Raw genomic sequence first — 57671 nt, 5'->3', positions numbered from 1 at the left:
GGCCCGTCTGCTCCACGACCTGGAATACGGCCAGCCCTATCTGTTCGTCGACAACCTCAGCCTGCGTCGTGCCGCCACGGCGCCTGCCGCTGGCGGTGCCGGTCGGCTGCAAGTGCATCTGTTGGTGCGCGGTTATCTGCAACAGGCCCGACCACCGGCGCAGGCATCGGCCGCTCAGGAGCCCGAAGCATGAAATTCGACACCCTGACGTTGAGCCTGCTGGGCAGCACCGCCCTGCTCGCCGCACTGGCCACTGGTCTGTCACTGGGCGCAGCCCAGCAAATTGACTGGTTGCCGGCAAGCCCCGCGCGCGCGTTGCCCGGCACCGCGAAGCCCGTGTCACAGGAGCCGCTGCCCGAACAATCCCTGGCCCTGGTGTGGCAGCAGTCGATGTTCAGCCCCGAGCGTAAGCCCGACCTGGCCACCGGCAAGCAACAGGCCAGCTCCCTGGCCGGCATCCGCCTCAGCGGCGTGATCATCGACGGCGCCGCGCAATGGGCCTTGTTGCGCCTGCCCAGCAAGCGCTCGCTGAAACTGGCCGTGGGCAGCGCGCTGGACAACGGCTGGACGCTCAGCGCTGTGACACCCCAGCAAGCCACCTTTACGCATCAGGGCCAGACCCAACAACTGAGCCTGCCCATGCTTCGCCTTCCGCCGCCGTCGAAGGCGCCCCTCATCACCCTTCCAAACGTACCGACACCATGAACAATCGCTTCCCCGAGTTTTCCCGTTTGCGCAGTCCGCTGCTGTGCCTGGCCACCGCTGTGGCCATGGCCGGTTGCGCCTCAACCCCGGAGCCGTTCGAGAACGATCCGGCCCTGATGCAGGAAGCACTCAACGGCACCGGTTCGCAGCGGGCGCCGACCGTGGATGCAGCGACGCCTGTCGCCAGCCCGACCACGGCCCCCGCCAGCGCACCGGCGCGACGGCAGATCATTCGCGGCAATCAACGCTTCGTGGGCACCCCCGCCCCGGCGCCAGCGGCCAGTACCAAAGGCGGTGAGGAAGCCGGCGGCGATATCGTGTTCAACTTCACCGACCAGCCTATCGAAGCGGTGATCAACAGCGTGATGGGCGATCTGCTGCACGAAAACTACAGCATCGCCCAAGGCGTCAAAGGCGACGTCAGCTTCTCCACCTCGCAACCGGTGAACAAACAACAAGCCCTGTCGATTCTGGAAACCCTGCTGTCGTGGACCGACAACGCCATGATCCGCCAAGGCAACCGCTACGTGATCCTGCCCTCCAACCAGGCCGTGGCCGGCAAGCTGGTGCCGGAGATGCCGGTGTCCAAACCTTCCAATGGCCTGTCGGCACGGCTGTTCCCACTGCGCTACATTTCTGCCACCGAGATGCAGAAACTGCTCAAGCCCTTCGCCCGGGACAACGCCTTCCTGCTGGTGGACCCGGCGCGCAACGTGCTGAGCCTGGCCGGTACACCGGACGAGTTGGCCAACTATCAGGACACCATCGACACCTTTGATGTGGACTGGCTCAAAGGCATGTCCATCGGCGTTTACGGCTTGCAGCGCGCCACCGTTGGCGAGCTGATGCCGGAACTGCAGAAGATGTTCGGTCCCGACAGCGGCATGCCGTTGGCGGGCATGGTGCGCTTCCTGCCCATCGAGCGGACCAATTCGGTGGTGGCGATCTCTTCGCAGCCGCAGTACCTGAGCGAAGTGGGCGACTGGATTCACACCATCGACGAGGGCGGCGGCAACGAGCCGCAGATGTACGTCTATGACGTGCGCAACATGAAAGCGACCGATCTGGCCAAATACTTGCGCCAGATCTATGGCAACGGGCAGATCAAGGACGACAGCGCCGCCAAGGTCGCCCCCGGGCTGCGTACGCGCTCGCTGTCATCGCTCAATGGCAACGGCAGTGGTGGCACTGGGCTGTCCGGCGCCAGCCAGGGCCTGGGCAATGGCAACCTGCAGACCAATGTGCAACAGGAGCCTGAGGAAGACAGCGACGACGAGGGCATGCAAGACAGTGCCGAGGACAGCAGCCTGGACAGCGCCCAGGACACGGGCGGCAGCGAAAACGGCAGCAGTCAGCACCTGGACGACAGCACCCGCATCACGGCCCAGAAGAGCAGCAACCAGTTGCTGATCCGCACCCGCCCTGCGCAATGGGCCGAGATCGAAGCAGCCATCAAGCGCCTGGACAACGCGCCCATGCAGGTGCAGATCGAGACCCGCATTCTTGAAGTCAACCTCAGCGGTGAACTGGACCTGGGCGTGCAGTGGTACCTGGGGCGTCTGGCCGGGAATTCCGGCAGCACCACGGTGGCCAATACCGCTGGCAGTCAGGGCGCCCTGGGCGGCGGCGGCGCTGGGCTGGGCGCTGCCGATTCACTGTTCTATTCGTTCGTCAGCAGCAACCTGCAGTTTGCCCTGCATGCCCTGGAAACCAGCGGTCGCACCCAGGTGCTGTCGGCGCCGTCGCTGGTGGTAATGAACAACCAGCAGGCGCAGATCCAGGTCGGTGACAACATTCCCATCAGCCAGACCACGGTCAACACCAACACCTCCGATACCACCCTGAGCAGCGTCGAGTACGTCCAGACCGGGGTGATCCTGGATGTGGTGCCGCGCATCAACCCCGGCGGCCTGGTGTACATGGACATCCAGCAGCAGGTCAGCGACGCCGATAACAGCGGCAACGCCGACAGCAATGGTAATCCGCGCATTTCCACCCGTTCGGTGTCCACCCAGGTAGCGGTGCAAAGCGGGCAAACGGTGCTGCTTGGCGGCCTGATCAAACAGGACAACAGTGATACCGTATCCGCCGTGCCCTATCTGGGCCGCGTTCCCGGCCTGCGCTGGCTGTTTGGCAACACCAGCAAGAGCAAGAACCGCACCGAGCTGATCGTGCTGATCACCCCTCGCGTGGTCACCAGCAACAGCCAGGCGCGCCAGGTAACCGATGACTATCGGCAGCAGTTGCAGTTGATCAAGCCGGCGCAGGCGGCGGTTCGCTAAGCCGACCGGCCGATAGCTAGATAGATAGGGCAGGACACCAAACGCCTGATCGACGCCGAGCAGATGGGCCCGGGGGGGTATCAGGCGGTAACCCGATAGCGTGCCGCCCGAACCCGATGCCAAATCCGCTGTCGGACTGCGGATATCCATTCTTATTCACGCTTTCGTTGCTCATCGCCCGAGCAACCGCCAAAAGAGAACCTGAACATGCGGCACTCCGTGATCAACCGTTGGTGTATGGGCGTTCTGGCGCTGTTGCTGTGGGCCTCGGTGCCCGCCTCCGCCGCACCCGCCCCTGCTCCGACGTCATCCGCCAGCACGAACAGCGCTCCGGCGGCCGAAGACACCGCCACGCCGGACCAGCTCAACGATCAGCTGGATCAGATACGCCAGAAGGTCTCAGCCGGCGCCAACGACGACCTGCTGGCCAGCTTGCGCCAGGCCGCACTGCAGGTGCAGCGCCAGGCCGATGCCCTGGTCGCGCGGCAGACCGTCGACATGGGCCATCTGGACGATCAACTGAGCATTCTGGGCGCGCCCCAGCCTGATGAAGCCCAGAGCCTCAGCGCGCAGCGCAAGGCATTGACCAATCAGAAAGCTGCCCTGACCAACGACCAGAAGACCACCACCGGGGTGAGTACCTCCGCCGGGGATCTGGCCACGCAGATTCTCAACCTGCGCCGAAGCCTGCTCGATACCCAGATCAGCACCCGCTCGGCCAGCCCTCTGAGTTCGTCCTTCTGGTCCAGCCTGATTCGACCTACCGATGACGACGTCGGCAAGCTCAACGCGCTGTGGCGGGACGTCACCCAGGTCTTCGACGCCGCGCTGGCGCCGGGTTCCAGGGGCACGTTCATCACGATCCTGATCGGCGCAGTGCTGATCTGGGTGGTCGCCCGCAGGGTGATCGAGCGGATGCTGGTATGGGCGATGATCCGCTGGTTCCCCGAGGGTCGTCTGCGCCGCAGCACCCTGGCCCTGACCACCGCGCTGACCACCATCCTCACCATCAGCGCGGCCACATCCCTGCTGCAATGGGGCATCGTCAGCCATTCGCAACCCAGCGCCAATGTGCTCAATCTGATCGAGCAGGTGCAGACACTGATCCTGTTCACCGCCTTCATCGTGGGCATGGGTCGGGCCATGTTGATGCTGCCCAACCCGTCGTGGCGCCTGCCCAACATTCCCGACCCGATCGCCACCGCCATCGGCGGCTTGCCGGCCATACTGGCCCTGGCGCTGATGGCCGTGGGCACCCTGGAACGGATCAACAGCGTGATCGCCAGCAGCCTGGCGCTGTCGGTGGCGGTCAATGGCATCACCGCCCTGCTCGTGGCACTTGTGTTCGTCTTCGGCCTGGTGCGAGTGCGCCAGACCCGGCGGCGCCTGGCCCTGGAACGTACACCGGGCATCGCCGGGCTGATCCCCTTCATCATCGCGGTGTGGGTCGGCATCATCCTGCTGGGCCTGTTGAGCGGCTACCTGACACTGGCCTACGTGCTGACGGTCAAGCTGCTGTGGATCAGCCTGGTCACCGTGACCGCCTACCTGCTCACCACCTTCTTCGTCGATATCTGTGAAACCGTGCTGTCGCCCAAGCAGGCCGGGGGCCAGGCACTGGGCGCCATGCTCGGCCTGTCGCCGCGCCACCAGGCCCAGGCCAGTACCTTATTGGCCGGCGTAGGCCGTACCTTGCTGTTGTGCACTGCGCTGCTGCTGGCGTTCATGCCCTCGGGGTCCAACCCCAGCGAGCTGTTGGCCAGCTTCATCCGCCTGGACCTGGGCAGCAAATCCCTCGGTGACCTGAATATCGTGCCCGGCGATATCCTGCTCGCCCTCGCCTTGTTGGTCGGCGGTCTGTTCAGCATTCGGGTACTGAAGAACTGGCTGGGCGATCGCCTGCTGCCGGAAACCAACATGGACGCCGGCATGCGCGCCTCGCTGGTGACCCTGGTGGGCTACATCGGCATCGTGGTGCTGGCGATCGTAGTGATGTCGGTGCTGCGCATCAGCCTGACCAACCTGACTTGGGTGGTCAGTGCGCTGTCGGTGGGGATTGGTTTCGGCCTGCAAGCCATCGTCCAGAACTTCATTTCCGGTCTGATTCTGCTCACCGAGCGCCCGGTCAAGGTGGGCGACTGGGTCAGCCTGGCCGGCGTCGAGGGCGACATCCGCCGCATCAACGTGCGCGCTACCGAGATCCAGATGGGCGACCGCTCCACGGTCATCGTGCCCAACTCCCAGTTCATTACCCAGAACGTGCGCAACGTGACCATGGGCAATGCCCTGGGGGTGGTGGGCATCACCCTCACCTTGCCGCTGAACACCGACGTCATGCAGATTCGCGAACTGCTGCTGGCTGCTTACGCCGAGCACGAAGCGGTACTGGACGACCCGGCGCCATCGGTGACGTTCAAGGACCTGACCAGCGCCGGCCTGCTGATCAGCGTCAGCGGCTTCGTCAACAGCCCCCGTTCCGTGGGCACTGCCCGCAGCGATCTGCTGTTCACCATTCTGGATCGGCTGCGCACCCTGGGCATCGCACTGTCGGCGCCGCAGAGCATGTTGCTGATCAATGACAAAGGGCAGCCGGAAGTGGCGGACAGCACCGCCGGCTTACCTGTGCGGCAGTAACGTATCGACCGCCTTCGCGCCCAGGGCAAACGGCTGCCGGCGGTTGTCAAAGGCTGAACTTTCCCCGTTGGCGGGGCACTGACATAGCAAATCCTCGTTGTTTGTCAGTCACCCCGTCATCAGGAATCCACCCCATGAAAGTTCTGCACATCTCCAGCTCACCCCGCGGCGAGCGATCGGCCTCGCTGAAGCTCGCGCAACGGTTTATGGACACCCTCACCGAGCGCGATTCGACGACCCAGGTCGATCATCTCGACGTCTGGAAAGCCGACCTGCTGCCGTTCGACGGCCCCGCGCTGGACGCCAAATACGCAGACCTGGCCGGCGTCGAAATGACCCCAGAGCAAAAGGCGGTGTGGCAACAGATTGCCGAGTTGGGCAAGCGCTTCCATGAGGCCGACGTCATCGTGTTCAGCGTGCCGATGTGGAATTTCGGCATTCCCTATCGCCTCAAGCACCTGATCGACTCGGTGTCGCAACGCGGCGTGCTGTTCGATTTCGACGAGCAAGGCATGAAGGGGCTGCTGCCGGGCAAGCAGGTGGTGGTGATCGCCACGCGTGGCGTGACCCTGGGCGAGGATTATCCCACCGAAGCTTTCGATCACCAGGTGGCCTTCCTGAAAACCTGGTCGCGTATGGTCGGGATCAGGGACGTGCGCATCGTCGAGTCGGAAGCGACCCTGGACGGGCCTGAAATTGCCGAAGCCCATTTCAAGGCGGCGTTGGAAAAGGCTGCCCAAGTGGCCAAACAACTGTGAGCATTTAGCGGCGGCAGAAAAATGCCCGCTCGCGGCGGGCACTTTGGCGCTACGTCATGACGCAGTGTTGCGTCATGGCTCGATTGTCATGGCCTGTCAGCGCAAGAGATTGTTCTTGGCCAGATTGACCAGTTCCTTGGCCCGCCCGTCCAGCACCGCACGCATCATGAACAGACCAAAGCCCTTGACGTTTTCGGCGGTGATTTCCGGCGGCATGATCAGCTCCTGACGTTCGCTGACCACGTCGACCAGCACCGGGCCGTCGTGAGCGAACGCCTCGATCAACGCGGCCTTGAGGTCCTGAGGTTTCTCCACCCGAATGCCCTTGATGCCCATGCCTTGGGCAAAGGTTGCGAAGTTCGGGTTCTTCAGTTCACACCCCACGTCGACCAGGCCGCTGGCCTTCATTTCCATCTCGACGAAGCCCAACGTGCCATTGTTCAGCACGATCACTTTCACCGGCAGGTTGGCCTGACTCAGGGTCAGGAAGTCCCCCATCATCATGCTGAACCCGCCGTCGCCCGACATCGACACCACTTGCCGGCCAGGGTGGCTGGCTTGTGCGCCGATGGCCTGGAGCATGGCGTTGGCCATGGAGCCATGGTTGAACGAGCCGATCAGACGGCGCTTGCCGTTCATCTTCAGGTAACGGGCGGCCCAGGCGGTGGGCGTGCCGACGTCACAGGTGAACACGGCATCCTCGGCGGCCAGCTCGCTGACCAGTCGGCTCAGATACTGCGGGTGAATGATGTCGCTGTTGGGGCTGCTTTCAGCCAACGAATCAAGGCCCTTGCGTGCGCTGTCGTAATCGGCCAATGCCTTGTTCAGGTGTGCGGTATCGGTGCGTTCATGCAGGCGTGGCAACAGTTGCTGCACCGTGTGCTTGATATCGCCGATCAGGCCCATGGTCAGTGAACAACGGTTGCCCAGCGCTTCGGGCTGCAGGTCGATCTGGGCAATGCGCGAATGCTCGGGGAAGAACTGCCGGTAAGGGAAGTTGGTGCCCAGCATCAGCAGCGTGTCGCACTCTTTCATGGCGTTGAAACCCGAAGCAAAGCCGATCAGGCCGGTCATGCCGACGTCATAGGGGTTGTCGTATTCCAAATGCTCCTTGCCGCGCAGGGCGTGCACGATGGGCGCCTTGAGCTGTTTGGCCAAGGCCACCACCTCGCTGTGCGCACCCGCGCAGCCGGCGCCGCACAGCAGGGTCACGCGCTTGCCGGTGTTGAGAAACTCGGCCAATTCGTCCAGTTGTACGGGCTCAGGCACGATCACGGCGGGCTTGGGCGCCAGCCATTGACTGACCGGTGCATCCAGCGGCGCCAACGCGATGTCGCCCGGAATCACCACCACCGCCACGCCGCGACGGCTGACAGCCACACGCATGGCCCGCTCGAGGATCTGCGGCAGTTGCTCGGCCCTGGAGACCAGTTCGACGTAGTGGCTGCAGTCCTTGAACAACGACTCGGGATGGGTGGCCTGGAAGTAGTCGATGCCGATTTCGCTGCTCGGAATGTGCGCGGCAATGGCCAGCACCGGCACGCCGCTGCGATGGCAATCGAACAGACCATTGATCAGGTGCAGGTTGCCCGGGCCACAGCTGCCCGCACACACCGCCAGTTCGCCAGTCAGGTGGGCTTCACCGCCGGCGGCGAAGGCGCCGGCTTCTTCGTTGCGCATGTGTATCCAGTCCAGCCCGCCGAGGCGGCGCATGGAGTCGGTGAACCCGTTGAGCGAATCACCCACTACCCCATACACCCGTTTGACCCCGGCGTGTTTGAGGGTGTTGACCATGAAATCGGCTGCTGTAGGCATCGAGGGTGTCCCTGAGTTGAGTAAGTTGCAGTGTCAGAGTGGTGGCATAGCGAGGGCGTTCCGGGAGATTTTTGAAGAAAAGTTTAAGTTTGGTGGGGCATGGTCCCCTCACCCCAGCCCTCTCCCTGAGGGAGAGGGAGCTAAAAGCCCGATCGCGGTGGAGCGACTAGCGGTGATCGCCCAGCAAGCGTCCCAACGTCAGCCCGTCCCCTACCGCCGCGCCACCCGCCGTATTATCAAACACACACCAACTCGGCACCCCACGCTCAACCAACGCCTGCGCCAGGCCCTGCAACCGGTCAACTCCATAAGCATCGTAATAAACCTTAGGCGACCCATGCAGCCGCCAGTAGCTGAAGCCCTGCCACCCCCGGGGTCTGGAATCGGTACTCAACCGCGAAGGATCCACGGCCGCTTGGGCTATATGGCGAGCCTGCAACAGTGACTCGGCTTGTACCCATGATTCGTGCCGCGGTTCCAGCACCACCGGCCCGGAAAACCTTGTTCGCAGGGCGTCGAAGAAAGCGTGGGCAACGTCACCCTCGAACATCAGCGACGGGGGCAACTGCACCAGCAGACAGCCAAGCTTTTCACCCAACCCCGCGCACTGCGCCAGGAACTCATCGAGCAAGGCCTCGGTATCCTGCAACCGCTGGGTATGGGTGATCGCCTTGGGAATCTTCACCGAGAAACGAAAGCCTTCCGGCACCGAGTCGGCCCATCGCACATAGGTCTGCAGGCGATGGGGCCGGTAGAAGGAGCTGTTGATTTCCACACAGCCAAACCGGCTGGCGTAGCGCTGCAGGTGAGTACCTTCAGCCGGAAACGCCGCGCTGTACTCGCGCGGCACACTCCAACCCGCACACCCGATCAGCGGCTTCAATAGAACAGACCAGCTTCGTTGGCATGCGACAGGTCGATGCCCAGGGTTTGGGCAGTGATGGGTTGGCTCATGGCGTAGGCCTTTGTGAGAAGGATGGAGCTTGAGCGGTAGACGATCGGGCGAGTGGAGGGTTCGATTTGGCGGGTGGGCTTTTGGGGGGTGGCTTGGGGGCGGGGGAATGGTCGACTCACCCCAGCCCTCTCCCTGAGGGAGAGGGAGCCTTACGGGGGTGTTGCAGCTAGCGCGATCTGCTAGCGCGTCTCAGCCGAGCCCTGATCCATCTGAAATCGTACTCAAACCACCCTGCCCCCATCCACCGGCAACTCCACGCCATTGAGGAACGCGGCCCCATCCGTCGCCAGAAACACCGCCACCGCGGCAATGTCATCCGGCTTCGACAAGCGGCCCAACGGAATCGTCGCCACGAACCGGGCCCGGTTCTCCGGGGTGTCCGGCACCCCCATGAATTGCTCCAGCAGGGCGGTTTCGCCCATCACCGGGCAAATGTTATTGACCCGAATACCGTCGGGGCCCAGCTCCACTGCCAGCGACTTGGACAGCAGGTTGACCGCGCCCTTGGAGCCGTTGTACCAGGTCAGTCCCGGCCGTGGACGAATGCCGGCCACCGAACCGACATTGATGATCGAGCCGTTGCGCCGTTCGCGCATCAGCGGCACCACGGCGCGGGTCATGTGGAAGATGGATTTCACGTTCACCGCAAACACCCGGTCGAACGTCGCCTCGTCGACGTCCATCAAGGGCTGGTTGCGGTGCGTGGTGCCGGCATTGTTGACGACAATATCGGGAATGCCGAAATGACTGACGCACAGGTCAACCGCCGCCTGCACCTGATCACCCTGGGTGACGTCGCAGGCGACCGCAATGGCTTGGTTGCCCAAGGTTTTGGCCAGACGATCGGCGGCGTCGAAGTTGATGTCGGCGAGCACCACCCTGGCACCCTCCTCTACGTAACGCTGAGCAATGCAGGCGCCAAAACCGCTGGCGGCGCCGGTGACGATGGCGATCTTGTTGTCGAGTTGTGCCATGACGGAAGCTCCGTAAACAGGGTTCAGAATACGATCAGGTCGCGCAGGCCGCTGCCACCGGCCAGGGTGTCGAAGCCTGCGTTGATATCGTCGAGCTTGAGCTGCTGGCCCAGCAGTCGATCCACTGGCAGGCGGCCGTGGCTGTACAGGCCGATATAGCGAGGAACATCCCGCGCCGGGATGCATGAGCCGATGTAACTGCCCTTGATGGTCCGTTCCTCGGCGGTCAGGCTCAGCTGCTGCAAGGCCCAGCGCGCATCCGGGTGTGGCAGGCCGGCGGTGACCGTGGTGCCGCCGCGACGGGTGGCGGCGTAGGCCAGTTCCATGGCCGGCACGGCACCGGCGAACTCGAAGGCATAGTCGGCGCCGCCGCGGGTCGCTTCACGGATCTTGGCCACGGCGTCCGGGTCTTTCGCGTTCACGGCATGGGTTGCGCCCAGGCTGAGGGCCAGTTCCAGCTTTTGCGGATGCACATCCACCGCCACCAGCGGCTGGGCGCCACTGGCCACTGCCCCCAGCAAAGCACTCAGGCCGACCCCACCCAGGCCAACGATCAACGCCGACGCCCCGGCGGTGACCTTGCCGGTATTGACCACCGCACCAACGCCAGTGAGCACCGCGCAGCCGAACACTGCCGCCAGCACCGGGTCGATGGTGTCGTCGATGGGAATACAGGACCGCGCCGACACCACCGCATGGTCGGCAAAGGCCGAGACTCCGCAATGATGATTCACCGCGCCTTCGCTGCTGCTCAAACGTCGACCGCCGCCCAGTATCTCGCCCTGGGCATTGGCTTGGGCACCGGGCTCGCACAGCGCCGGACGCCCCTCCATGCAGGGCGTGCAATGGCCACAACTGGGCACGAACACCAACACCACGGTCTGGCCGGGGCGCACGTGGGTCACGCCGGCGCCCACTTCCAGTACCTTGGCGCTGGCCTCATGTCCCAGCGCCATGGGCAAGGGCCGCGGTCGCACCCCGGTAATGACCGAGAGGTCGGAATGGCACAACCCGGCGGCAATCATTTTTACCAGCACCTCGCCAGGCCCCGGTGGCGCCAGGTCCAGCTCTGTGATACGCAGTGGGCGGCTCTCGGCGAAAGGCGCCGGCAAGCCCATCTCGCGCAATACCGCGGCTCTTGTTTTCATGCCCCGCTCCTGTGGTGAAAGGCTAAAGGTGGTGACTGACCACGGTCTTGGTCACGCTGAATTCATCCAGGGCATGAAAGCCTTTCTCGCGCCCGTGGCCACTCTTGCGGATGCCGCCGAATGGCAGCTCCACGCCGCCGCCGGCGCCGTAACAATTGATGAACACCTGGCCCCCCTCCAACCGCTTGGCCATACGCTGCTGCCGCGCGCCGTTTTCAGTCCAGACCGCCGCTACCAGACCATAGTCGGTGCCATTGGCCAGGGCCACGGCATCGTCCTCGTCATCGAAAGGCAACGCTGCCAGCACCGGACCGAACACCTCCTCGTGGGCAAGGCGATGGTCGCGGGGCACCGGACCGAAGAAGGTCGGGCGCACGTAGTAGCCTGCCTGAGGCAGGTCGTGGGCCATTTCCCCCTCCGCCAGCACGGTCAGGCCCGACGCTTTGCAATCGTCGATGAAGGCATTGACCCGGAGAAACTGCGCGCGGGTGATAATGGGACCGCAGTCCGGTGAGGTATCAGGCAAGCCAACGCGCACCTGGCGGAAACGCTCGGCGACCCGCTCCACCACCTGATCGTAGATGTCGCGTTGGATCAGCACACGGCTACCGGCCGAACAGGTCTGCCCGGCGTTCTGCACAATGGCACCGACAATCACCGGTACCGCCTTGTCCAGATCGGCGTCGGCGAATACCACCTGGGGGCATTTGCCCCCCAGCTCCAGCACGCACTTGACGTAGTTGGCAGCGGCAGCAGCCTGGATGGCCGCGCCCACCGCCGGCGAGCCGGTGAAGGTGATCAGGTTGATCCCGGGATGCGCCGCCAGGGCAGCACCGGCCTCCTTGCCATAGCCGGTGACGATGTTCAGCACCCCGGCGGGAAGGCCTGCATCGGCAGCCAGTTGCGCTACGCGCAGGGACGTCATGCAGGCATCTTCGGCGGGCTTGACCACCGAGGTGTTACCCATGGCCAGTGCCGGGCCCAGGGTGCGACCGAGCATCTGCGCCGGATAGTTCCACGGGATGATATGGCCCACCACGCCGCAAGGCTCGCGGACCACGTTCACGGTGTAGCCCGGCAGGTACGGAATCACATCGCCATGCACCTTGTCGGCGGCGCCACCGTAGAACTCGAAGTACCGCGCCAAGGCCTCGATGTCCTTGCGCGCCAGGGCCAGCGGCTTGCCGGTGTCCTGGGCTTCGATGGCGGCCAACTCGTCGATGTTGGCCAGCACCGCCAGGCCGATGCGTACCAGCAGGCGACCGCGCTCAGTGGCGCTGAGCTGCCCCCAGGGGCCCGCCAGCGCAGCGCGCGCGGCCCTGACGGCGCGGTCGATGTCCAGCGCATCGCCGCGGGCAATTTCCGCATAGGCTTCACCGGTGACCGGCGAATACACCGGCAACGTTTCACCGGACGCCGCGCTGACGGCCTGGCCGTCGATAAAGAGCACGTTCATTGGGACGCCTCCATGGGAACGAAGTGGGACGATGGCACCGCGCTGTCGACCGGGTGCATGGGCTGTTCGAGAAACTCGCCGCGCTCGATGTGCAGCACCCGATCTGGCACGTCCTTGAGCAGGCTGCCGTTGGATTCGGTCACCACGATGCACAGCTGCGGCAGACGCTGCTGCAAGCGTTTGAGGGCATTGCTGTACTCGGTGGCCAAGGCTGGCGCCAGGCCCTGGAAAGGCTCATCGAGCAAAACCAGATGCTCGCCGATCATCAAGGCCCGGCCCAGTGCAGCCATCTTGCCCTGCCCCCCGGAAAGCGCCGCGCCCGAACGTGGCAGCATGACCTTGAGCTGCGGCACGATATCCAGGGTCAGCGCCAGGCGCTCGTCGACCTGTGCCTTGTTCATGCCGGCCACCTGGCAGGGCAGGCGCAGATTCTCCTCCACCGAGAAGGTCGGGAACATCACCCGTTCCTGGGGTGCATAACCGATACCCAGGCGCGCGCGCCCATGGGCAGGCACGCGGGTCAGCTCGGTGCCGCGGAAAGTGACGGTACCCTCCTTGAGCGGCAACAAGCCCATGATCGCCCGCAGCAACGTGGTCTTGCCGGCGCCATTGCGGCCGACGATGGCGGTGATGCTGCCACAGGGAAATTCGGCCTGGATGCGTCGCAGGATAGGCACACGAACGATCTCGGCGCTGACATCGATCAGTTGCAACCTCTCGGAGGAAGTCATACGCCCAGTACCTCACGTTGCACCACAGGGTCGGCCAGCACCGCGGCCGGAGCACCGTCGGCGGCTATCGCACCGCTGATCCAGGCCGCCACGCGGGTGGCGTAGCGCTTGACGATGTCGACGTCGTGCTCGACGAAGATCGCCGTCACCTGACGGTCATCCAGGGCGCGCATGAGGATGGCCATGACCTCATGCTTTTCTTCGGTGGACACACCGCTGGTGGGCTCGTCGAGTATCAGCAGCCGCGGCTCCAGCATCAGCGACATGCCCACATCCAACAGCTTGCGATGGCCTTCAGGCAGGTTGATGCACAACTCATGCTGGCGGTCGCGCAGGCTGATCAGCTCGAGCATGGCGTCGACCTTGGCCCGATCACTGGCCACGCCCAACCCCAGCCACGACGACAAGCTGCCCTGCCGCGCCACCGCTGCCAGCTCCAGACACTCGCGCACGCTGTGCTCGAGAAACAGCTGAGGCAATTGAAACGAGCGCGCCATGCCTCGGCGCACGATGCTGCGCGGTGAGTGCCCGGTGATGTCCTGACCCACGAACTGCACCTGCCCCGCATCGGGCTTGAGCAGCCCGGTACAGATATTGATGAAGGTGGTCTTGCCGGCACCGTTCTGGCCAATCACCGCCAGCCGCTCGCCGGCTTGCAGTTCGAAATCGATGGCGTTGGCGACCACCAACCCGCCGAAGGCCAGGGTCAGCCCATGAGTGGTCAGCAAGGTGCTCATGCCCCACCCTCCGCCGCCAGCCGGCGCTTGCGCATCAGGCCGGTGAGGCCTTTGGGCAGAAAGTAGATGATCACGATCAGGATCACCCCCAGCACGATCTGCCAGGACCCGCTGACCAGCGCCGCCGCGTACATTTTCAGAAATTCATACAACAAGGCACCGACAAAGGCCCCTACCGCGTGGCCGGCGCCGCCCAGAATGGCGATGAACACGAACTCGCCAGAGCGCAGCCAGTAACCCATTTCCGGAGTGACCAAGCCCTGCGACAAGCCGAACAATGCCCCCGACAGCCCGCACAGCGAAGCTGACAGTACATAGCCTTTCCACAGCACTTTCTTCGCCGACACGCCCAGGTATTCCAGGCGCGTTTCGTTGGTTTTGATCGCAGCCAGGGCCTGGCCGCCGCTGGAGCGGAAGTAACGCTGGACCGCCCAGATCACCAACAGCGACGCCAGTACCACCAGCACCAACAGCGACAGTTCGAAGGCGTCGCGGCCCAGGGTGAAGCCACCCAGGGTCGGGCGCTGGATGCGCAGGCCGTCGGTGCCGCCGGTCAAGCCGTAGAACTTGCCCAGCACGGTGAACAGCACCATGGAGATGGCCAGGTTGAGCATGCCAAAGAAGATCTCCCGGTAGCGCACCACGAACGCCCCGATCAACATGCCGGCCAGCACACTGGCGAACGTGCCCAGGGCAATCAACACCAGGCCGTCCAGGCCGGGAAACCGTTGCCCGGCAAACGCCACCACGTAGCCGGAAATGCAGGCATACATGGCATGCCCGAAAGAGATCTGCCCCGCCCGCAGCAACACCACGATGCCCAGCGCCGCCAGGCCGTAGCACAGCGACAGGATCAACGGAATCTTCAGCCAGGGAAACGCCAGGGCCAGGCCCAGCAGCAAGGCGCTGGCCACCACCGCAACAAGGGTCGAACGCATCAGATTTTCCTCGCTTGAGCAACGGTGAACAGGCCTTGCGGACGCACCAGCAGCACCAGCACCATGATCAGGTAAGGCATCACCACCTCCATTTCCGGTGCCAGGTACACGCAGAACGAGCGCGACAAGCCAATCATCAGCGCGGTGATCAACGCCCCGGTGATCTGCCCCAGGCCGGCACTTGCCACCACCGCGAACGACAGCACGATCATGTCCGCACCGATGCCCGGCACCAGCGAGGTCGTGGGTGAGGCCAATGCCCCGCCCAGCGCGCCGAGCACGGCACCCACCACAAAGGTCAGGTAGGCGATGCGTCTGGCGTTGATGCCCATCGCCGTGGCCACCTCACGGTCGTGGGTCACGGCAACGATCTGGCGACCGGTAAGGGTGCGGTTGAGGAACCACTTGAGCAGGAAATACACCACCACGGCGGTGATGGGCACGAACAACAGCTGATAGTTCATGTACACCACGCCCAGCAACTCCGAGGTGCCCATCTGGTTGACCACGTCGGCGACGAAATACGGCTGGGTGCCCCAGATCATGCGCTGCAGGTCTTCGAAGATCATGAACGCACCGAAGGTGACCAGCAGTTGCAGGATCGGATCGCGGTCCTGGAAGCGCTTGAGCAAGAGCATCAGCACCGTGCCCAGTACCACCCCCACCACGATAGCGCCAAACAGCAGCAAGGCCACCGACAGCCAGGCCGAATCCCCGCCCTGCCCCAGCCACAGGCCCAGGGACGCGGCACCGTAGCCGCCGAAGGCGTACAGGCTGCCGTGGGCCACGTTGAGGATTCGCACCACGCCGAAGATGAAGGTCAGGCCCAGCGCCACCATGAACAGCAGACCGGCATAGGACACGCCATCGAGCAGCGCCAGAATGAAGATGTCGCTGCTCATGGCGCAGCAGTCGCGGGCTGGACCTGGTCGAGCAAGCCGAGATTGACCGTCTTGACCCACTCAGGCGAGTGGCCGTCGGCCGGGGTGGTAATCTTCGCCGCTGGCACCACCATCACGTCCTTGAGCACTTTGAACTTGTAATCGGGGCTGGACGTGGTGACGCCGAACAACTGCGCCTCCAGGCCTTGGCCATCGCCTGGACGAATCTGGATATTGCTGGTCAAGCCGCGGAATTCCAGACCGCGAAAAGCTTCGGCCAACTGGTCCTCATCCGGCCATTGGCCGTTCTGAGCCTTGATGGCCTTCAGGTAGGCCGCCTTCATGCCTTCCAGCGCCTGCACCATGTGATACACCGAATAGATCGGGTAGCTGCCGGTCTTTTGCTTGAATTTTTCCACAAAGGCTTTGTGGATCGGATCGTTGACCCATTGCGGGCTGAGAAAGTAATGATCGCCACGAGCGCCGATCAGCACGCCATCAGGCAGGGTGTTGCCCAGGCGTTCCAGGGACGACTCGCCCAGGGCCAGAAAGAACTGTGAGTTTTTCAGCAAGCCGCGCTGGGTGGCCTGGCGCACGAAGGTATCCAGGTCGCCGCCCCAAGAGGTCGACAGCACCACATCCGGTCTGAGCACCTGCAAGCGGCTCACTTCGGCGGAGAAGTCCGAAGCGCCGAATTTTGGGAACAACTCGGCGACGATCTTCACGTCTGGCTTGAGCTGCTTGAGCACGGTGCTGAAGATGTCCCAGGAATCACGGCCCCAGGCGTAGTCCTGATTGACTACGGCCAGGGTCTTGAAGTCAGGCTTGACCTTGATCAGGTAAAGCGCGGCGGCGACCATCTCGGTTACGGCATTGGCCTGGGTGCGCACCACGTATTTGTAGTTGTGGCCTTCCAGGGCCTTTTCCGTGCCGCAGTCCCAGAGGATGTTCACCACCTTGAGGTCTTCGGCCACCGGCGCCAGGGTGTTGCAGTTACCGCTGGAAATGGACGCCAGCATCACGTCGGCGCCCTGCTCCTGGACAACCCGGCGGTATTCGGAGAGCAAACGATCGCCGCCCACGCCTTCGTCGATGAACAACGGCTCGATCTTGACCCCGTCGATCCCCCCCTGGGCATTGAGCTCGTCGATGACGATCTCCGCCGCCGCCCTGGCCGGTACACCGAATACCGACGCCGGCCCGGACAGGAAGGTGGTGATGCCGACCTTGATCGACGTGGGCTTGGACACTTCGGCAAAAGCGGGCAGCACTGCCAAGGACAGTGCTGTGGTGGTAAGCAGGCGCGCGCCCCATCGCAACAGCGTGGATCTGGACATAGTGATGCCTCGAGTTTTTTGTTTTTGTTATGTCGCCAAAACTCAGAGTGGACCGCACTTGGCGTTTACGCAATCTGCAATCTGTGAAGCCGCCGTTCAGCGTCGCTGAACGCCGGAATCAGCTGAAGCCGTTATAACGCGCCTTCTTGAAGTTGAGGATCATGATTACATTGATCAATGCCGCTCCGATGATGGACAACAGCGCGGCCTGCCACGACACGGTGAAGAACGCCGCCAGCAGGATCAGCCCGTCGATCACCATCTGCACCTTGCCAGCGCTGATGCCGTGCTTGTCCTGCAGGTATAGCGCAACAATGGTGACACCGCCCAGGCTGGCGCCGTGGCGAAAGATCATGACGAAGCCGACACCGATCACGCAGCCACCCAGCAGTGTGGCGAACAGCGGATCCAAGGCCTGGAAGCTGATCAGCTGTGGAATCAGGTTGCTGAACAGCGCCAGCGCGCAGATCGCCGCGAACGTGCGCAGGATGAATGGCATGCCCATGCGCTTGTAGCCCAGATAATAGAACGGCAGGTTGATCAGGAAGAAACAGGTGCCCACCGACCAGCCGCTCAGATAATGCGCCAGCAGCGCCAGGCCCGCAGCGCCGCCGGTGATGAACTGGCATTGGGCGTACAGGCTGATGCCGAACGCGATCAGCAGCGTCCCGATGAGGATGGCCTGGGCGTCCTCGATCAGCGTGTGGCGCTGTTGCGCCGGCATGGCTTGGGCGGTCATGGGCGAAGGCCTGCCTTGAGGGCCAGGGCCAGGTCGTTCAGCCGTTGGGGGGCCAGGCCCGACACGTTGATGCGGCCCTGGCCGACCAGATACACACCGGACTCTTCGCGCAGGCGCTGAACGAAGTCGACGCTGCGGCCCAGGTTGGAGAACATCCCCTTCTGCCCGGCCAATGTCTGGAACGGTTCATAGGCGTCCACCGCCTGCAACGCGCTGCACAGCCCGCTGCGCAACTCGACGATGCGCCCGCGCATGGCATCCAGTTCGGTCAGCCACTGCTGACGCCGAACCGCATCGCCCAGGATACAGGTGACAACTGCCGCGCCGTGGGACGGCGGCATCGACCACAGGCACCGGGCTGTGTCGATGATCTGCGTGTGCACGGCGGCGCGAGTACGCGCGTCGACGCAGTGCGCCAGCAGCAGGCCGGTGCGCTCGCGGTAGATACCGAAGTTCTTCGAGCACGACGCGCTGACCAGCACCTGCGGCAAGGCTTCACAGAACAGGCGCAAGGCCCAGGCATCTTCTTCAAGCCCTGCGCCGAAGCCTTGGTAGGCCATGTCGAACAACGGCAGCAATTGCTTGCGCTGTACTGCGGCGAGAATTTCGCGCCACTGCTCGGCGCCAGGGTCGATGCCGGTGGGGTTGTGGCAGCAGGCATGCAGCAGAATCGCGTCACCGGCGGCCGCCGTTTCGATCGCGCCGAGCATGGCACCCAGGTTGAACTGGCCGTCGGCATCCAGATGGTCATAGGTGACCACCTGCAGCCCGCCGCGCTCGAAGATGGCGCCGTGGATTGGCCAGGTCGGCGTACCGATCAGCACGTTGGCCACGCCGCTGCGGCTGAGGAATTCGGCCATCAGGCGCAACGAACCGGTGCCACCGGGGGTTTGCACGGTGCAGCTGGTTTGCAAGCCAGCCTGGCCCAGCAGCAGCGGCGTCATGGCCGAGCCAAAGCCTTCCACCCCGGCCGTGCTGGTGTAGGCCTTGCTGGCCTCGTTTTCCAGCAACCAGCGCTCGGCATCCTTGACTGCGGCCATCACCGGCGTTCGGCCGCTGGCATCCTTGTAGATACCCACCCCGAGGTCCATCTTCTGACTGCGTGGGTCCTGGGCGAAACGCGCGGCCAGGCCCAGGATCGGATCGTCGGGCAGAATGTCGAGGTGTTCGAAGAAGTTCATGACTCAGTGTCCTGTCAATTGTTGGCGAAGCGCTTCGGCGTGTTCGCCCAGGTCCCAGAAGACCCCGGCAGCGGCGAGCAGGCCTTGCTCGACGACACTTTCCAGCAGATGTTCATCGGGCGCATGCTGTTTGCACGAGGGGTACGAATGAGGCAGCCATACGGTAGGCAGGCCCAGCACATCAGCGAAGCAATGGTTGGGGATTGTACCGCCCAAGTTGGGCAGGATGCTGACCGGTTGATCCAGGCTCTGGCTGACCGAACGCTGCACGAAGCCGACCCAGGGATGACGGGGGTCCAGTCGGGTAGCCGCGTAGCCACCGTCGATCTGCACTTGTACCTGTTCCAGACCCTGGGCTTGCAAATGCTGGCGCAGGTTGTCGGCCAGGTCGCGCCACGCGGTGCCTTCGACAAAGCGCAACTGGCAGACCGCTTCGGCACGTCCCGGAATGGCGCCCACCGGCTTGAGCGTGCTGCCCGCCGAGAGGCCGACGACTTCCAGGGTGTTGCAGCCGAACAGCTTTTCGCCGGTGGTCAGACCAGGCTCGCCCCAGGCCGGGTCGAGCTGCGGGTCGAAGCTCTCGCCACCCACCGGTAGATCCCGCACCAACGCCGCGACATGCTCAGGCATGGCCGGCGGACGCAGGAAGTCGGGAAGCAATTGGCCTTGCGCCGAGATCAGCGACCCGATGGCATGGGCCAGCACGATCGCCGGGTTGGTGATGATGCCCCCCCAGTTACCCGAATGGCGGGCACCGTTGCCGGTGTCCACGCTCAGGCGGAACTGACACACGCCCCGCGAGCCGAGGAACAGGGTCGGCAGATCATGCCGCACCCGAGGGCCATCGGACGCCAGAAAGAGGTCAGCTGCCAGCGCCTCGGCGTGTGCGCCGCATGCTTGCTCAAGCCCGGGGGATCCGACCTCTTCGCTCATTTCGAAAATGACCTTGACGTTGAAACCCAAGCGCCCTTCCCTTGCCTGCAGGACCGCCTGCAAGGCACCCAGGTTGATGCAGTGCTGGCCCTTGTTATCGGCAGTACCGCGACCGTACAGGCGCCCTTCCTTCTGGGTCACCTGCCAAGGGCCGGTACCGTCCTGCCACAGTTCGTCCTGGCCACTGGTGACGTCGCCATGGCCATAGGTCAGCAACGTCAGCAGGTCGGTGGATTCGATGCGTTCGGCCAACAGCAGTGGCGGCTTGCCGGCTTGCGGGTTGGCAACGATACGGCAGGCGAAGCCCAGGTCGACCAACTGCGGCTCGATATCCTCGCTGAGGTAGCGAACGAGCTCAGCGGCGCATTCCGGATTCTGGCTTTCGGTGCGCTGGGCAACCCGACGGGACAAGGTCTTTAGGTAGTCGCCGCTGGTGTAGTACTGGCGAGCCAATTGCAGTGCGTGCTGACGTGCAGGAGTGCTGGTTGCTGAAGAAGACATGAAATGGCCTGTCCCGAACAATGAAAGGTATGGATATCAAGGCAACTGGCGGTGCCCGGCCTCTGGTGATAGCAGGCTCTTGGGAGCAAGGTTAAGTTGCAGGCTGGCTTGCAACAATTATAATGTTTGCAACCTTCCATTGCGTTTAAGGCAAACCTTGATCGCTCGCTATTGAGGCACTCCATGCACGACCTTCCCCTGCGGTACTTTCACAGCGTGGCCCGCACCGGCTCACTGTCCTCGGCGGCCGAAGAGCTGCACGTCGCTGTCTCGGCGGTCAGCCGGCAAATCAGCAACCTGGAAGAAACCCTGGGTTTGCAGCTGTTCGAGCGCAAGCCCCGAGGCATGCAGCTGACCGACGCCGGCGAACTGCTGCTGGCCTATGCCAACCGCAATGCGCTGGAGGTCAAGAACGTGGTGGCGGAGATGCGCGGCCTCAATACCTTGCAGCAACACAAGATCACCATTGCCTGCCCAGAGGGCATGGCCTGGGAATTCCTGCCGCGGGTCACGGCCGAGTTCCGAAGCTTCCATCCTGGTGCCAGCTACGACTTCCAGGTGGTGGATGCGGCACGGGCCTCGCAGTTGGTCAAGGAAGGCTCGGTCGACATCGCCTTGACCTACAGTCTGACGCCCAGCCAGGGCGTAGAAATCGCCATGAGTTGCGAGGCCCCCATCAGCGCCTTGATGCCGGCCAGCCACCCATTGGCCAAACGCTCCATGCTGGCCGTGGAAGACCTGCGCGAGGCGCGTCTAGCATTGCCCTACGTGGGCTCGACCATCCGCTACCTGTTCGACATCGCTTGCCATCTCAAGGGCGTCAACGTGCTGCCTACTTACACCAGCCAGTCCCTGGGGGTGATCTACACCGTGGTGCGCCATTCCGAAGACATCATCGCGCTGTGCGGGGCTGTCACGGTAAGCGGCGTCACCGCGCGGGACAACCTGGTGCTGGTACCCATGAGCGACCCGCAGTTGAGCCAACGCAGCCTGCAAGTGCAGATCATGGCCGGGCGCAAGCTACCGGTGCTGCTGCGCTACTTCCTGAGCTTTCTGGAAGAGCAGCTACTGGCGGCCACTCACCAGATCGCCAGGGTGTAGGTCAAAATCAGGCGATTCTCTTCGTACTGGGTGCTGTCGCGGGTATTCACGCCGATGTTCATCCAACTCGCGCCTACGCCTTTCAACGGGCCTTGCTGCACCACGTAGCTGAGAATGGACGTACGCTCGGTTTCGTGGCTCTGCACACCCAGGTTGATGTCGTTGCCCTCCATCCAGCGCGCCATCCACTTCAACCCGGGTACGCCCAGGGCGGCGAAGTCGTAGTCATAGCGTACCTGCCACGAACGCTCGCCCGGCTTGACGAAGCCCAGTGCCGACCAGTTGATCAGGTACGGGGCCGGGGCATAGCTGTTGAAGGTCGGGAACACGTCCTGACCCAGCATGCGCTGGTAGCCCACACCCAAGGTGTGGCCGCCCTTGAGCAGGCTGAACATGGCGCCGTAGGTGCGGTTGTCGACCCGACCGGACAGTGCCCGCCCTTCTTCCTTGTTGTTGAAGTAACGCACGTCCGTCTTCAACGCATAACCGGCGCCCAGCGGCGTTTTATAGGCCAGACCCAGGTAATGCTGACGATAGATATCCTCCAGCTGCCCGAAGAAATAGGTACCCGTCAGCTTGGGCGTGAGGTTGTAAGCCGCCCCAGCGAAGTTCAGGCCGTCACTGCTCGACTTTGGTGAGTCTCCCCATAGGTAGAGTTCTTCAGTGTTGGACGACTCGCGCCCGGCGATGCTCCAGAAGCGTCCAGCCGTCAGGGTCAGGTCCTTCAGTTCTTTGGATTCGAGCAATGCGCCTTGGTAAGTGGTCAGCAACTGGCGTGTCGGGTCGTAGGAGGCCACCGGCAGGTTGGGCCGCTGCTCGCCAATCCGCAGTTCGGTCTTGGAATAGCGAATTTTTGCCGTGGCGTTGGCACGGCTGTAATCCTTCACCGGAGTGCCATCGGTTTGCACCGGCAGCACGCCGTCGGGCGAGCGCGCCTGGCTGCCGTCCAGACGATAGGCGAGTTGCCCGCCCACATCCAGGCCGAACTGAACCGGGCCGTCGGTGTAGCCGGATTGAAACTGTAGATCGAAGCCTTGTGACCAACTGCCTGTACGTGAGCGCGGCGCATTGTCCTGCTTGAAATCGCGATCCACCCAGAAATTGCGCAGCCCCAGGTTCAGATGGCTGTCATCGAGCAGATCGGCCTGCGCCGTACCCGCGCCTAACGCCAACAACAACGCCCCCGTGCCCCGCGACAGATGAAACTCGAACATTGCCCACTCCTGCATGCGTATCGATATCCGGCCTCTGGGGCCGTGGGTTATGGCAGTGGAAATCACACCTGGCAGGCAGGCGCGTTGGCGCAGCACACGAACATGTCGGGCATGTTTCTAGGGGGATTTGCAACGGCCGGAGCGAACGCCGCCGGCCGGGGATGCCATCACGAGTGCTTCAGATGACGGCGAATGGCGAGCAGGGTGATCAGGCTGAGCAACCCCGTCAGCAGCAAGTAATAGCTGGGCGCGAGGTTGTCGCCGCTGGCGCTGATCAGCCAGGCAACGATGAAGGGCGTGAAACTGCCGAAGGCGGTGGTGCCGATGTTGTAGCTCAGGGCCATGCCGGTGGCACGCACCTGAGTGGGGAACAACTCGGACATCAGCGCTGGCAAACCGCCGAAATATAGGGCCTTGAGCAGGCTCATCCAGAACAGTACTGCCAGCAACGCGAACAGCGTCGGCTCAGCGGCGAGCCAGGAGAACGCCGGCCAGATGGTCGCCACGAAGATCAGCGAAGCACCAAGCATGATGCGGGTGCGGCCATAGATGTCTGACAGATGTCCGATCAGCGGCGTCAGCACAGTCAGCACCAGACCACTGAGCAAGGTGCCGGCGTAGCCGATGGAAGCCGTCAGCCCCAATTGCTTCACGGCATAGGTGGGCATATAGATGATCAGATAGCTGACTGAGGTAGACAGCACCAGGGCGCCTACGGCCAGCAGCATCGGCAGCTTGTGCGACTTGAACAGGGCACTGACCGGCGCATGGCTGCGGTCGGACGCCTTGAACTCACCAGCCTCTTCAATGTGGCGACGGATGTACAGACCGATCGGGCCGATCAGCAGGCCGAACAGGAACGGAATGCGCCAGCCCCAGCTTTCCAGCTGATCGGTGCTCAGGGTGGTGGTCAGCAGCAGCCCGAACCCGGAGCCCAGCAGACCGCTGACGCCTTGGCTGGCGAACATGAAACTGGAAATCAGGCCCTTGCGCTCGGGCGCATGCTCGACCAGCAATGCCGTGGCGCTGCCGAACTCACCGCCGGCCGAGAAGCCCTGGATCAGCCGCGCCAGAAAGATGCCCATGGGCGCAAAAATACCGATCGCAGCGTAGGTGGGCATCACCGCGATGAGAAAGGTGCCGATCATCATCAGCCAGATCGAAGCCAGCATCGCCGCCTTGCGCCCTACCCGGTCGGCGTATGAACCGAGCACCATCGCGCCCAGCGGCCGGATCATGTAGGACACCGCAAAGGTACCCAGGGCCAGCAGAAGCGACACGGTTTCATCGGTGTTGGGGAAGAACAGCTTGGAGATGGTCATGGCAAAGAAGCCATAGACAATCAGGTCAAACCACTCCAGGGCGTTGCCGATGGAAGAAGCAATGACCAATTTGTAGAGTTTGCGGTTTGACATCGGCTGAGGAACAGTTCCGGCCATGGTGGATGCAGCGGTCATGTATAAACTCCAACACATCGAAGAGTGAGTCCACGCACACCGCAGTGGGGTACGTCGGCTGTTGCGGCGATGGTAGGGCGACCCCAGCTTTCCCACAATTATACATTTCAGAAGATAACGTTGCCTTTAGAGCAAGGCGAAGGTGCCCGATTTTGACCCTTTGAGCGCAAATGGTGCCTGGACCCCATGATGGAACTACGCAGGTGTCTATATGGCGCTTTTCTGTCAGCGAACCTGCTGCATCAGCCAGTCGCGGAACTGACTGACGTGCTGTTTGGGTGCCTTACGTTCCGGGCTCACCACCCAATACCCCTCCCCCGACTTCACCGGTGCGCCGAACGGCATGTGCAATGCGCCGCTTTGCAGCTCCCGCTGCACATAGTGAATCGGCACCACGGCCAACCCCAGGCCACTGACCGCCGCGCTGATGAGCATCTCGCTCTGAGAAAAACGCACGCCTTGAATCACGCCGTTATTGCTCAGCCCCGAAGCCCTCAGCCATTGAATCCACAGGCTTGGACGACTGGCGTTCTGCAGCGTGGGCATGCGCGAGAAATCCAGCCGGTCGTGCTTTTCGCCTGCCGGAATCAACAGCGGTGAAGCCACCACCACCAGTTCTTCGGCGAACAGCAGTTGGGAACGGGCATCGGCCCAGCTGCCAGCCCCGCGCATGATGACGATGTCGAAGCGACAACTCTTGAACTCGATGTCGGCCTCGATCGGACCGATGTCCACCGGTACTTCAGGCGCCAGTTGCAGGAAATGCTGCAGGCGCGGCGCCAGCCAGCGCGACACGAACGTCGGATTGGCGCCCACCATCAATGAAGCATCGGCCTTGCGCCCACGCACCAGGTCGATGGACGCCTCTTCGAGGGCGTTGAGGGTGTACACCACGTCGCTGAGGTATTTGCTGCCTGCATCGGTGAGCACCAGGCGTGAGCCAGCCCGTTCGAACAGGGGCAGGCCGAGCATCTGCTCGAGCTTGGTGATCTGACGGCTGATACCGCTTTGCGTGACGGACAGGTCAGCAGCCGCCCGGGTAAAGCTCAAGTGCCGCGCTGAAGCTTCGAACGCTTGCAACGCGGATAAAGAAGGCAGAAAGCGGCGCATGGTCAGAACCTCGAATGGACGCCATGACTTATAGTCATGACGAACCGAGTTTTCAAGGCTTCAGTTCCCATCGTGTTTATGTCAACAATAGGCGCCATGAATCACGGCCTACGAGGCGTGACGAGGGTCATTCACTGGTTGCGAGGCTGCAAGGCGGCCGCGCCGCGTTCATGAATGACCCGCGCAGCACCGAGCAGAAGTCATCTGCCCTACAACAATCAGCAGCACGGGCTCTGGGAACCCATAGCGGAATCCTGCCGACGGGCGCGAAGCTTTTCTTTCGACTGCCAGATAAAGCTGTTTGATGGACGATGAAACATGACATCTGAATTTGGCTCATTGGGGAAGGCATTGGCATGATCACGCGCAGACATTTTTCGAAGCTGGTTGGGGTTGGCGTCGTGGGCGCTTCCACTGGGCTCATGGCCCTCGGTGCTCGCGCCGCTGCCAGCAGTTCCCTGGAGCGGGTCAAGGCTTCCGGCGTGTTGCGCATCGGCGGCATCGGCGACGGCGCTCCCTATTACCAGAAAAGCCTGACGGGCGGCCCATGGCGCGGTTTCTACGTGGACATCTGCCAGAAACTGGCAGACGACCTGGGTATCAAGTTGTCGATCCTGGAAACCACCTGGGGCAATTCGGTGCTTGACCTGCAGGCCGGCAAGACCGATGTGTTCTTCGGCTTGAACCCTACCCCGGAGCGGCAGAAAGTCATCGACTTCTCGGGGCCGGTGTTCAAGAACGCCTTCACCTTCATTGCCAAGAAATCGGTAACCGCGAAAAGCTGGGAAGACCTCGACACACCGCAGACCCGCATCAGCGTGGACGCCGGCTCATCCCACGATTCGGCCGTGACCCGGCTGCTGCCCAAGGCCAGCATCTCGCGTCTGAAAACCGCCAGCGATGCTACCGCGGCATTGCAGTCCAACCGCGTCGATGCCCAGTGTCTGGTCATGGTGCTGGCCCTGGCACTGCGCGCCAAGCACCCGTCGATCGGTGAACTGATTGTGCCCACGCCCGTGAACTTCACGACGTCCAATGCCGGTTTCCGCCGCGAGGAAGACACCTCGTGGCGCGACTATGTCGACGCCTGGATCAGCGAACACCGCGACAACGGCTTCATCAAGGAGGCCATCATGCGCAATATGGCGCTGGTCGGCGTGACCCAGAAGGACTTCCCCGAAGGCTTCGAAATCTGATCAGCCGGGGCCTTTGACCACCGCTGATCCGCCCCCTTTTTATGTGAGGTCTGCACATGTACGAGTGGGATTTTTCCGCACTCTGGGAATACCGTTGGCTGTTTCTACAGGGCCTGGGCCTGACGGTATCGTTCACCATCGCCATCGTCATCGGCGGCCTGGCCATCGGTCTGCTGGCGGCCATGGGGCTGCTGTCGCGCTTCAAGCTGATACGGGCTGCCGCCCTCACCTTCACCGAAGTGTTTCGCTGTACCCCGGTGCTGGTTCAGTTGATCTGGTTCTACTACGCGCTGCCGATTCTGGCAGGCGTGGAGATGACCCCCATCACGGCCTCGTTGCTGGCGCTGTCGTGCTATGGCGGGGCGTTCTACGCCGAAGTCATCCGCGGCGGGATCGTATCTATCGACCCGGGCCAGCAGGAGGCAGGCCATGCGCTGGGCATGACGCCGGCCCAGACCATGCTGCGCATCATCCTGCCGCAAGCTGTACGGCGCATGATTCCGGCGTTGATGAACCAGTCGATCATGCAGTTCAAGAACACTTCGCTGGTGTCGGTACTGGCGGTGCCGGACCTGGTCTATCAGGGCCAGATGGTTGCCCACGACAGCTTCCGGCCGCTCGAAACCTATTCAGCGGTGGCCGTGGCCTACTTTGTGATTCTGTTCCCGTTGACCGTGATCGTGCGCTATCGCGAGAAGAAATATGGAGCTGGCAAATGACCTCTGACAACGAAAGCATCCAGCGGCTGCGGGTATTCCTACTCGAAAGCCCGATCAAGATGGCGCGCCTGCAAGGCGTGGGCAACGTCAAGGGCAGCGTCAAGCGCGTGCTGGTGGAGTTGACCTCCAGTTCGGGCATCGTTGGCTGGGGCGAAGCGGCGCCGTGGGAAGTGTTCACCGGCACCGCCGAAGGCGCCTTCGCGGCCATCGACACCTATCTGCGGCCCGTCGTGATCGGCGCGTCGATCCGCGCCATCCGCAAGACCACCCTGGCCATGGACACCGCGCTGGTGGGCCATGGCGAGGCCAAGCTGGCCATCGAAACCGCCATGTTCGACATCCTCGGCAAGGCCTCGGGCTTGTCGGTGGCCGACTTGCTCGGTGGCCGAGTGCGCGACAGCATCCCCTTGTCGTTCTCCATTGCCGACCCCGATTTCGACGCTGACATGGCCCGCATGCGCGAGATGGTGCCGGCCGGCAATCGCATCTTCAAGGTCAAGACCGGGGTCAAATCCCACGCTCAGGACATGGCCCATCTGGAAGCCATGCGCAATGAATTCGGCGACGCCATCGACCTGCGCCTGGATTACAACCAGGCCCTGTCGCCCTTCGGCGCGATCAACATCCTGCGCGATGTCGACCGTTTTCGCCCCACCTTCATCGAGCAACCCGTGCCGCGTGATTGCCTGGCCGCCATGGCCTCGTTCGCTGACGCTCTGGATACGCCGATCCTGGCCGACGAAAGTTGCTTCGACGCCCGCGACCTGATGGAGATCATCCGCCTGGGCGCGGCCGATGCGATCTCGGTCAAATTGATGAAGGCCGGCGGCCTGCTCAAGGCGCAGGCGCTGATGGCCATTGCCGGCACCGCCCATTTACCGGGCTACGGTGGCACCTTGTGGGAAGGCGGCGTGGCGCTGGCCGCCGGCACCCAGTTCATTGCCGCCACACCGGGCATGTCCCTGGGTTGCGAGTTCTACATGCCGCACCACGTACTGACCGAAGACGTACTCGAAGAGCGCATCCCCAACCGCGACGGCGCCGTGATCGTGCCCACCGCACCGGGGTTGGGCATCTCGATTTCCGAGGCCTCGCTGCGCGGCAATGCACGAATCCTCGCGGAGCGATGACCTGCTCCGTGCTCCCTCTCCCCTAGGGAGAGGGCTGGGGTGAGGGGACCATTCACCCCAGCACCCAGACCCCACGAAACTCTCCCCCGCAGCGGACCACGCCCCAGAGGACAGCAGCATGTCGAAGCCCATCCAACGCCACATCGCCGTGATCGGCGCCGGCATCGTCGGCGCTTGCTCGGCGCTGGCCCTGCTCGAAGACGGCCACCGCGTCACCCTCATCGAACCCGGCGAGCCGGGTGGTGAACAGGCGGCCAGCTACGGCAACGGCGCGTTTCTGAGCCCAGGCTCGATCATTCCCATGTCCATGCCGGGCCTGTGGAAGAAGGTCCCTGGCTATTTGCTCGACCCCAAGGGCCCTTTCACCATCCGCTGGCGTCACCTGCTCAGGCTGGCCCCGTGGTTGATCCGTTTCGTGCGGGCCGGTGCCACCCCAGCCAAAGCCACGCGCACGGCACGCATCCTTTCCAGCCTGCTGTCGGATTCGCCCACCCGGCACCTGGCTTTGGCCGCCGCCAACCGGGTGCCAGCCCTGATTCGCCAGGACGGGCTGCTCTACGTCTATCCCAACCGCGAAGCGTTTGCCCAGGAGCGCTTTGCCTGGCAGCTGCGACGCGACAACGGCGTGCAATGGCGCGAACTCGACGCCACTGCGCTGCATGCCTTCGAGCCCGCGTTGAATGCGCGATACGGCTTCGGCGTGCTGGTCGAAGCCGGGGGGCATTGCGTCGATCCCGGCAGCTATGTCCGCGCACTGGTGACAAGCGCGGTTACCCAAGGCGCGGTGCTGCTCAAGGCGCGGGCCAAAGGCTTCGAGCTGGATGGCAAACAGGTGCGCGCCGTCCTCACCGACCAAGGGCCGCTTCCCTGCGACGGCGTGGTCATTGCCGCCGGCGTGCACTCCAAGGCGCTGGCGGCGTTGGCCGGGGATAACGTGTCCATGGAAAGCGAACGCGGTTACCACGTACAGATCGCTCTGCCCGCGACCGGACCCTGCATTCCGGTGATGCCGGGCGACGGCAAGATGGCCAATACCATGACCGCCGCAGGCTTGCGCGCTTCCGGCCAGGTCGAACTGGCCAGCGTCGAGGCGCCGCCGGACTGGGCGCGGGCCGACATTCTGCTGCACCATCTGCTCGACACCTACCCAGGGCTCGGCGACCAGACGCCAAAGCCGACCGTCAGCCGTTGGCTGGGCCACCGCCCCTCCACCCCCGACGGCTTGCCGGTGATCGGCACGTCCTCCGCCAGCCCGAGCATCGTCTATGCATTCGGTCATGGCCATGTCGGGCTGTCCGCAGGGCCCATGACCGCTGACATCGTGGCCAGCCTGTTTGGTCGCCGCGCTGCGCCCATCGATATCCGCCCGTTCGCGGCTGCACGCCTGCGCTGACAGGCAGCGCGGCTTCATCCAGCAGCGTCGGCGTTGCTGGTAGGATGGCGGCGAACTTCGGCGAGCCCCGGCATGCCCGCCCCCAGCACAGGATTCAAGCGCCGCCCATGGACATCATCACGCTCATCATGACTGCCGGTAAATCCGCCGTCGAACCGGCCCTGTTCGTACTGCTTCCCGTCATGGTGATCATGCTGTGTGTGATGCGGCTGCTCGAAGCCTTCGGCGTCCTGGACCGCCTGGTGACCTTGCTGGCCCCGGTACTTAAACCCTTCGGCCTGACCGGGCTCAGCGTGTTCGCCTTGCTGCAGGTCAACTTCGTCAGCTTCGCGGCACCCGTGGCCACGTTGGCGACCATGGACCGACGCGGTGTATCGGACCGCCACCTGGCAGCGACCCTGGCCATGGTGTTCGCCATGGCTCAGGCCAATGTCACCTACCCCCTCGCGGGTCTGGGCCTGAGCTTCGGCACGTTCATGCTGATTTCCATCATCGGCGGGCTGATTGCCGCAGCCTTCACCTACTACCTGACGGGCCGTCGGCTGTCGGCGACAGAGCAGCCGCAGGACGAAACCCTGCACCATCCGGTCGCCCATGACCCCAAGGGCGTGCTGGCCATCATCAGCAGCGCCGGCAACGAGGCCTTTCGCATCTCCACCGGCACCATTCCATTGGTTGCGCTCTCGCTGCTGTTCGTGCTCGTCATCAAGGACGTCGGCATCATCCACTGGCTGGAGGTGGTACTGACGCCAATACTGGGCTGGGCCGGCATCAACCCGGCACTGATCCTGCCCACCCTGACCAAATACCTGGCCGGCGGCAGCGCCCTGCTGGGGGTGCTGGTGGACATGCACAACCACGGTCAGGCCGATGCCCACCTGATCAACACCAGCGCCGGCTGGCTGGTACACACCCTCGACCTGCCGGGCATCGCCATCATGATGTCCGCCGGACCGCGGGTGGCGAAAATCTGGAAGCCGGCTGCAGTGGGCGGGCTGGTGGGGATTCTGGCGCGGACGTTGGGGCAGGCGTTCTGGGGCTGAGCGTCTGTTCCGAGCGAGGCTGTCAACGTATCAAGGCCGTTACCCGAAAGAATGTGAAAAAAATGTCCACGGTTTGTTACTATTTGTTTCTAGTTCTCATTTGCACTATGAATCAGAGTCGTAATCGCACCCTTTCACTCCAGGACATTACCCTTGAATCGTCGCCTCCCTGCCAGCCTGCTGCTGGTGGGCGCTTGCAGCGCCCTGCCCCTTGCCCATGCCGCCGATGAACTGACCCTGCCCAGCACTCAGATCGAAGACAGCGCGATCCAGACCGACGGCATCAGCCAGGGCTACCAGGGCAAACCGTCCTCCAGTACCACCAAGCTGGGCCTGACGGCGAAGGAAACGCCCCAGGCAATCACCACGGTGACTCGGGCGCAGATGGATGACTTCAGGATCAATGGCATCAAGGACGCCCTGCGCTCTGCGCCCTCGGTGACCGTCGAGCAAAGCGAGACCGACCGCACCGAGTTCACCTCACGCGGCTTCGACATCGGCACCTTCGAGTACGACGGCATGGGCATGCCGTTCGCCCAGACCATTCTGGTCGGCGACCTGGACATGGCCGAGTACGAGCAGATCGATGTGCTGCACGGTGCCAATGGGTTGATGAGCGGTACTGGCAACCCATCGGCGACGGTCAACTTCGTGCGCAAGCGCCCCACGCACGACGCCCAGGCGCAGATCAGCACCAGCGTCGGGTCCTGGGACAACCGCCGGATCGACGTGGATGTGTCCGGGCCGCTGACCGACACCGGCAATGTGCGCGGCCGCTTCATCTATGCCCACGACAAGGGTAACTCGTGGCTCGACAACTACAGCCACGAAAAGAACGTCGTAGCCGGCCTGCTGGCCTTCGACCTGTCGGACGCCGACACGCTGACGGTGGGTTTCTCGCAGCACAACAGCGACTCCAACGGCAGCACCTGGGGCAACCTGCCGCTGGTGGACAGCAACAACAATCCTCTGCACTACAGCAGCCGCAGCTCCAGTGTCGGCCAGCCGTGGACCTACTGGAACATGCACACCCAGAAAGCCTTCGCCGAGCTCAAGCATGACTTCGGCAACGGCTGGAACGCGACCCTGACTGCAACCGGCATCACCGAGCGACAGGACACCAACATGTTCTACGTGGCAGGTCTGCAGGACGATGATGCGTCGGTGTTTGCCGCCCACACCACCAGCAAGGCGCATCAGTTGATCGGCGAAGCGAAGGTCTCGGGTCCCTTCAGCCTGTTCGGTCGCGATCACGAGTTGACCCTCGGCGCCAACTACGGCCGCACGCACCAGAAAGCACGAGAGTACGACGCTGCCGAAGGCGGTTACTACGACACCTCGTTCGCCGGCATCCTGGCCGGGCAGACGCCCCATCCTTCGTTCCTGTTCACCAGCGACACCAACACACAGAACTTCGAAGACCGGCAAAAAAGCGTGTTTGCCGGTGCCCGCTTCAGCCTGGCCGACGACCTGCACTGGATCGCCGGGGCAAGGATGATCAGCGCCGACGGGTCGGGCGAAAGCTATGGCGCGGACCACTCGCTGCGCGAGCACGGCAAGGTCACGCCCTACACGGGGCTGGTCTACGACCTGACGCCGGAATGGAGCCTGTACACCAGCTATACGCGGATCTTCAACCCGCAATACAGCACGCTGGGCCTGGACGGCAAGCTGCTGGACCCACTGGAAGGCAAGAGCCTGGAAGCCGGTGTCAAAGGCAGCGTGTTGAACAACCGCCTGGATGTCACCGCCGCCGTGTTCAAGACTCAGCAAAGCAACGTGGCCGCAGGTTATGTGCAGGTGGGTTCGCAGTACCTGTACGAGACAGCCAACTACAAAAGCCATGGTATCGAGCTCGAAGCATCGGGTGAGGCGCTGCCGGGCCTGAACCTGCTGGCCGGGTATACCTATGTGAGCATCGACGACCAGGACGGCGACAAGGACCGCAAGTACGTGCCGACCCACAGCTTCCGTGGCCTGGCGACCTACCGCCTGCCCGGTCTGCCACAGGCACGGGTAGGCACCCGCGTCAGCTGGCAGAGCGCGATCCAGAATGATTCCTTGAGCTATGTCCGGCAGAACGCCTATGCCTTGGTCGATCTGATGGCCAGTTACGATATCGACAGCAACTGGAGCACGTCGCTGAACTTCAACAACGTGACAGACCGCAAGTATCTGCTGTCGATGTACAGCCAGACCGCTTCCAACTACGGCGCTCCACGCAATCTGACGGCTTCGGTAACCTGGAAGTATTGATAACAACTAGCAACTGGGGGGTGGCCGCCGTACGCGGTCCGCTCTTAGCCCCCTCTCCCTCAGGGAGAGGGCTGGGGTGAGGGGACCATCCCCCCCAAAACCCACTCCCCCCAGAACCCCCCTCAACCGAAATAACACCCCTTGGCCTTCAACGCATCGATGACCCACGCCCGATCATTAGTCCCCTCGGCAATATCCAGCAACTGCTGAGCCTCCGCCGCAAGCTTGGCCGCAGCCTTCTCGAACACCGCTTCGGCGTGGTCGAAGGGCACGCACAGCACCCCGTCATCATCGCCTATCACCAGATCGCCCGGTTCGATCACCATCCCTGCTATGGCCACCGGCACGTTGATCTCGCCCGGCCCGTCCTTGTAAGGCCCCCGGTGGGTGATACCCGCTGCGAACACCGGGAAGTCGCTGCCGCGAATGCTTACGGCATCGCGGATCGCGCCGTTGATGATGATGCCCCCCAAACGCTTCTTCTGGGCGTAGGCCAACATCAGTTCGCCGATCAGCGCATTGCTCAGGTCGCCACCGGCATCCGCCACGATCACGTCACCCGGCTGGGCGATATCCAGGGCGTAGTGCAGCATCAGATTGTCCCCGGGGCGGCACTTGACCGTCAGCGCCGGGCCGGCGAGCACACCGCCGCGGTGCATCGGCCGCAAGGTGGCACCAGCAGCCGTCATGCGGCTCATTGAATCGCTGATATTCGCGACTGGCACCGCGCGGTAGCGCTGCACCAGCTCTGCGGACACCTGGCGGGTGCGTTGAAGAACTCTGAAACCGTTGGACATGCTGTTCACCTTTTGATGTGGCCGGCGCCACGAAGCACCGCCGGCAAGTTCCTTGAAACTGAAAACCGCGCAAGCAAGGGCAAAATCGGGCCGAGCGAATCCTGAACGCCTGGGTACCAGACGCCGTCAGTCGGCAACGCGTGTTGTGAGGGTTAACCGATACCTGGCTGTCCCATCGGGCCAGGAGCCGTTGTCTGTAGCGCCAAACCATAGGTCTGCGTCGCCACACCGCTGAAAAGCGCCGTCCTTTGCGCGCAGTTCAATTCCCGCGTGATCCTTTTGAAGGCGTTCCACAGAACCCCGTAGCCATACATCCCCTTGTCCACGGGAAAGTTGCTCTCGAACATGCATCGCTGCGGCCCGAAAACCTCGATGCAGTGCATCACATAGGGCGCCCAGAGCGCGGCCAATTGGGCTGAAGTGGGCGGTAACGGCTGCTTGTGCAAATCGAAGCCTGCCACGCGCATGCCGAGACCACCGAGCTTCATTCGCACGTTGGGCAGCTTGGCCAGCTGAGCCACCAGCGCCGACCAGTGTTCGAACACCTGCTCTCGCTGCCCGGCGTAAGGCCCGATACCCAGCGGGCCGCCCATGTGATCGACCACGATCGCAAGATCAGGAAAAGCCTGGGCCAGCGCGATGACTTCAGGCAGCTGGGTGTGGTACCCCCAAACGTCGAGGGTCAGATCGTGTTGCCGCAGCACGGCAACACCTTGGCGAAACTCGGCGCTGCTCAGGATGCCGGCCGGGGGCGGTGACGGATTGGAGACCACCCGGGCATCAGCGTGCCAGGCCGTGGTGTTGCGCACACCGCACAGCCGGTTGCCTGCCCGCTCACGCATTTCCTCGAGCACCGGCGCCACTGCGGCGCCAGGCAAAGATCCGCACCGGCAATAATGCCAGCGTTGATCCTGGGATGACCGTACTGACCGCTGGCACTGCAGGCCGCCACACCGTTGGCGAATTCCACTTCACCGACGCTTTGGCTGGCCGGCGGCCGACTCAGGTCGAACATGGTCCGACATTGCGCATAGATCGACGCAACCACGGCATGGCCACTGGCATTGATATCGGCCAGGTAATCTTCCATCAGGTAGCGTCCCGCGGGCCTGTCCCACAGATGGTGATGCGCGTCGACGATGGCCAGCTCCGGCTCCAATGCGGGCTCGCGCACCTGCGCCAGCCATTCCTGGCGAACCGTCAGGTGCGGTGACCCGGCAGAAGTAGCGACCGGAATCACTCAGTGCCCCCGGATGTCGGCAATGAACTTGGCCGCACGCGGGTGCTGGGGCGTGGTGAAGAACACCTCCGGCACAGCCCGCTCAAGCACCTGACCGGCATCCATGAACCAGATGCGGTCGGCGACTTCACGGGCGAAGCCCATCTCATGGGTCACGCAGATCATGGTCATGCCTTCGGCGGCCAGGTCTTTCATCACCTGCAGCACCTCGCCAACCATCTCCGGATCGAGGGCGCTGGTGGGCTCGTCGAACAGCATCACCGGCGGCTCCATGGCCAACGCTCGCGCGATCGCCACACGCTGCTGCTGGCCGCCGGAAAGCTGCAGCGGCATGGCGTCGGCCTTGTGCGCCAGGCCGACCTTGGCCAGCAGCTCACGGCCCTTGTTCGCCGCATCCGCCTTCGAACGCCCCAGAACGGTCATCGGGCCGATCATCACGTTGTCGAGCACACTCATGTGGGGGAACAGATTGAACTGCTGGAACACGAACCCCACACGGCTGCGCAAGGTGTTGAGGTGCTTGCGCGAGCCATGCACCTCTTCGCCGGAGATACGGATGTTACCGGCCTGGATTTCTTCCAGGCGATTGACGGTACGAATCAAGGTCGATTTGCCCGACCCGGAAGGCCCGCACACCACCACCACTTCACCGGCACTGACATGCTCGTTGATGTCATGCAGCGCCCGGTAGTCGCCGTACCACTTGTTCACGTCTTTGAATTCGATCATTTCGCTTGCCCCAGCAGAACAGGCTGCTCTGCTTCACTGTTGGTCCTGTGGCTGGCCACCCCGGCACGCTTGCGCTCGATCGAGCGTTCCAGCCAATTGGCCAGACGGCTGAGGGAAAAGCACAGCACGAAGTAGAAACCCGCCAGCAAGGCATACACCTGGAAGGGTTGGGTCAATAACTGGTTGTTGATCTGATACGCCGCGAACGTCACTTCCTGGGTCCCGATCAGATAGGCCAGGGAGGTATTCTTGGTGATCATGATGAACTGATTGAGGATGCTGGGCAGCATGTTGAACAACGCCTGAGGCAGCACGACCTTGCGCATGCACTGGCTGTAACTCATGCCCATCGCTCGCGCCGCTTCCACCTGCCCCTTGGGCACGGCGTTGATGCCGGCACGCACCACTTCACCCAGGTAGGCGCCTTCGTACACCACCAACGCCACCACCATGGTCACCGTGCCGGAGATGTTGTAGCCCGTCACCAGCGGTATGACGAAGTAGGTCCAGAAGATCAGCAGCAACAGCGGAATGGCCCGCACTACATAGGTGTAGGCCAGCGCCGCATTGCGCAATGGAGCGATGCTCGAAGTACGCGCCAGGCCAATGCAGATGGCGATGGGGAACGAGGCAATCAGGCTCACCAGCGCCAGGATGATGGTCAGTGCCAGCCCGCCCAACGGGCCCTGCGGGTATTGCCCGATCAGCAGCAACGGGCCGTAATCGTGGAGAATGTCCAGCATGCCTACCTCGCCATCCGCGATTGATTGCGCTGCTGCAGCAACGAGCCGCACAGCATGATTGCCCACGAGCCCAGCAGGTAGAACAGGCTGGCCACGGCGAACGTCTGGAAGGTCATGTAGGTTTCACCTTCGATCTGCCGAGTGATGTACATCAATTCGGCGGTACCGATAGCCATCGCCAGCGCGGTGGTCTTGAACAGTCCCAGCGTCTGGTTGACCAGCGACGGGGCCGAAGCCCAGATCGCTTGCGGGATGAGCACCTTGCGCAAGGTCTGCACGTAGCCCAGACCCAGTGCCCGTGACGCTTCGGTCTGACCGGAGGGCAACGACCGAAAACCGCTGCGCAAATCCTCGCTGACATAGGCTGCCGCATTCAGGGTGAGCGCAATGATTGCGAAGATCACCTCGCCGCCGTTGTCGTTGATCAGGTTCTGCGTGGAAGCAGGCAGCAGTTGCGGCACGCCGAAGTACCAGACGAACAGCTGCACCAGACTGGGCACGTTGCGGTGGTATTCCACATAGGCGCTGACCAGCACATCGGTGGCACGCCCCGGCACCAGCCGAATCGCCATCAGCACGCACGCCAGCAGAAATGCCAGTACCGCCGAAATGACGAAAAGCTCCAGGGTCAGCGCCATGCCGCCCAGGAAGGCGTGCAGATAATCGCCCTGCAACAGGGACGCGAAGCCGTTGAAAATGGACATGTGTACCTCAATCAGGCCGCCGCAGCGGCCTGCTGTGCGTCACTGGAAATCGGTCAGAGGCGTCAGCTTCTTCTCGCGTGCCAACTTGAACTCGCTGCCTTCGCCGTACCATTTGTCCCACAACGCTTGCAGCTCGCCACTGGCTTCCATATCGGCCAGCGCCTTGTCGACGGCGGCTGTCAGGGCCAGCTCGCCCTTCTTGATGCCGATGCAGTTGGGCTCGTAGTGCAGAGCCTGATCAAGAAAATGCATGTTCTCGCTGCGCACGTGGAAGCGGATGGCCGCAGGCTCGGTCATGGCCATGCCTTGCACCTTGCCTTGTTGCAGCGCGAGAAAGGCGGACGGCGCATCTTCGAAACCCACCACCTTGGCCTGGGTGATCTGCTGACGTGCGTACAGTTCCGGGGTGGAACTCTTGATGGCGCTGATGCGCTTGTCGGTGAAGTCATCGAACGTCTTGATGTTGCTGTCGCCCTTGACCAGCACCTTGATCGGCACCTGGTAGTAGGCCGAAGAGAACTCGATCTGCTCGGCGCGAGCCTTGGTGTAACCCAGGGCCGCGGCCACCACATCGGCGCGACCGGAAATCAACGTCGGGATACGCGCACTCACCGCTACCCCTTGCAGTTCCACCTTGACCCCCAGCTGCTGGGCCAGTGCCTTGCACAGGTCGACATCCAGACCCACGATCTCGCGGGTCGCCGGGTCCTGGTAACCGAGCGGCACACTGTCGGTGAGCGTGGCGCAGCGCAAGGCGCCACGGTCCTTGATATCCTGCAAACCATCGGCCAGCACCACACCGGATGCCATCAAACCGCACAACGCAAACAAAGCCCTTTTCATCGTCGAAATCTCTTGAAAGTAGGGGCAGGTAAAAACTGAATCATGGGGGGTTGCCGTTCGCCGGGTGCATTGCCCGGTCGAATCAGGTAAGTGACTGGCACGCCTCACGCATGCGGCGGCAGCCCTCGGTAATGGTTTCGCTGGAGGTTGCGAACGACAACCGCAGGTACGGCGAAAGCCCGTACGCCGCACCGTCGAGCACCGCCACGTTGGCGGCATCGAGCAGGTAGTCGCGCACATCGCTGTCGGTGTTCAGCACCTGGCCCTGTGGCGTGCGCTTGCCAATCAGGCCGGCGCAGCTGGGATAGGCATAGAAGGCGCCTTCGATGGCGTTGCAGGTCAGCCCTGGCACTTCATTGAGCAAGCCGATGATCAGATCCCGGCGCGAGGCGAACACCGCTGCGGCCTCGTCGACGAACGACTGGCCCTGTTCGAGCGCCGCCAGTGCGCCCGCCTGGCTGATGGAGCAAGCACCACCGATGCTTTGCGACATGAGCTTGTCCATGGCCTTGATCAGGCTCACCGGGCCGCCGGCGTAGCCGATGCGCCAGCCGGTCATGGCATAGGCCTTGGAGACGCCGTTGATCACCAGCGTACGACTTTTTAGCTCAGGGGCCAGCACCGCTGGCGCAGGCAAGGCGATCTGGCTGTAGTTGAAGTGCTCGTAGATCTCGTCGGTCATCAGCCATACCTGGGGATGGCGCAGCAGCACGTCCATCAGGGCCTGCATCTCTGCCTGGTTGTAGATGGCACCACTGGGGTTGTTCGGCGAGTTGATCACCAGCCATTTGGTGCGCGGAGTGATAGCCGCCTCCAGCTGTGCGGCGGTGATCTTGAACCCTTGAGTATCGGGGCACGGGATGACCACCGGCACGCCACCGTTGAGCTTGACGATGTCGGGGTAGGACACCCAATACGGCGCGGGGATGATCACTTCGTCGCCATCATCGATCGAGCAGGTGAAGGCGGTGTAGATGATCTGCTTGGCACCCGATCCCACCATGACTTCGGCGGCAGCGTAGTCCAGACCGTTATCGTCCTTGAACTTGCGCCGCACTGCAGCCTTCAGCGCAGCGGTACCGGTGGTTGCGGTGTACCGCGTCTGGCCATTGAGGCCGGCCTGGCGCGCTGCCTCGATCACCAGGGTGGGGGTGACGAAGTCTGGCTCGCCCACGCAGAAATCCAGGATGGTCTTGCCCGCTGCTTCCAGTTCGGCCACACGTGCCTTGGCCGACACGCTGGCCGAGGGAGAAAAGCGATCCAGTTTTTTCGAAAGCGGGTACGACATCGTGGTTGACCTGAGTTGGACTGTGTTGACCGCAAGACTACGGGTGAAAAAAATTCGCAAAAAGCGATTTTTTGTTAGAGTTATTCATCGCAATTTGGCATGTAAACACGGATGGTCGATTCCCCATGATCACGATGAAACAGATCGAAGCCCTGTTCTGGGTTGCACGGCTGGGCAGCTTCGATGAGGCCGCCGATCACCTCAACACTACCCAGTCGGCGATCTCCAAACGCATCCAGGAACTGGAAAACCGCTATGGCCAACCGTTGTTCGACCGCACCCGGCGCAGCGCACAGCTCACGCCTTTGGGTGAGGAAGTCGTCGGTCTGGCTGGGGGGTTGCTTAATCAGCGCGATATCATTCTGCAGCGCCTCGAGCACCCGGAAAACCTGCAGCGCAAGCTGCGTCTGGGAGTGACCGAACTGACCGCCCTGACCTGGCTGCCAGACCTGATCACCGGCATCCGCGAGCGCTACCCACTGGTGGAAATCATCCCGGAAATCGATCTGAGCACAACGCTGTACGAGCGCCTGTCGAGCAACTCGATCGACCTGATCATCGTTCCCGATATCTTTCAGGACAACCGCTTCAATTCCCATAATCTCGGTACCGTGGAAAACGCCTGGATGTGCGCCCCCGCCTTGGTCGGCGACACGCCTGACCTGAGCCTGGAGCAGCTGGCCGAACGTACGTTGATCCTGCAAGGGTCGCTGTCGGGAATGGGGATTGCCTATGGTCAGTGGTTCAAGGCCAAGGGCGTGAATATCGAGAAGTCCATCACCTGCAATAACCTGCTGGGACAGATAGGACTGGCGGTGGCCGGCCTGGCAACGGCCTACCTGCCGCTGCATTGCCTCGAGCATCTGCTCGACAAGCAACTGCTGCACAAGCTGAACGTGACGCCGTCGCTGCCTCGGATGACCTACAAGGCGATTCACCGGAGCATTGAAGGCGACCAGTTCATGACCGATATGATGGACATCGGCGAGCGGACATGTGATTTCAGCAAGTGGATCATTCATTGAGGAGCGGCGGCGGTGCCGGCTCCCCTCACCCACAGTCAATCCACCACCGAGCCATCCGCCTCGATCATCAACTGCTTCATCTCTTCGAAATGCCTGCGCGAAAAATCCGCGATCCCTTCCCAGCCCACCGCCGTCTTCTCCGCCACTTCATCGGACAGCACCCGCAACGGCTGCCCCGTGGACCAGGCCGTCACCAGAATCTGGCAGGCACGTTCCAGCGTCCAGATATCGTCGAACGCTTCCGCGATGTTCGGCGCTACCACCATTACTCCGTGGTTACCCATCAGCAGACGCCGCTTGTCGCCCAGCAACCCGGCCAGGCGTGCCCCTTCAGCTTCGGTGTCGGCCATGCCGCCATACATCTCATCCACCGCCACGCGGTTGAAATAGCGCGCGGTGTTCTGGTCGATCGGCAGCACCTGGGGTTTGGCCAGGCACGCCACCGCGGTGGTGTAGACTGGATGCAAGTGCAGCACCGCCCGGGCATCGGGCAGGCGTTGATGGATCTGGCCATGGATCGACCAGGCCGTGGAGTCAACGTCCGGATGCTCGGCGCAGCTCGGATCATCGGCGTTCAGCAACAGCAGGTCGCTGGCACGAATGCGCGAGAAGTGCTTCCACTTCGGGTTGATCAGGAATTTTTTGCCATCAGGCGACACGGCCGCGCTGAAGTGGTTGGCCACCGCTTCGTGCATGCCCAGGTGAGCAACGATCCTGAAGGTCGCCGCCAGGTCGATGCGCGCTTGCTCTTCAATCGATAACGCCATGAATCGGTCTCCGTGCAGCGTGCCCGCCTGCGCGAGCACCTGCCCTAGGGTTCTGTCAGGGTTTTGGCATCAGGCTGGCGAGGTCTTCCTCGGTCGGTGCCTCGAAGCTGTACTTGCTCAGCAGCGCCGCGTATTCGGGGGTGGCGCGGTATTTGGCCAACGCATCGACCAAGGCGTTCTTGACCTCGTCGTTGCCCTTTTTCACGCCCCAGCCGTTGAGCACCGGGTAGATCAGGGTGTCGGAGGAAATCACCACACGGTTGGCCAACTTCTGCACCACACCACGGGCCACGGCGGCATCGGTGATCTGCGCTTCGACGGCGTGGGCCAGCATGGCCTGGGTGGTTTCCGGATCAGTGGCGTATTCGCTGATGGCGATGGGCTGCAGGCCATTCTTCACGCAGTACTCATCGGACAGCTTGCGCATCTGCGCCAGCCACGACGTGGCGGCCATGGAGCCGATCTTGTGGCCGCAGAACTCTTCGGGCTTCTTCGGCTGATAGGCGCTGCCCTTGGGGGCCAGGATCGACTCACCGCTTTTCAGGTAAGGGATCATGTCGATGACCTTGACCCGCTCGGCGGTGATGTACATCGAGGAGTTGGTGAGGTCGAAACGACCGCCCTGCAAACCGGTGATCAGGTTGGGAAAGCGGGTGTCGATGGTTTCCACCTTGCGGCCCATGATCTTGCCCAGGCCGTCGAGAAACTCGATGTCGAAACCGGCCGGGCGATTGTTATCCATGTATTCGTAAGGGAAGAAGGTAACGTCGGAGCCGGCGATGATCTTGCCGTCCTGCTGGAACGCCGAAGCGGTCAACGACGTGAGTGCAACCGCTGCGCCAACCAGGCTCAGGGCAATAGGGCGAATGATCGTGTGCAACGCTGTCATGGTAGATCCCTGCAAGGTTAGAGGAGGTTAGGCAGTGGCTTGGTCTTGCCCAGCCTGTTGCACGAAGAAAGAGGCGCCGCGCGGCTTCTGCGGCAGGCGTACCTGGTTGGCCGTGGAGCGCACCAGGCCACTTTCCAGACCGGCCACCATCAGGCCGGCGTGCTGGCTGGGCAGCGGGTTTTCGCCGAATGGCAGCGCGTCCTCAGCGGCGTAGACGCTGATGAACAAAGTGCGCGGCAGTTCGGTCTCGTTAGGGCTTGAAGCGTGCAGCAAACGGGTATGCATGAAACACACCGACCCGGCGGGGCCGAAGCAGGCGACCGGCGCCTGGCAATGCTCGGCCACCACCTGGTCGTCGACCGCGCCGGTGAAGCGCTGGTCATGCCAATGTGACCACAGCGGGCCTTTGTGGCTGCCAGGAATAACATTCAAGGGACCGTTCTGTGGTGTCACCTCGCTGACCATCAGCAAGGCGGTGACGATGTCGTCGTTGCTGTGGGGCGTGAACAGGAAGTCCTGATGCCACTTCACCTGCGTGGCCGTGTGCGGCAGCTTGGAGTTGATCTTGCTGTGGTGAAAACGGCTGCCGCCGGCGCCGATCAACTGAGCAGAAATGGCGGCCATGCGCGATTCCAGCGCCACCCTCTTGTAAGCCGGGGAAATCTCGGTGGGTGAACTGACCCGGCGCAACGAGGGGTGATCGGCACGGTGATCGCCTTCCAGGTCGAATCGCGCGCGGCCATCAACGGTTTCGCCCCAGCCCCGGTCGTGGCTGCGACTGTCCTCGACCCATTGATCGAAGTCGTGCTGCAACGCTGCCACTTCGTCGGCGTCCAGAACCCCTTCCACCACCAGAAACCCGTCCCGGTGAAACTGCTCGACCTGAGCGTATTCGATCATGCTCTATCCCCTGTTAAGTCTTAGATTGAGGCGTCACGCCAGCGAGACGTCCTTGAGGAACGCTTCGATGCGTGGGTTCTGGCCGCTGCGCAGCACGTGCGGTGGGTCATCGCAGACCACCCGGCCCTTTTCCATGAAAACGATGCGATCGGACACCTTGAACGCGAAATTCATCTCGTGGGTGACGATCACCATGGTGATGCCTTCCTGGGCGAGCGCCTCGATGACCTGCAGCACTTCGTTGACCTTCTCCGGGTCCAGCGCCGAGGTTGGCTCGTCGAACAGCATGATCTGCGGGCGCATCATCAGCGCGCGGGCAATGGCCACTCGCTGCTGCTGACCGCCGGACAACTGATGCGGGTATTTCCACGCGTGGTCGAGCATGCCGACCTTGTGCAGCAAGGCGTAGGCCTGTTGCTTGAGCTCATCGATACGGCCCAGACGGTGGTAACGCGGCGCCATGAGCAGGTTGTCCAGCACGGTCAGGTGCGGGAACAGGTTGAAGCTCTGGAACACCATGCCGATGTTCAGGCGATGTTCGGCATGCTCGACGTACTCGGGCTTCTGCGCACCCTGCTTGCTCAGGTGGATGAACGGTTGGCCGTTGATCTGGATATCGCCGTTGTCGATCTGCTCCAGGCCGTTGAGCAAGCGAATCAAGGTCGTCTTGCCGGAACCCGACGGACCAATGACCGACACCACCTCACCCGGCTGAATCTTCAGGCTCACCGCGCCCAGCACTTCCACATCGTTATAGGCCTTGTGCAGGCGGGTGGCCTGCAGCGCCGGGGTCTGCGGTTCGTTGCTGACAGCCTTTTGCAGCACCGCACGCTGTTCGGTAGCCAGGGCCAGCACCTGCGCGTCCGGCACCCGGGAAACGTTGCGCTGATTGACGTCCAGGTACTTTTCCAGACGCTTGAGCAGGTAGTCGAACACGGTGACGATCAGCACGTAGTAGAACGCTACCGCCGCCATGGTTTCCATGACCAGGAAGTTTTGCGAGTACAAGCGCTGGCCCACCATGAGAATCTCGGTCAGGGAGATCACCGACACCAGGGAGCTGAGCTTGACGATGGAGATGTATTCGTTGGCCAGCGACGGCAGCGCCACCCGCAGCGCCTGGGGAATCACCACGCGCCATTGCGTGCCGAGGAACTTGAGCCCCAGCGCCCGGGCGGCCTCGGCCTGGCCCTTGTGGATCGACAACAGGCCGCCGCGATGAATCTCTGCCACATAGGCCGTTTCACACAGCACCATGGCCAGCAGGCCGGCCCAGAACGGATCACCCAGCACCACCGAGGCCGAAGGAAAGGCTTGGGGGATGTTGTAGACGAAAATCAGCAGCACCAGCAGCGGCAGGCTGCGAAACAGCCAGATATAGGCCCGCGCCGGCCCGTTGAGCAGAGGACGCCTGGATTGCTTGGCCAAGGCAACGAAAAAGCCCAAGGCAATGCTGATGACCCAGGTGGCGAAGCTCAGCTTGATCACGGTCCATGTTGCCCGCCAGAACTCGGCGTCCAACAGCAAACCAAACATGTAATTCCAGTCGAAAGTCATCGTCGCCGCGCTCAACAAATAAATCGGAAATATGCAACCGGGCGCCCCACTTGAACGCGTATCACGGTCTACACCGTTGCAACGAGAGTCGTGGAGAGAGGCGCTCACGGTCAATTAGGATTAACCGGACCAGTGCATAGGCAGAACCGATGCAAGGTGCCCGTCGCCTTGCGGCTGCCCACGGCCAAGCCAGGCCTCGAGCGACACAGCGCACCAATCCAGCGCGCAGCGTGATCGATGTCACCACGGGTGCCGCATATCGGTGCACGGCTTGGCTCGCTTGCTCAGAGCAATGGGCGGGCTCAGGCCTGCAGCGCCCTGCAGGGGCACTGGAACGGGTTGCTGATGTGCTTCTCCAGCAGGCGCATCTCACGGGACTGCCGCCAGCGGCAATGATCGAGCGTGGTGCAGCCGACTCACTCGATACCCTGAGCCACACGTACGGTGTGAGGGTCGAAAAAGCTGGGCGCCGCCATGCCGGGGATGTACTGATCGGAGACGAACATCCGGCAGCGTTCGGTAAACGCCGAGACCACTCGTGACAGCTGCGCGTTGTTGGCCGTGGCATAGCCCAGTTGCAAGGGGTGCAGCCCACCCGCCAGCCGGATGCGGATCAGCCGCTTGCCGTCCTGGGAAAGATTGGCCTTGGGCCGGGCGTTGGCGATGGTGTAACCGATGCCGTTACCGACCATCGCCCGCACCGTTTCCAGATTGCTGGAGCGCATCACGATATTGGGCGTCACACCCGCCTGGATGAACAGACTGAGAAAGTATTCCCGGCTCCAGGGAATATCCAGCAACACCATGGGATAGGCTTCCAGGTCCTGTACCCCCACCGCGGGCAGACTGGCCAAGGGGTGGTACTCACCGACCATCACGTAGGGCGGCAGTTTGGCCAGAGGTTGAAAGTCGATGTCTTCACTGCTGGCCAGGTCGTAGGTCAGGGCGATGTCGATTTCGGCGCTGCGCAGTTTCTCCAGCAATTGCTCGTGATCGCCTTCGACCTGGGTGATGCGCACGCCTGGAAAAGCACGACCGAAACCGAACACCAGCTCGGGGGTGATCATCGGCGCCAGCGAGTGCAGGCAGCCCACGCGCAGCGGCCCCCGTACGGTGTTGAGGGATTCGGCGGCGATCGTATAAAGGTTGCTCATCTGCTCCAGGATCAGCTTGGCCTCCTGCAACACCTGCCGGCCCACAGCGGTGAGCGATATGCCCTGGGCGTGATGGCGAATGAACAGCTGAATGCCGAGCTCGGCTTCCATATGGGTAATCGCGGCCGAAATCGACGGCGACGACACATGAATGCGCTCCGAGGCGGCGCTGATACTGCCCGCCTCCCCAGAGGCAACGAAATATTCCAACTGGCGTTGAGTAATACGACTGAGCATCACGCCCTCCCACCTTGCTGCGAACTACAACGGCGAACCACAGCGCCGACTTGTGCCGGATGACTTTGCACGGTTCATGCCGGGAAGCGGCGGGCATGTCCGGATGCGACAAGGTGACACTGCGTTTGCGCCGACGGCGAGGGGGTTCGGTTTTTCCTAAGCTCTACGTTCATAAAGCAGAATTTCTATCAGCCCGTGCCTTGATCACACTGAAGCGGTGAATAAATGAAGTCCTGAAGGCGGCAGTGCCTTCACGACGTGCTGCCGGCGACCGAGTGCCGGCGAAACCGATCAAGGTCGATGCTTTCTAGGGAACTCAAATGGCAGTGGAAAAAATCAATACCTTGGTGGTCGGCGCCGGTCAGGCGGGCGTCGCGATGAGTGAACACCTTTCGCTCATGGGTGTGTCGCACCTCGTGCTGGAGCGTAATCGCATCGCCGAGCGCTGGCGTTCGGAGCGCTGGGACTCGCTGGTGGCCAATGGGCCGGCCTGGCACGATCGCTTCCCCAGCATGAAATTCACCGATATTTCCCCTGAAGCGTTCCCGCCCAAAGAGCGCATGGCCGACTACTTCGAAGATTACGTGGCCATGCTCGAAGCACCGGTGCGTACGGGTGTCGAGGTCCTTCGGGTAGAACGCCACGTTGGCCGGCCAGGCTTCAAGGTCACCACTTCCGACGGCATCATCGAAGCCTCCAATGTGGTCGCGGCCACCGGCCCCTTCCAGCGCCCGGCGGTGCCCAATATCGTTGCTCAAGACGTCAAGGTGCAGCAGCTACACTCTTCGGCCTACAAGAACCCCGGCCAATTGGCCGACGGCGCCGTGCTGGTGGTGGGCGCCGGCGCTTCGGGCTCGCAGATCGCAGAAGAACTGCAGAAGGCCGGCAGGAAAGTCTATCTGTCGGTGGGCGAACACTACCGCCCGCCTCGCTCGTACCGTGGCCGTGACTACTGCTGGTGGTTGGGTGCCCTGGGCCTGTGGGACGAGGTGCGCATCACGCCGAAGAAAAAGCACGTGGCCTTCGCGGTCAGTGGCTACGAGGGCGGCAAGACCGTCGACTTCCGCCGCCTGGCGCACCAGGGCATCACCCTGGTCGGCCTGACCCAGTCCTGCAACAACGGCGTGATGGCGTTCGAGCCGGGTCTGGCTGCCAACATTGCCGAAGGTGACCGTGCCTATTTCGACGTGCTGCGCGACGCCGATGCGTACATCGAACAGAACGGTTTGCCATTTCCCCTGGAACCTGCGGCCTGGGAACTGCTACCCGACCCGGAGTGCCTGTCCCAGCCCCTGCTGAGCCTGGACCTGGAGCAAGCCGGCATCACCACCATCCTCTGGGCGACCGGTTTCAAGTTCGATTTCAGCTGGCTGCAGGTCAATGCTTTCGACGACAACGGCGAGCCTTTCCACAAGCGCGGCATCTGTGCCGAAAGCGGGATCTATTTCCTCGGCCTGCCCAACCTGGTCAACCGTGCCTCGTCATTCATCTACGGCGTGTGGCATGACGCCAAGTACATCGCCGACCACATCGCGCTGCAGAACGAATACAAGGCTTACGAGAAACCCTGAGCCGTTGCCGACTGACCGAAGCGGCACAGCGCTGGCTTCGCTTTTGCCTAAGCACTACCCCGTGCAAATGCTGGTTTCGCCGCACGGGGGGTGAGTGTGAAGCTTGTTCCAGACACTATTTCAGGAGCTTCGACATGCCTACCCATACGCGTATTCGCATGTTCAACACCAAGCAGACCTACCCCAACCAGACGTTGGACAACGACCTGTGTCAAGCCGTGCGAGCCGGCAACACGGTGTATGTCCGCGGCCAGATCGGCACGGATTTCGACGGCAACCTGGTGGGTCTCGGCGACCCTCGCGCCCAGGCCGAGCAGGCCATGAAGAACGTCAAGCAATTGCTGGAAGAAGCGGGTTCCGACCTCTCCCACATCGTCAAGACCACCACCTACATCATCGATCCGCGGTACCGCGAACCGGTGTACCAGGTGGTTGGCAAATGGCTCAAGGGGGTGTTCCCGATTTCCACCGGCCTGGTCATCTCTGGCCTGGGCCAGCCTGAATGGCTGATGGAAATCGATGTGATCGCGGTGATTCCGGACGACTGGACCGGCGCCTGATTGTCTGCACCTCAGCCCTGCCCGCCCATTGCCAATGGAGACCCCATGGCCACCGCACAGACCCAACTGCCTGAACCGCCAATCACTGCACCCAGCCCTGTATCGGCCTCGCGCGGCAATGTCGCGGTGCAACTGGACAAGGTGCTCAAGCGCTTTGGTGACGCGATCGCGTTGCACGAAGTGTCGCTGAAAATCCAGGAAGGCGAGTTCGTCACGCTGCTGGGCCCTTCCGGTTGCGGCAAGACTACCCTGCTCAACCTGATGGCCGGTTTTGCCGAAGCTGACAACGGCGAGATCTTCATCGGTGGCGAGCTGGTCACCGCGACACCGCCTTACCAGCGCGAAATCGGCATCGTGTTTCAGAACTATGCCCTGTTTCCGCACATGAGCGTGGCGAAGAACGTCGGCTACGGCTTGCGCATGCGCGGTGTGCCCAAGGCCGAGATCACCCAGCGAGTGGAACAGGCGCTGGCGCTGGTCAAGCTGCAGGGTTATGGCGAACGCAAGCCGCGCGAGCTGTCCGGTGGGCAGCAACAGCGTGTGGCACTGGCTCGGGCGCTGGTGATCCGTCCGAAAGTATTGCTGCTCGATGAGCCGTTCTCGGCACTGGACAAGAACTTGCGCCTGTCCATGCAGATCGAGCTCAAGGATATCCAGCGCAAGCTGGGCGTGACCACCGTGTTCGTCACCCACGACCAAAGCGAAGCCTTGAGCATGAGCGACCGGGTGGTGGTGATGTCCGCCGGCCACGTGCGTCAGATCGGCACCCCGGATGCCATTTACCGCCGTCCGCAAGACCCTTTCGTGGCCGGTTTCGTCGGTGACGTCAATATCCTCCCCGGGCGTTACGTGAGCCGCGACGAATCGGCGTGCCTGGCCCTGGGAGACAGCATCCTGCGTCTGCCTGCCGAGCGCGTGCAGGCCGATGTCGGCGCTCGCGTGGACCTTTACGTGCGGCCGGAGAACATCCGCATGGGGGCACTGGGGCCGGACACCCTGCTCAGCGCGACCGTTGTGACCCATGTATTTCAAGGCGACCATGTGGACATTCATCTGGACGTCCCGGCCCTGGGTCAGACGCGGCTGTTCGTGCGCCAATCCGGCCTGCAGGCCCTGAGCCGCTGGCCAGTCGGCGCCGTCGCCGGTCTGAGCTTCGACGCCGAGGGCGTGTGCGCCTTTGCCGCCCAGGCCCCTTCTACCCCTTGAACCCGAGCCTTCCATGACCGAAACCATTCAAGTCGTTATCGCCCGTGAGCCTGGTGGACCCGAGGTGCTGCAGAGCGTCGAGCGGCCCCTGCCGCGCCCGCAGGCCGGCGAAGTGCTGATTCGCGTGGCAGCTGCAGGGGTCAACCGCCCTGATCTGATGCAGCGCACCGGCATGCCGACCCCACCCGGGGTGACCGACGTACTCGGCCTGGAGGCCTCGGGCACGGTGGTTGCAGTGGGCAGCGGGGTCACCGATTTCGCGCCTGGCGACCGGGTAATGGCGCTGCTCAACGGCGGCGGCTATGCCCAGTACTGCGTGGCCCTGGCGTCACACTGCCTGCCGGTGCCTGCGGCATTGCCACTGGAGGATGCCGCCGGCGTGCCGGAAGCGGCGTTCACGGTATGGCATAACCTGTTCGAGCTGGGTCGCCTGCGGTCTGGCGACACCGTACTGATTCACGGCGCGGCCAGCGGCGTCGGCAGCTTCGCCGTGCAGTGCGCCCATGCCGCTGGAGCCCGGGTAATTGCCACAGCCGGGGGCGCCCAGAAGGTTGCCATGCTTGAGGCGCTGGGCGTCTGGCGGGCGGTGGACCGCCATCGTCAGGACTTCGTCGAGGTGGTGGCCGAGTGCACCGAAGGGCGTGGCGTCGATGTGGTGCTGGATAACGTCGGCGGCCCCTACGTGGCACGCAATCTTGAGGCCATGGCGGCCGGTGGGCGTCATGTGAGCTTGTCGTTCCTGCAAGGGGCGAAGATCGAGCTGGATCTACAGACGCTGATGCGCAAGGGCCTGAGTTTGACGTCCTCGACACTGCGGCCTAAAAGCGTCGAGGAAAAAGCACGTTTGGCCGTGTGCATTCGCGAGGTGCTGTTGCCTTGGTTGGCGTCGGGTGAGGTGAAGCCGCTGATCCATGCGCGGCTGGATCTGGCGCGGGCTGGGGAGGCGCATCGGATGCTGGAGAGCAATGCGAATGTGGGCAAGGTGTTGCTGGTGGTTGGGGAGTGGTAGTGGGATGTGCGGTGAATGGTCCCCTCACCCCAGCCCTCTCCCTGAGGGAGAGGGAGCCGTACGATGGAGTTGCGGCCAACGCGATCCGCTTTTAGCCCCCTCTCCCCCAGAAAGAGAGAGCCGTACGATGGAGTTGCGGCCAACGCGGTCTGCTTTTAGCCCCCTCTCCCTCAGGGAGAGGGCTGGGGTGAGGGGACCATCCACCACAAATCCCAACCCAATCCACGCCCACCCCAAACCCAGGACCCACCCATGTTCAAACTCTACTACGCCCCCACCTCCCCCTACGTACGCAAGGTCATGGCCGTAGCCCACGTCCTCAACCTCACGGCCCAGATCGAGAAACTCGAATCCGCCGCGCACCCTATCGTCCGTGATCAGCGCATTGCCGCCTTCAACCCCTTGGCCAAAGTCCCAGCGCTGCAAACCGCCGAGGGCCTGACCCTCTACGACAGCCGCGTCATCTGCGAATACCTGAACCACCACGCCGGCGGGGCGCTCTTCCCGGTGGCGGGGGAACAACGCTGGCGCAGCCTGACTCGTCAGGCCCTCGGCGATGGCCTGCTGGATGCCGCCTTGCTCGCCCGCTACGAGGCCGTGGCGCGCCCTGCCGACAAGCAGTGGGACGCCTGGACTGCCGGCCAACTGAGCAAAATCCAGGCCGCCCTGAGCGAGATCGAAACCCAGGCACCTCACTGCAGCACCCGCCCTGACGACATCGGCCTGATCACCCTGGGGTGCGCGCTGGGCTACCTGGATTTTCGCTTTGCCGCCCTCGACTGGCGCGCCCACCACCCTGCCACTGCCGCCTGGTTCGCCGAGTTCGACCAGCACCCGGCCATGGCGACCACACGCCCTTTTGAATAACGCTCAGGAGTCAGGTATGCCCCGCACCGTGTTCTTCCTCAACGGCCCCAACGCCAACCTTTATGGCCTGGATAAAAGCGGTACCTATGGCAGCGAAAGCTTCGCCAGTATCCAGGCGCGCTGCGAGGCCCACGCCGCCGAGCTGGGACTGCAACTGGAGTTTCGCCAGAGCAACCACGAAGGCGTGCTGGTGGACTGGATCCAGGAGGCGCGACTGAGCGCTGACGCGGTGATCATCAACGCCGCCGGCCTGACCTACACCTCGGTGCCGATCCTCGATGCGCTACTGGCCTTCGACGGCCCGATCATCGAAGCGCACATGAGCAACATCTGGAAGCGGGAGCGCTTCCGTCATCATTCCTATGTGTCCAAGGCTGCCACAGGTGTCATCGCCGGCCTCGGCGCGCTGGGATATCGACTGGCACTTGAGGCTGTCGCCGAGCTGTTGCAGGCGGCCCAACAGGAGACCAAGCCATGACTTCGACCCTGGTGTTCCACAGCCAATTCGACAGCTTCGAAGAATGGCAGGGCTTGCTCGCGCCGCTGCTGCCCGGCGTGCACATCTGTCAGGACGAGGACGTCGCCGACCCGGACAGCGTGCACTATGTGCTGGCGTGGAAACCGCCGCAGGATTTCTTCGCGCGCTTCCGCAATCTGCGACTGCTGGTGAATCTGGGCGCCGGGGTGGATGCCCTGGTCGGTCGCGATGACTTGCCCGCCGTGCCCATCACCCGGGTGTCCGACCCGGACATGGGCCGCATGATGGCCAGCTACGTGCTGTTCGCAGTGCTGCGTTATGCCCGCGACATTCCGGCGTTCGAACGTGCCCAGCGCGAGCGCCGCTGGCATTACCTGCATCCGCGCCTGCCGGCCAGTATCCGCGTTGGCGTGCTGGGGCTGGGCGAGCTTGGGGCGTATGCAGCGCTGGAACTGGCGCGCCAGGGCTTCGATGTCAGGGGTTGGTCGCGTACCGAAAAACAGCTGGACGGGGTCCGTTGTATCAACGGAATGGACAACCTCGACGCGTTTCTCGCCGACAGCGAGATTCTGGTGGTGATGTTGCCCCTGACCCCGCAGACGCACGGCCTGCTCAATGCCGAACGCCTGGCCAGACTGCCTGCGGGCGCTTGCCTGATCAACGTGTCGCGCGGTGCCGTGGTCGATCAACCCGCACTGACGGCGGCGCTGGCCGGTGGGCAGATCGGCGAAGCGACCCTGGATGTATTCGACCGCGAACCCCTGCCGCCGGAAGATCCGCTATGGGCGTTGGACAATGTGCTGATCACGCCGCACATGGCCTCCATCGCCATCCCCGCGAGCGCCGCCCGGCAGATCGCCGAAAACATCCAGCGCCTGGAACGCGGCGAAGCCGTATTGCACCAGATCGACCCCACCCGAGGCTATTGACCACTCCCCCCGGCGGGGCCTCCCCAGGCACCGCCTATCCCACTGCATCGGAAATCCTGACGCAGAACCCCGGCAAAGCCTGTTTTACCGAAACACTCCGACCATTCCATGATGCAGCCAACACGCCCGCCGCCCAGGCGCGATCTTCGAACCAGCCCAAAGGAATAGAAAATGCTGCGTAACGCCATTGCCTTGACCCTGTTGAGCGCGAGCCTGTTGGCCGCCGCGAATGTCCATGCCGCCGACAAGCTGATCGTCAGCACCTGGGGCGGTAGCTTCAAGGATCTGATCGACGAAGCCATCGGCAAAGAGTTCACCCAACAGACCGGCGTCGAGGTCGAGTACGTCACGGGGGGCACCATCGACCGCCTGAACAAGGCCAAGCTGGCCGGCAGCGCGGAAACCGACCTGACCTTCACGACCTCCCACGTCGGCTGGCTGTACACCAACGATCACCTGTTCGAACCGCTGGACATGAGCAAGATCCCCAACGCGGCCAACCTGGTGCAACAGGCCAAGCTGAGCCCGTCGCACATCGGCGTATGGGGCTACGTCTACACCATTGGCTACCGTCCCGATCTGGTGCCCGCCGGCGAAACCTTCGGCAGCTGGGAAGACCTGTGGAAACCCGAGCTCAAAGGCACCCTCGCCCTGCCCGACTGGGACCCAAGCCACATCATCGCGGTCTCGGCCAAACTGTCGGGCAGCGACGCCGAGCATTGGCAAAATGGCACCGACAAGCTCAAGGCGCTGATCCCCAGCATCAAGTCGTTCTACACCAACGATGCCAACAGCCAGCAACTGATCGCCACCGGCGAAACACCGGTGCAGGTGATGCTGTCGATGAACGCCTATCACATGATCGAAGAAGGCGTGAACATCAAGCTGGCCATTCCCAAGGAAGGCGCAGTGCTGGGCGTCGACGCCATGGGCATCACCAAGGGCAGCAAGCACGCCGACCTGGCCTATAAATTCATGAACATCGCCCTGTCCCCCGAGGTGCAGGCGCGCATTGCCAAGATCAATCGCGGCAGCCCGGTGGTGACCAACGCCCATGTCGACCCGGAGATCGCCAAGCTGCCGGGCATGCTGACCACCCCGGCCCAGTGGGACGCGACCTTGAACATCGATCCGGCCTTGCGCGCCGAAAAGTCCGCCGAGTGGCGCAAGTGGTTCTCTGAAAACATCATGGCGCACTGATCGCCGCCGCGCTTCACGTTGGATGTCTCACTCAAGCGGCCCGCCGACCGGGCCGCTGGTTCGGAAACCGCCCATGACTCGTAAACCTGCATTTGTGCTGTGGTTCGTGCTGCCTTCGGCGCTGACCGCCGCCGGCCTGATGATCGCGCTGCTCACCGTGCTGCAGTACAGCGTGCGCGCCTACATTCCCGGCTCGCTGGAGGTGGGTGGCTTCACCCTCGCCAATTTCCAGGACCTGTTCAAGAGCCTCTACGCCCAGGCGTTCATCAACACCGTGTCGCTGAGCTTCAAGACCGCCCTGTTCGGCCTGCTGCTCAGCTATCCGCTGGCCTATGCGCTGGTGCGCACCCGCACTGGCTGGTTGAAGTCGTGCATCTTGATCATCGCCATCACGCCGCTGTTTCTCGGCGAAGTGGTGCGCACCTACTCGTGGATCATCGTGCTGGGCAGCAGCGGCTTTCTCAACAGCCTGCTGCTGGCCACGGGGATGATCGACAAGCCGCTGCAACTGATGTTCACCCAGACCGGCGTGGTGCTGGCACTGGTTCATGTGACCATGCCAATCATGGTGCTGATGCTGGCCACCGGGCTCTCGCACATCGACCCGGCCTATGAAAAAGCCGCCACCAGCCTGGGTGCCGGGCCCATTCGGGCCTTCCTGACCGTGACCTTGCCACTGTCGCTGCCGGGCATCGTCGCCAGCCTGACCACCGCCTTTGCCTGGACCTTCAGCGCCTTCGCCACGCCGCAGCTGATCGGCGGCGGCAAGGTCAGCACCGTGGCCACGTTGGTGTACCAGTTGGGCTTCTCCTCCTTGAATTTCCCCTTCGCCGCTGCCCTGAGCGTGGCGGGGCTGGTGCTGACCGTGCTGCTATTGGCCGCCCTCAAGCGCATGACTCGCTCCCTGCAAAGCGTCGGAGGCCACTGACATGACCCGTTCCAACCAAGACAAATGGCTCGGCTATGCTGGCCGCCTGCTGGTGGCGCTGATTCTGCTGTTCGTGCTGCTGCCGACCATCGTGGTGATCATTTCATCGTTCAGCAGCACCTCGGTGCTGTTCTTCCCGCCCAAGGGCTGGTCGCTTCGCTGGTTCGAGCGAGCGCTTGAGTACAGTGACTTTCGCCGCGGTTTCTATGCCGGATTGATCGTCACCGCCTGGGCTTCGAGCATCGCCGTGGTAGTGGGGACGACCTTGGCCATCGCCATCCACCGCTACGATTTTCGCTGCAAGCGTGTGCTGGAGGCCGTGCTGCTGTCGCCGCTGTTCATCCCGCATTTCACCATCGGCCTGGGCCTGTTGATGCTGGTGGCGCAGCTCAACCTGGGCCGCGGCTACGCCCTGGTGATCTTCTGCCATGTGGTGCTGGTGCTGCCGTTCGTGCTGCGCAGCCTGTATGTCTCGCTGCACAACCTTGAGCAACGCATCGAGCTGGCCGCGGCAAGCCTGGGTGCCTCGCCGCTGCGAGTGGTGTGGACCATTACCGTGCCGCTGATGATTCCGGGCTTGTTCGGGGGGTGGTTGTTTGCCGCTATTCTGTCGTTCAACGAGTTCACCGCTTCACTGTTCGTGACCACTCAAGCGACGCAGACCTTGCCGGTTGCCATGTACAACTACGTGCGTGAATTTGCCGACCCGACCCTGGCCGCACTGTCGGTGATGTACATCGCCTGCACCGCGACCTTGCTGACCCTGGCCAATCGTTTTCTGGGCCTGGGCCGTGTGCTGAACGTCGAGGGCGCACGATGATCGCCGCTCCGGGCATGCCGAACAACGACGCTGAATGACTACCAGACAGGATCGATCACCATGACTTTTTCCATCATCGGCCGTTGCGCCGAAACCGGCCAGCTCGGCATCGCCATCAGCTCTTCGAGCATTGCCGTGGGTGCGCGGTGCCCCTGGCTACGGCCGGGCGTGGGCGCGGTGTCCACCCAGAACATCACCCTGCCAGCGTTGGGCAACCATGTGCTGGACCAGTTGCAGCGGGGGCTGTCCGTCCAGGATGCACTGGCCACCGTGCCCGACTACGACCCGTACAGCCAGTACCGGCAGGTCACCAGCATCGACCACCAGGGCAACACAGCCTTCTTCAGTGGTAGCCAGACCCTGGGCTGCTACCACGCCGTGGCCGGTGTGCAGTGCGTGGGCGCCGGCAACATGCTGGCCAACACGGCGGTGATCGAGGCCCTGGTCAAGACATTCGAAACCACTCAGGGACAGCTGGCCGATCGCCTGGTGGCGGCCATGCAGGCCGCCTTGGCCGCCGGGGGAGAAGCCGGCCCGGTGCACTCGGCCGCCTTGAAGGTGGTCGGTGACCTGAGTTGGCCGATCATTGACCTGCGTGTCGACTGGGCCGAGGAAAACCCGGTGGGTGTGCTGGCCACCCTCTGGGCCGACTACCGGCCGCAGATGCAGGACTACATCACCCGCGCCCTGGACCCGACCCAGGCACCGAGCTATGGCGTACCGGGGGACGAATGATGAACAGCCAGGACCTGTTGGCCAAGCTGATCGGTTTCGACACCACCAGTCGCGAATCCAACCTGCAACTGATCGAGTTCGTGCGTAACTATCTGGCCGAACTGCACGTGCCGTGCGATCTGATCTTCAACGAGGAGCGCAGCAAGGCCAATCTGTTCGCCACCCTCGGCCCGGCCGATGTCCCCGGTGTGGTGCTGTCCGGGCACACCGACGTGGTGCCGGTCGACGGCCAGCCCTGGACAGTGCCGCCGTTCGCCATGACCGAGCGCAACGGCAAGCTCTACGGTCGCGGCGCCGCCGACATGAAAGGCTACATTGCCTGCGTGCTGGCTGCCGTGCCCGCGCTGCTGGCCCGGCCGCTGCGCATGCCGGTGCACATTGCGCTGTCCTACGATGAAGAAGTGGGTTGCCTGGGTGTACGCAGCCTGCTCACCGAACTGCAGCAGCGCCCACACAAACCGCTGCTGTGCATCATCGGCGAACCGACCGAACTGAAACCGGTGCTGGGCCACAAAGGCAAACTGGCAATGCGCTGCGACGTGCACGGCGCCGCCTGTCATTCGGCCTATGCACCGCAGGGCGTGAACGCCATCGAATATGCCGCCGAGTTGATCGGCGAACTGGGTCGCATCGGCACGCGCCTGCAGGCTGCAGAGCTGCATGACCAGCGCTTCGATCCGCCTTTCAGCACGGTACAGACCGGTGTCATCAGCGGCGGCAAGGCACTGAACATCGTGCCCGCCGATTGCCGCTTCGACTTCGAAGTCCGCGCCCTGCCCGCCCACGACCCGCGCCAGGTCGCTGAAGAGCTCGAGCATTACGCGCAACAGAACCTGCTGCCGCGCATGCAGGCAGTGGACGCCGGCAGCCGCATTCGTTTCTCCGAGCTGTCTGCGTACCCGGGCCTGGCCACGGATGCCCAGAGCCAGGCCGCAAGCCTGATTGCTCAACTCTGCGGTTCCAGCGACTTCACCACAGTGGCCTTCGGTACCGAGGGAGGCCTGTTCGACGCCATCGGCATCCCGACCGTGGTGTGCGGACCGGGCAGCATGGAACAGGGGCACAAGCCCGATGAGTTCGTCAGCGTGGAACAGCTGGCGGGGTGCGACGCGATGCTGCAGCGACTGGTGGCGGTGCTGCAGGAGTGATACCGCGGTGAATGGTCCCCTCA

The 57671-nt window shown here is 62.9% G+C and carries 54 protein-coding genes (1 of these 54 running past the window's edge); 25 read left to right on the top strand and 29 right to left on the bottom strand.

Features of this window, described 5'->3' with window-relative positions; translation table 11 throughout:
- From gspM to B3397_RS03630, 5 genes are all read left to right on the top strand, one after another.
- A protein-coding gene (gspM, locus tag B3397_RS03650) for a type II secretion system protein GspM (protein WP_296247379.1) crosses the window boundary here: on the top strand, positions 1-193 show its 3' portion. It extends 440 nt beyond the left edge of the window; 193 of the gene's 633 nt are visible here — the last part of the coding sequence; the start codon falls outside the window, past its left edge; its stop codon occupies positions 191-193.
- On the top strand, positions 190-705 hold the full coding sequence (locus B3397_RS03645; protein ID WP_296247377.1) for a general secretion pathway protein GspN: 516 nt from the start codon (positions 190-192) through the stop codon (positions 703-705). Before gspM ends, B3397_RS03645 begins: the two co-directional genes overlap by 4 nt.
- Positions 702-2987, top strand: a complete 2286-nt coding sequence (gene gspD / locus B3397_RS03640) for a type II secretion system secretin GspD (RefSeq protein WP_296247375.1) — start codon at positions 702-704, stop codon at positions 2985-2987. The genes B3397_RS03645 and gspD overlap by 4 nt, the downstream gene beginning before the upstream one ends.
- A gap of 207 nt (positions 2988-3194) precedes the next feature.
- Positions 3195-5621, top strand: coding sequence for a DUF3772 domain-containing protein (locus tag B3397_RS03635; protein WP_296247373.1), 2427 nt, complete (start codon positions 3195-3197; stop codon positions 5619-5621).
- Positions 5622-5755: 134 nt separating this feature from the next.
- Positions 5756-6379 carry an FMN-dependent NADH-azoreductase gene (locus tag B3397_RS03630; protein ID WP_296247372.1) on the top strand — a complete coding sequence of 208 codons (624 nt, stop codon included), beginning with the start codon at positions 5756-5758 and terminating at the stop codon, positions 6377-6379.
- A gap of 96 nt (positions 6380-6475) precedes the next feature.
- On the opposite strand, the gene poxB is transcribed toward B3397_RS03630, so the two are convergent.
- From poxB to B3397_RS03565, 13 genes are all read right to left on the bottom strand, one after another.
- A complete protein-coding gene (gene poxB / locus B3397_RS03625; protein WP_296247371.1) occupies positions 6476-8194 on the bottom strand; it encodes a ubiquinone-dependent pyruvate dehydrogenase in 1719 nt (572 codons plus the stop codon).
- Positions 8195-8360: 166 nt separating this feature from the next.
- The gene (locus B3397_RS03620; protein ID WP_296247370.1) at positions 8361-9077 is read right to left on the bottom strand and encodes a DUF72 domain-containing protein; all 717 of its coding nucleotides are present in this window, start codon (positions 9075-9077) and stop codon (positions 8361-8363) included.
- A gap of 293 nt (positions 9078-9370) precedes the next feature.
- Complete coding sequence (locus B3397_RS03615) at positions 9371-10123, bottom strand: SDR family oxidoreductase (protein ID WP_296247368.1); 753 nt, start codon at positions 10121-10123, stop codon at positions 9371-9373.
- A gap of 23 nt (positions 10124-10146) precedes the next feature.
- Positions 10147-11271 carry a zinc-dependent alcohol dehydrogenase family protein gene (locus tag B3397_RS03610; RefSeq protein ID WP_296247367.1) on the bottom strand — a complete coding sequence of 375 codons (1125 nt, stop codon included), beginning with the start codon at positions 11269-11271 and terminating at the stop codon, positions 10147-10149.
- 22 nt (positions 11272-11293) lie between these two features.
- Positions 11294-12727 carry an aldehyde dehydrogenase family protein gene (locus B3397_RS03605; protein WP_296247365.1) on the bottom strand — a complete coding sequence of 478 codons (1434 nt, stop codon included), beginning with the start codon at positions 12725-12727 and terminating at the stop codon, positions 11294-11296.
- Positions 12724-13458: an ABC transporter ATP-binding protein gene (locus B3397_RS03600; protein ID WP_296247363.1), complete on the bottom strand. Its 735-nt coding sequence runs from the start codon at positions 13456-13458 to the stop codon at positions 12724-12726. Before B3397_RS03600 ends, B3397_RS03605 begins: the two co-directional genes overlap by 4 nt.
- Positions 13455-14195: an ABC transporter ATP-binding protein gene (locus B3397_RS03595; protein WP_296247362.1), complete on the bottom strand. Its 741-nt coding sequence runs from the start codon at positions 14193-14195 to the stop codon at positions 13455-13457. The genes B3397_RS03600 and B3397_RS03595 overlap by 4 nt, the downstream gene beginning before the upstream one ends.
- Positions 14192-15133 (bottom strand): branched-chain amino acid ABC transporter permease, encoded by a 942-nt coding sequence (locus tag B3397_RS03590; protein WP_296247360.1) that lies wholly within the window; start codon positions 15131-15133, stop codon positions 14192-14194. Before B3397_RS03590 ends, B3397_RS03595 begins: the two co-directional genes overlap by 4 nt.
- Positions 15133-16035: a branched-chain amino acid ABC transporter permease gene (locus B3397_RS03585; RefSeq protein ID WP_296247359.1), complete on the bottom strand. Its 903-nt coding sequence runs from the start codon at positions 16033-16035 to the stop codon at positions 15133-15135. Before B3397_RS03585 ends, B3397_RS03590 begins: the two co-directional genes overlap by 1 nt.
- Entirely contained in the window at positions 16032-17351 is a 1320-nt protein-coding gene (locus B3397_RS03580) for an ABC transporter substrate-binding protein (RefSeq protein ID WP_296247357.1), read from the bottom strand. The genes B3397_RS03585 and B3397_RS03580 overlap by 4 nt, the downstream gene beginning before the upstream one ends.
- A gap of 118 nt (positions 17352-17469) precedes the next feature.
- On the bottom strand, positions 17470-18090 hold the full coding sequence (locus B3397_RS03575) for a YitT family protein (protein WP_296247355.1): 621 nt from the start codon (positions 18088-18090) through the stop codon (positions 17470-17472).
- On the bottom strand, positions 18087-19271 hold the full coding sequence (locus tag B3397_RS03570) for an aromatic amino acid transaminase (RefSeq protein ID WP_296247353.1): 1185 nt from the start codon (positions 19269-19271) through the stop codon (positions 18087-18089). Before B3397_RS03570 ends, B3397_RS03575 begins: the two co-directional genes overlap by 4 nt.
- Before the next feature lie 3 nt (positions 19272-19274).
- On the bottom strand, positions 19275-20705 hold the full coding sequence (locus tag B3397_RS03565; protein ID WP_296247351.1) for a M20 family metallopeptidase: 1431 nt from the start codon (positions 20703-20705) through the stop codon (positions 19275-19277).
- 183 nt (positions 20706-20888) lie between these two features.
- Between B3397_RS03565 and B3397_RS03560 the strand changes: the two genes are divergently transcribed.
- Positions 20889-21806: a LysR family transcriptional regulator gene (locus B3397_RS03560; RefSeq protein WP_296247349.1), complete on the top strand. Its 918-nt coding sequence runs from the start codon at positions 20889-20891 to the stop codon at positions 21804-21806.
- Here B3397_RS03560 and B3397_RS03555 read toward each other — a convergent pair.
- The 3 genes from B3397_RS03555 to B3397_RS03545 form a co-directional block, all read right to left on the bottom strand.
- On the bottom strand, positions 21785-23020 hold the full coding sequence (locus B3397_RS03555) for an OprD family porin (RefSeq protein WP_296247348.1): 1236 nt from the start codon (positions 23018-23020) through the stop codon (positions 21785-21787). The genes B3397_RS03560 and B3397_RS03555 overlap by 22 nt on opposite strands.
- Before the next feature lie 167 nt (positions 23021-23187).
- Complete coding sequence (locus B3397_RS03550) at positions 23188-24477, bottom strand: MFS transporter (protein WP_296247347.1); 1290 nt, start codon at positions 24475-24477, stop codon at positions 23188-23190.
- 225 nt (positions 24478-24702) lie between these two features.
- A complete protein-coding gene (locus tag B3397_RS03545; RefSeq protein ID WP_296247345.1) occupies positions 24703-25587 on the bottom strand; it encodes a LysR substrate-binding domain-containing protein in 885 nt (294 codons plus the stop codon).
- A 356-nt stretch (positions 25588-25943) separates the two neighbouring features.
- Here B3397_RS03545 and B3397_RS03540 point away from each other — a divergent pair, with 356 nt between their 5' ends.
- The 6 genes from B3397_RS03540 to B3397_RS03515 all read left to right on the top strand — a co-directional run bounded on the left by B3397_RS03540 (position 25944) and on the right by B3397_RS03515 (position 33324).
- A complete protein-coding gene (locus tag B3397_RS03540) occupies positions 25944-26783 on the top strand; it encodes a transporter substrate-binding domain-containing protein (protein WP_296247344.1) in 840 nt (279 codons plus the stop codon).
- 56 nt (positions 26784-26839) lie between these two features.
- Positions 26840-27502: an amino acid ABC transporter permease gene (locus B3397_RS03535; RefSeq protein ID WP_296247343.1), complete on the top strand. Its 663-nt coding sequence runs from the start codon at positions 26840-26842 to the stop codon at positions 27500-27502.
- Entirely contained in the window at positions 27499-28632 is a 1134-nt protein-coding gene (locus tag B3397_RS03530; protein ID WP_296247341.1) for an enolase C-terminal domain-like protein, read from the top strand. The genes B3397_RS03535 and B3397_RS03530 overlap by 4 nt, the downstream gene beginning before the upstream one ends.
- A 118-nt stretch (positions 28633-28750) precedes the next feature.
- Positions 28751-30025, top strand: a complete 1275-nt coding sequence (locus B3397_RS03525) for an NAD(P)/FAD-dependent oxidoreductase (protein WP_296247339.1) — start codon at positions 28751-28753, stop codon at positions 30023-30025.
- A gap of 107 nt (positions 30026-30132) precedes the next feature.
- Positions 30133-31068, top strand: a complete 936-nt coding sequence (locus B3397_RS03520) for a nucleoside recognition domain-containing protein (RefSeq protein WP_296247337.1) — start codon at positions 30133-30135, stop codon at positions 31066-31068.
- Positions 31069-31221: 153 nt separating this feature from the next.
- Complete coding sequence (locus B3397_RS03515) at positions 31222-33324, top strand: TonB-dependent siderophore receptor (protein WP_296247336.1); 2103 nt, start codon at positions 31222-31224, stop codon at positions 33322-33324.
- A 122-nt stretch (positions 33325-33446) separates the two neighbouring features.
- On the opposite strand, the gene B3397_RS03510 is transcribed toward B3397_RS03515, so the two are convergent.
- The 8 genes from B3397_RS03510 to B3397_RS03475 form a co-directional block, all read right to left on the bottom strand.
- On the bottom strand, positions 33447-34121 hold the full coding sequence (locus tag B3397_RS03510; RefSeq protein ID WP_296247334.1) for an RraA family protein: 675 nt from the start codon (positions 34119-34121) through the stop codon (positions 33447-33449).
- A gap of 152 nt (positions 34122-34273) precedes the next feature.
- Positions 34274-34963 carry an amidohydrolase family protein gene (locus tag B3397_RS03505; protein WP_414704340.1) on the bottom strand — a complete coding sequence of 230 codons (690 nt, stop codon included), beginning with the start codon at positions 34961-34963 and terminating at the stop codon, positions 34274-34276.
- Positions 34855-35361 (bottom strand): hypothetical protein, encoded by a 507-nt coding sequence (locus B3397_RS22480; protein ID WP_414704341.1) that lies wholly within the window; start codon positions 35359-35361, stop codon positions 34855-34857. The genes B3397_RS03505 and B3397_RS22480 overlap by 109 nt, the downstream gene beginning before the upstream one ends.
- Positions 35362-36090 carry an amino acid ABC transporter ATP-binding protein gene (locus tag B3397_RS03495; RefSeq protein WP_296247331.1) on the bottom strand — a complete coding sequence of 243 codons (729 nt, stop codon included), beginning with the start codon at positions 36088-36090 and terminating at the stop codon, positions 35362-35364. It abuts the gene before it with no gap.
- A complete protein-coding gene (locus tag B3397_RS03490) occupies positions 36087-36833 on the bottom strand; it encodes an amino acid ABC transporter permease (protein ID WP_296247330.1) in 747 nt (248 codons plus the stop codon). The genes B3397_RS03495 and B3397_RS03490 overlap by 4 nt, the downstream gene beginning before the upstream one ends.
- 2 nt (positions 36834-36835) lie before the next feature.
- A complete protein-coding gene (locus B3397_RS03485; protein ID WP_296247328.1) occupies positions 36836-37537 on the bottom strand; it encodes an amino acid ABC transporter permease in 702 nt (233 codons plus the stop codon).
- A gap of 39 nt (positions 37538-37576) precedes the next feature.
- On the bottom strand, positions 37577-38380 hold the full coding sequence (locus B3397_RS03480) for a transporter substrate-binding domain-containing protein (protein WP_296247326.1): 804 nt from the start codon (positions 38378-38380) through the stop codon (positions 37577-37579).
- Positions 38381-38462: 82 nt separating this feature from the next.
- Positions 38463-39668, bottom strand: coding sequence for a pyridoxal phosphate-dependent aminotransferase (locus B3397_RS03475; protein ID WP_296247325.1), 1206 nt, complete (start codon positions 39666-39668; stop codon positions 38463-38465).
- Positions 39669-39793: 125 nt separating this feature from the next.
- On the opposite strand from B3397_RS03475, the gene B3397_RS03470 reads away from it, so the two are divergent.
- A complete protein-coding gene (locus B3397_RS03470; protein WP_296247324.1) occupies positions 39794-40693 on the top strand; it encodes a LysR family transcriptional regulator in 900 nt (299 codons plus the stop codon).
- A 35-nt stretch (positions 40694-40728) separates the two neighbouring features.
- Here the strand turns inward: B3397_RS03470 and B3397_RS03465 are convergent, their stop codons facing one another.
- The 5 genes from B3397_RS03465 to B3397_RS03445 all read right to left on the bottom strand — a co-directional run bounded on the left by B3397_RS03465 (position 40729) and on the right by B3397_RS03445 (position 46197).
- The gene (locus tag B3397_RS03465; protein WP_296247323.1) at positions 40729-41460 is read right to left on the bottom strand and encodes a class II aldolase and adducin N-terminal domain-containing protein; all 732 of its coding nucleotides are present in this window, start codon (positions 41458-41460) and stop codon (positions 40729-40731) included.
- A 55-nt stretch (positions 41461-41515) separates the two neighbouring features.
- Positions 41516-42349, bottom strand: a complete 834-nt coding sequence (locus B3397_RS03460) for a transporter substrate-binding domain-containing protein (protein ID WP_296247322.1) — start codon at positions 42347-42349, stop codon at positions 41516-41518.
- 27 nt (positions 42350-42376) lie between these two features.
- Complete coding sequence (locus B3397_RS03455) at positions 42377-43249, bottom strand: phytanoyl-CoA dioxygenase family protein (RefSeq protein ID WP_296247321.1); 873 nt, start codon at positions 43247-43249, stop codon at positions 42377-42379.
- 33 nt (positions 43250-43282) lie between these two features.
- Entirely contained in the window at positions 43283-44806 is a 1524-nt protein-coding gene (locus B3397_RS03450; RefSeq protein WP_296247320.1) for an amino acid ABC transporter permease/ATP-binding protein, read from the bottom strand.
- A 416-nt stretch (positions 44807-45222) separates the two neighbouring features.
- Entirely contained in the window at positions 45223-46197 is a 975-nt protein-coding gene (locus B3397_RS03445) for a LysR substrate-binding domain-containing protein (RefSeq protein ID WP_296247319.1), read from the bottom strand.
- A 320-nt stretch (positions 46198-46517) separates the two neighbouring features.
- On the opposite strand from B3397_RS03445, the gene B3397_RS03440 reads away from it, so the two are divergent.
- The 12 genes from B3397_RS03440 to argE all read left to right on the top strand — a co-directional run bounded on the left by B3397_RS03440 (position 46518) and on the right by argE (position 57648).
- A complete protein-coding gene (locus B3397_RS03440; RefSeq protein WP_296247318.1) occupies positions 46518-47768 on the top strand; it encodes a flavin-containing monooxygenase in 1251 nt (416 codons plus the stop codon).
- Between the two features lie 134 nt (positions 47769-47902).
- The gene (locus B3397_RS03435) at positions 47903-48328 is read left to right on the top strand and encodes a RidA family protein (RefSeq protein ID WP_296247317.1); all 426 of its coding nucleotides are present in this window, start codon (positions 47903-47905) and stop codon (positions 48326-48328) included.
- Between the two features lie 45 nt (positions 48329-48373).
- Complete coding sequence (locus tag B3397_RS03430; RefSeq protein ID WP_296247316.1) at positions 48374-49534, top strand: ABC transporter ATP-binding protein; 1161 nt, start codon at positions 48374-48376, stop codon at positions 49532-49534.
- A 13-nt stretch (positions 49535-49547) separates the two neighbouring features.
- The gene (locus B3397_RS03425) at positions 49548-50543 is read left to right on the top strand and encodes an NAD(P)H-quinone oxidoreductase (protein ID WP_296247315.1); all 996 of its coding nucleotides are present in this window, start codon (positions 49548-49550) and stop codon (positions 50541-50543) included.
- Between the two features lie 252 nt (positions 50544-50795).
- The gene (locus B3397_RS03420) at positions 50796-51410 is read left to right on the top strand and encodes a glutathione S-transferase family protein (protein WP_296247314.1); all 615 of its coding nucleotides are present in this window, start codon (positions 50796-50798) and stop codon (positions 51408-51410) included.
- Between the two features lie 16 nt (positions 51411-51426).
- Positions 51427-51888, top strand: coding sequence for a type II 3-dehydroquinate dehydratase (locus B3397_RS03415; protein ID WP_296247313.1), 462 nt, complete (start codon positions 51427-51429; stop codon positions 51886-51888).
- Complete coding sequence (locus B3397_RS03410; RefSeq protein ID WP_296247312.1) at positions 51885-52817, top strand: 2-hydroxyacid dehydrogenase; 933 nt, start codon at positions 51885-51887, stop codon at positions 52815-52817. Before B3397_RS03415 ends, B3397_RS03410 begins: the two co-directional genes overlap by 4 nt.
- A gap of 171 nt (positions 52818-52988) precedes the next feature.
- Positions 52989-54017: a polyamine ABC transporter substrate-binding protein gene (locus B3397_RS03405; RefSeq protein ID WP_296247311.1), complete on the top strand. Its 1029-nt coding sequence runs from the start codon at positions 52989-52991 to the stop codon at positions 54015-54017.
- 73 nt (positions 54018-54090) lie between these two features.
- Positions 54091-54945 (top strand): ABC transporter permease, encoded by an 855-nt coding sequence (locus B3397_RS03400; protein WP_296247310.1) that lies wholly within the window; start codon positions 54091-54093, stop codon positions 54943-54945.
- Between the two features lies 1 nt (position 54946).
- A complete protein-coding gene (locus tag B3397_RS03395) occupies positions 54947-55765 on the top strand; it encodes an ABC transporter permease (protein WP_296247309.1) in 819 nt (272 codons plus the stop codon).
- 60 nt (positions 55766-55825) lie between these two features.
- On the top strand, positions 55826-56500 hold the full coding sequence (locus B3397_RS03390; protein ID WP_296247308.1) for a DUF1028 domain-containing protein: 675 nt from the start codon (positions 55826-55828) through the stop codon (positions 56498-56500).
- Positions 56497-57648, top strand: coding sequence for an acetylornithine deacetylase (gene argE / locus B3397_RS03385; RefSeq protein WP_296247307.1), 1152 nt, complete (start codon positions 56497-56499; stop codon positions 57646-57648). The genes B3397_RS03390 and argE overlap by 4 nt, the downstream gene beginning before the upstream one ends.
- Positions 57649-57671 lie beyond the last annotated feature (23 nt).

The sequence above is a fragment of the Pseudomonas sp. UBA4194 genome, assembly GCF_002379585.1.
In the GTDB taxonomy this organism is placed as follows: domain Bacteria; phylum Pseudomonadota; class Gammaproteobacteria; order Pseudomonadales; family Pseudomonadaceae; genus Aquipseudomonas.
The sequence above is the reverse complement of the archived record's forward strand: the minus strand, read 5'-3'. Positions and strand labels throughout refer to the sequence as shown.

Excerpts from the sequence above, each read along its gene's own strand:
- B3397_RS03580 (WP_296247357.1), bottom strand. The coding sequence starts at position 17,351 with ATGTCCAGATCCACGCTGTTGCGATGGGGCGCGCGCCTGCTTACCACC.
- B3397_RS03615 (WP_296247368.1), bottom strand. The coding sequence starts at position 10,123 with ATGGCACAACTCGACAACAAGATCGCCATCGTCACCGGCGCCGCCAGC.
- B3397_RS03465 (WP_296247323.1), bottom strand. The coding sequence starts at position 41,460 with ATGGCGTTATCGATTGAAGAGCAAGCGCGCATCGACCTGGCGGCGACC.
- B3397_RS03495 (WP_296247331.1), bottom strand. The coding sequence starts at position 36,090 with ATGATCGAATTCAAAGACGTGAACAAGTGGTACGGCGACTACCGGGCG.
- B3397_RS03390 (WP_296247308.1), top strand. The coding sequence starts at position 55,826 with ATGACTTTTTCCATCATCGGCCGTTGCGCCGAAACCGGCCAGCTCGGC.
- B3397_RS03550 (WP_296247347.1), bottom strand. The coding sequence starts at position 24,477 with ATGACCGCTGCATCCACCATGGCCGGAACTGTTCCTCAGCCGATGTCA.
- B3397_RS03630 (WP_296247372.1), top strand. The coding sequence starts at position 5,756 with ATGAAAGTTCTGCACATCTCCAGCTCACCCCGCGGCGAGCGATCGGCC.
- B3397_RS03605 (WP_296247365.1), bottom strand. The coding sequence starts at position 12,727 with ATGAACGTGCTCTTTATCGACGGCCAGGCCGTCAGCGCGGCGTCCGGT.
- argE (WP_296247307.1), top strand. The coding sequence starts at position 56,497 with ATGATGAACAGCCAGGACCTGTTGGCCAAGCTGATCGGTTTCGACACC.
- B3397_RS03540 (WP_296247344.1), top strand. The coding sequence starts at position 25,944 with ATGATCACGCGCAGACATTTTTCGAAGCTGGTTGGGGTTGGCGTCGTG.
- B3397_RS03405 (WP_296247311.1), top strand. The coding sequence starts at position 52,989 with ATGCTGCGTAACGCCATTGCCTTGACCCTGTTGAGCGCGAGCCTGTTG.
- B3397_RS03535 (WP_296247343.1), top strand. The coding sequence starts at position 26,840 with ATGTACGAGTGGGATTTTTCCGCACTCTGGGAATACCGTTGGCTGTTT.
- B3397_RS03395 (WP_296247309.1), top strand. The coding sequence starts at position 54,947 with ATGACCCGTTCCAACCAAGACAAATGGCTCGGCTATGCTGGCCGCCTG.
- B3397_RS03460 (WP_296247322.1), bottom strand. The coding sequence starts at position 42,349 with ATGACAGCGTTGCACACGATCATTCGCCCTATTGCCCTGAGCCTGGTT.
- B3397_RS03485 (WP_296247328.1), bottom strand. The coding sequence starts at position 37,537 with ATGTCCATTTTCAACGGCTTCGCGTCCCTGTTGCAGGGCGATTATCTG.
- B3397_RS03570 (WP_296247353.1), bottom strand. The coding sequence starts at position 19,271 with ATGAACTTCTTCGAACACCTCGACATTCTGCCCGACGATCCGATCCTG.
- B3397_RS03560 (WP_296247349.1), top strand. The coding sequence starts at position 20,889 with ATGCACGACCTTCCCCTGCGGTACTTTCACAGCGTGGCCCGCACCGGC.
- B3397_RS03420 (WP_296247314.1), top strand. The coding sequence starts at position 50,796 with ATGTTCAAACTCTACTACGCCCCCACCTCCCCCTACGTACGCAAGGTC.
- B3397_RS03455 (WP_296247321.1), bottom strand. The coding sequence starts at position 43,249 with ATGATCGAATACGCTCAGGTCGAGCAGTTTCACCGGGACGGGTTTCTG.
- B3397_RS03400 (WP_296247310.1), top strand. The coding sequence starts at position 54,091 with ATGACTCGTAAACCTGCATTTGTGCTGTGGTTCGTGCTGCCTTCGGCG.
- B3397_RS03490 (WP_296247330.1), bottom strand. The coding sequence starts at position 36,833 with ATGCTGGACATTCTCCACGATTACGGCCCGTTGCTGCTGATCGGGCAA.
- B3397_RS03430 (WP_296247316.1), top strand. The coding sequence starts at position 48,374 with ATGGCCACCGCACAGACCCAACTGCCTGAACCGCCAATCACTGCACCC.
- B3397_RS03555 (WP_296247348.1), bottom strand. The coding sequence starts at position 23,020 with ATGTTCGAGTTTCATCTGTCGCGGGGCACGGGGGCGTTGTTGTTGGCG.
- poxB (WP_296247371.1), bottom strand. The coding sequence starts at position 8,194 with ATGCCTACAGCAGCCGATTTCATGGTCAACACCCTCAAACACGCCGGG.
- B3397_RS03530 (WP_296247341.1), top strand. The coding sequence starts at position 27,499 with ATGACCTCTGACAACGAAAGCATCCAGCGGCTGCGGGTATTCCTACTC.
- B3397_RS03590 (WP_296247360.1), bottom strand. The coding sequence starts at position 15,133 with ATGCGTTCGACCCTTGTTGCGGTGGTGGCCAGCGCCTTGCTGCTGGGC.
- B3397_RS03425 (WP_296247315.1), top strand. The coding sequence starts at position 49,548 with ATGACCGAAACCATTCAAGTCGTTATCGCCCGTGAGCCTGGTGGACCC.
- B3397_RS03480 (WP_296247326.1), bottom strand. The coding sequence starts at position 38,380 with ATGAAAAGGGCTTTGTTTGCGTTGTGCGGTTTGATGGCATCCGGTGTG.
- B3397_RS03520 (WP_296247337.1), top strand. The coding sequence starts at position 30,133 with ATGGACATCATCACGCTCATCATGACTGCCGGTAAATCCGCCGTCGAA.
- B3397_RS03470 (WP_296247324.1), top strand. The coding sequence starts at position 39,794 with ATGATCACGATGAAACAGATCGAAGCCCTGTTCTGGGTTGCACGGCTG.
- B3397_RS03450 (WP_296247320.1), bottom strand. The coding sequence starts at position 44,806 with ATGACTTTCGACTGGAATTACATGTTTGGTTTGCTGTTGGACGCCGAG.
- B3397_RS03510 (WP_296247334.1), bottom strand. The coding sequence starts at position 34,121 with ATGTCCAACGGTTTCAGAGTTCTTCAACGCACCCGCCAGGTGTCCGCA.
- B3397_RS03575 (WP_296247355.1), bottom strand. The coding sequence starts at position 18,090 with ATGACCGCCCAAGCCATGCCGGCGCAACAGCGCCACACGCTGATCGAG.
- B3397_RS03635 (WP_296247373.1), top strand. The coding sequence starts at position 3,195 with ATGCGGCACTCCGTGATCAACCGTTGGTGTATGGGCGTTCTGGCGCTG.
- B3397_RS03595 (WP_296247362.1), bottom strand. The coding sequence starts at position 14,195 with ATGAGCACCTTGCTGACCACTCATGGGCTGACCCTGGCCTTCGGCGGG.
- B3397_RS03565 (WP_296247351.1), bottom strand. The coding sequence starts at position 20,705 with ATGTCTTCTTCAGCAACCAGCACTCCTGCACGTCAGCACGCACTGCAA.
- B3397_RS03415 (WP_296247313.1), top strand. The coding sequence starts at position 51,427 with ATGCCCCGCACCGTGTTCTTCCTCAACGGCCCCAACGCCAACCTTTAT.
- B3397_RS03525 (WP_296247339.1), top strand. The coding sequence starts at position 28,751 with ATGTCGAAGCCCATCCAACGCCACATCGCCGTGATCGGCGCCGGCATC.
- gspD (WP_296247375.1), top strand. The coding sequence starts at position 702 with ATGAACAATCGCTTCCCCGAGTTTTCCCGTTTGCGCAGTCCGCTGCTG.
- B3397_RS03440 (WP_296247318.1), top strand. The coding sequence starts at position 46,518 with ATGGCAGTGGAAAAAATCAATACCTTGGTGGTCGGCGCCGGTCAGGCG.
- B3397_RS03435 (WP_296247317.1), top strand. The coding sequence starts at position 47,903 with ATGCCTACCCATACGCGTATTCGCATGTTCAACACCAAGCAGACCTAC.
- B3397_RS03545 (WP_296247345.1), bottom strand. The coding sequence starts at position 25,587 with ATGCGCCGCTTTCTGCCTTCTTTATCCGCGTTGCAAGCGTTCGAAGCT.
- B3397_RS03645 (WP_296247377.1), top strand. The coding sequence starts at position 190 with ATGAAATTCGACACCCTGACGTTGAGCCTGCTGGGCAGCACCGCCCTG.
- B3397_RS03600 (WP_296247363.1), bottom strand. The coding sequence starts at position 13,458 with ATGACTTCCTCCGAGAGGTTGCAACTGATCGATGTCAGCGCCGAGATC.
- B3397_RS03585 (WP_296247359.1), bottom strand. The coding sequence starts at position 16,035 with ATGAGCAGCGACATCTTCATTCTGGCGCTGCTCGATGGCGTGTCCTAT.
- B3397_RS03505 (WP_414704340.1), bottom strand. The coding sequence starts at position 34,963 with ATGCGTGAGCGGGCAGGCAACCGGCTGTGCGGTGTGCGCAACACCACG.
- B3397_RS03445 (WP_296247319.1), bottom strand. The coding sequence starts at position 46,197 with ATGCTCAGTCGTATTACTCAACGCCAGTTGGAATATTTCGTTGCCTCT.
- B3397_RS03475 (WP_296247325.1), bottom strand. The coding sequence starts at position 39,668 with ATGTCGTACCCGCTTTCGAAAAAACTGGATCGCTTTTCTCCCTCGGCC.
- B3397_RS03410 (WP_296247312.1), top strand. The coding sequence starts at position 51,885 with ATGACTTCGACCCTGGTGTTCCACAGCCAATTCGACAGCTTCGAAGAA.
- B3397_RS03610 (WP_296247367.1), bottom strand. The coding sequence starts at position 11,271 with ATGAAAACAAGAGCCGCGGTATTGCGCGAGATGGGCTTGCCGGCGCCT.